This is a genomic window from Bacillus luti, from assembly GCF_001884105.1.
In the GTDB taxonomy this organism is placed as follows: domain Bacteria; phylum Bacillota; class Bacilli; order Bacillales; family Bacillaceae_G; genus Bacillus_A; species Bacillus_A luti.
In genome coordinates this window covers 1-57671 of the sequence record NZ_MACI01000057.1, presented here as the reverse complement: position 1 = coordinate 57671, position 57671 = coordinate 1, and the positions used below count along the sequence as shown (strand labels likewise).

The following is a 57671-nucleotide window of genomic DNA, read 5'->3' as shown; positions in this document are numbered from 1 at the left end:
TTGTAGCTGAGTTATCTGCTAAAGTAGCTGTTTTCGTCATTTTTTGACCGTTACGATAGAATGTAACTTCTACTTTCTCGCCTACTTTTTTCTTTTCATATAAATATTTACGGAACTGAAGTGAATTTTCTACTTTTTGATCATCTAATGCTACTACAAGATCATATTGCTCTAAACCAGCTTTTTCTGCCGGTGATACTGGATAAATTTTACCTAATACAACACCATTTGTTACTTCTTTTGGTACTTTTAATTGGTTTACTGCATAAGCTTGCACATCTTCTAATGAAACTACACCTACTCCAAGAGCTGGGCGTTTCACTACTCCGTCTTTTTCAAGAGATTCAATAACTGGTTTTGCAACATTAATTGGAATCGCAAAACCAATCCCCTCAACTTCTTGCTGCGCAATTTTACTTGAGTTAATTCCAATTAATTCACCGTTTTGGTTAAATAACGCGCCACCACTATTACCAGGGTTAATCGCTGCATCTGTTTGAATAACTTGTGCTTGCCAATCTGGACGTTTGTCCCCATCAATATCTACTGGAATTTCACGTTCTTTACTACTGATAATACCTTCTGTTACACTGCCGTCAAATCCAAGTGGGTTACCGATTGCAATAGCTTTTTCACCGGCACGAAGTTTACTTGAATCACCTAAAGTTGCAACTTTATTAACTGTAGATCCATCAATCTCTACAACTGCTAAGTCTAACCAAGGATCTTTACCAACTAATTTTGCATCCACTTGCTTTCCGTCACTTAGTTTTACAGCAAGTTTATTTGCACCATCTACTACGTGATTATTCGTTACAATATACGCTTTATTCCCTGCTTTTTTATAAATAACACCTGATCCTGTACCAGCTGTTTGCTCTTGCCCCGTCTGTTGTATCGCAAATGGATCAACACTTTGTTGCATATTAATTACCCCAACTACAACATCCTTTGCACCTTCAACCATACCTGGTAAATCAGTTTCGCCCTTCACTTTATTAACAACAGGCGCTACAGTACCCTCCACTTGTTGATTAGAATTAAATGACGAAACTGCCGCTCCATTATTTTGCATCCACGGCATGTAAGGTGCTGCAAAACTAATCGAAACCGCCCCGACTACAGCTCCCACTAAACCTGTGAAGAAATACCCTTTTTTACTACCTGATTTTTTCAATTCTCTCGTTTCACTATGCTCTTCATTCAAGTTTGGTCCGTCGTAATATCCCATGTTTTATTTCCCCTCTCTGGTGAATTCGTATTTTCAGTATAGCCACGTTTTGTGTCCTTCTTGTGAACTCATCGTGAAATCCAATTAAAAAAATACTCCTATTTATCATTGTAGACAATAAAAGTATTTTTTGTACATTTCCACCTGCAAAGAAGCATATAAATTTGCTATATTCTCAAACTAAAGTGCATAGCAACCTTTATCATTATTCTTCAAACTTGTAACCCACTCGAATGACAGTACCGATATGCTTTGCTTTATCGCCTAGCTTATTTCGTAGTTTTTTAATATGCGTATCAACTGTTCTGTCATCTCCATAATAATCGTATCCCCATAACTGATCTAATAAATGTTGGCGTGACAATACAATTCCTTTGTTCTCCATTAAATAAACAAGAAGTTCGAATTCTTTATGCGTCAATATAATTTCTTCTCCATCTACTAACACAGTTCTAGATAGTCGATTCACTTCTATTCCAGCTAAAGACATAGTATTTTCTTCTGCTACTCCTACTACGCCGTCTGCACGTTTCAATAACGTCTTCGCGCGAGCTACTAACACTTTCGGGCTGAAAGGTTTTGTTACATACTCATCTGCACCTAATTCGAAACCTAGCAATGTATCATCCTCATCCGAACGTGCTGTCAACATTATAATTGGTACTGCTGATTCTTTTCTAATTCGTCTACAAACAGACCATCCATCTATTTCTGGTAACATAATATCTAACATAATTAAATCAATTTCATGCTCTGCAAATAATTCTAACGCTTTTTTTCCGTCTTCTGCTTCGATTACCTCAAAGCCTTCATTACGAAAATAATCACTAACAATTTCACGTAATCTTCTTTCATCTTCAACAAGTAATACTGTTTTATTCATATAATCTATCCCGCCTTTTTACTCTTTCAATCGAATAATACGTTGATTGGAGCTTCCGCGAAATGGAAGTGCTAAATCTCTTTTCTCGATTTCAAATCTTCCATCGACCAAAACATCCCCGTAATGTAACAACTCTATCATATCATTATTTTGAGAACTCTGTATCTCTTCTAACGTATAACCTGTATACATCCATAAATTTTTCTTCAAATCTTTCACAGCTTTTGCTACTTTTTTCACTTCAGCAGCTTGAAAAAATGGATCTCCACCTGAAAATGTTACATCAGTTAATGAATTACTTTCAATCTCTTTCACAATTTCTTCTACTGTCATTTCAGTTCCATTACAAACATTCCACGATTTCGGATTATGGCAACCGAAACAACGATGCAGACAGCCCGCAAAAAACACGACTGTCCGCAATCCTTCTCCATCTACTACACTGTCATGAATGATGTTCATAACTTTCATTTATGCTTCACCCGATCCATCTCTTCACTACGTTTCGCACTATTCCACTTCGACATATCTCCTACAAGATATCCTGTTATACGGCGAATTCTTTCTATACTAGCTTCGTCTTCATTTCCGCAGCTTGGACATTCATTCCCAATAACCCCGTGATAGTTACAGCACTTACAACGATCAACTGGATGATTAATTGAACCGTACCCAACGCCACTCTCTGCCATCGCTTGTACAATTTGCTTTAATGCTTTTTTGTTATGCATAGCTGTCCCGTCTAGCTCAATATACGTAATATGCCCTCCATTGCATAGAGCATGGAACGGCCCTTCTAAACGAATTTTTTTTATCGCTTGAATGTTATAATAAACTGGAATATGGAATGAATTCGTATAATAATTATGATTCGTTATACCGCTAATCACCCCAAATTCTTCTCTATCCTTTTTCACAAACTTACCTGATAACCCTTCCGCAGGAGTTGCAATTACTGAAAAATTCAGTTCATGTTCTTCTGTCGCTTTATCCATTCTATCTCTCATAAAGGAAATGATTTCATACCCGAGTTTCCATGATTCTTCATCTTCTCCATGATGCTTTCCAGTTAAAGCTACTAAGCACTCCGCAAGACCGATAAAACCAAGACTTAACGTCCCTTGCTTTAAAATGGATGCTACAGAATCTTCAGGCTGTAACTTTTCTCCACCGCGCCATACACCTTGTGAATATAAAAATCGAAAATCTCTTGCTCGCTTCGTACATTGATACGCGAATCTCTCTAATAGTTGCTTAATTCCTAAATCTAAGTAATAATTTAACGCTTCAAAAAACGCTTCTTTTGAACCACTAATTAACGCTAATTTCACTAAGTTAATAGACGTAAATGATAAATTGCCTCTTCCAATCGCTGTTTCTTCTCCATGTATGTTAGACATAACACGGGTACGGCATCCCATATAACATACTTCACTTTCTGGTCGTCCGTCATAATGCACGGCATTAAATGGCGCATCTAAAAATGAAAAGTTAGGGAATAATCGTTCAGCCGTTGTCTCTAACGCTAATTCAAATAAATCATAGTTCGGATCACATTCTTCAAAGTTCACACCTTTTTTCATTTTAAAAATTTGAATAGGAAAAATCGGTGTTTCTCCTTTACCAAGACCAGCTTGTGTCGCTTTTAAAAGCTGTCTAACTAGTAATCGCCCCTCTTTTGACGTGTCTGTTCCATAATTAATAGAAATAAACGGTACTTGTCCCCCGCCCCTACTGTGCATACTATTTGAATTATGAATGAAAGCTTCACACGCTTGATACGTATCATTTTCTGTTTCTTTCCATGCAAATTCTTCTCTTTGTTCTTTCGTAAGCGGATATGACTGTAATCGATTTTTATGTCGCTCTACTGTTTTTCTTACATAGGGAGCTAAATCAATATCAAAGAGAGCAAACGATTGACCACCGTGTTGCATATTTTGATTCGCTTGAAAAATAATAGAAGAAAGAGCCAATGCACTTTTTATATCTTGTGGTTGTCTCATATGTCCATGTCCAGTATGAAAGCCGTTAGCAAGCATTTGCGCTAGCGGGATTTGCGAACAAGTCGTCGTTCCTGTCGCATAAAAATCTAAATCATGTGGATATAATATATTTTGATTTATCGCTTTTTTCACTTGATCTGACAATAAATTTTCAACTGCATAATATTTCGCACTCTCAGATGCGAACGTTCCCATTACTCCCATTGGAGAGCGGCCGTCTACATTTGCATTTTCTTGCATTAAATCTTGCTCATTACCGTGGACAATCGTCTCAAATACTTTCATTAATTCTTCTCCACGTACATTTTGTTGTAACATTTATAACCCTCCACCAATATGTTGTTGTCTTTTGATTAAAATGTTACAACATATAGTCTTACTGTTTCTGTGAGAAATGTAACATTCCTGTGAAATTTTTTTCACGAATTAATGAATTTTTCATTTATAAAAAAGAAATGTGCTCTTTACAAATGTATGGTACAATATACGGGAAAAACTCTTTTTACCCTTTATCAACACATTTGAATAAAGGAGACTGAACTTATGGTTACTACATATCTTTTATTTATCGTTGCCTACTTACTTGGATCAATTCCATTTGCACTAGTTGTTGGGAAAATCGGCTATGGAATCGACATTCGTGAGCACGGGAGCGGTAATTTAGGCGGAACAAATACATTCCGCACATTAGGGAAAAAAGCAGGTTTTACCGTTACAATTGCTGACATTTTAAAAGGTACATTAGCAACAGGTCTACCGATGATTTTCGGGCTAGATGTTCACCCACTATGGTTTGGATTAGCAGCTGTTCTTGGACATGTATATCCAATCTTTGCGAAATTCCGTGGGGGTAAAGCCGTTGCAACTTCAGCAGGCGTGTTATTATGCTACTCACCAGTTGTTTTTGCAATATTAGCTGTTGTATTTTTCACCCTTTTATTTACAACAAGATACGTATCACTTTCTTCTATGGTAACAGCTGTTGTGGCTGTTATTGCATCCATTGTTAGCGGGGATAAAATCTTCATTATTGCGATGTGTTTATTAGCAGGTATGGTTATTTATAAACACCGTGCAAATATCGGCCGAATTATAAATAAAACTGAACCGAAAGCAAACTTTTCAAAAAAGCAAAAATAAGATCGTAACCCACATAACGCAAAAAGAAAACGTGAAGCATATTAATAGCGTCTTTTTGCGTTATTTTTTATACTAAAGAAAAAGCAACATAATTTGGAGGAACTATACATGAATCTTTCCGTAACAAAAGAAGCAGCACAATGGTATAAAAACGAATTAAACTTACAATCAGGTGAAACACTACGCCTTTTCGTACAATACGGCGGTTGCAGTACGGTGCAAAAGGGACTTTCTTTAGGTATTCGTAAAGATGATCCTGCACATCCTGCTGTTCAAACTCAAGAAGAAGGTATTAACTTCTTTATTGAAGGCGATGATGAGTGGTTCTTCGATGGACATAATTTATCTGTTACATTTAACGACGGTGATGATTTCCCTCAATTTAATTATGAAAAATAAAAAAAGCGTGGCATCTGCCACGCTTTTTTTATTTTTTCTTAATTTCCTCATATTTCGCATACCACTCAGGATAGAACTTTTTAAATGATACGGGCCTGAATCCTTCTTTTTTCGCACAAATATTCGTCGTACTCGCAGTAATACAAAGGTCTCCATCGCCATTATAAATTTCATATCCATATACAACGCGAAGCGGGCTCACAGTGTCCACCCACGTTTTCACAATTGCCTTTTCACCGTAGCGCATCGCTTTACGATATGAAATTTGCAAGTCTAACACAGGAGAAATAATGCCCTCTTTCTCCATTTCAACATATGAAAATCCTAAATCTTGTATAAGTTTCGTACGGCCTAGTTCAAGCCACACTAAATAATTTGAATGGTAAACAACACCCATTTGATCTGTTTCCGCATAACGGATTTCAACTTCATGTTCTGCTACAAACATATGTATTCGCCTTCTTTCACTTCTGCTACCTTGCATACATTTAATCATAATACAGCGGAATCAAAAATAAAATAAAAACAGTGAATCTTTTACCGAAAGGAGCAAGCATATGATTCAAATTGTAACTGTTCGTAGCGGGGATAGCGTATATAGCTTGGCATCTAAATATGGATCCACACCTGACGAAATAGTAAAGGACAATGGACTCAATCCAGCTGAAACACTCGTTGTTGGTCAGGCGTTGATTGTGAATACAAAAGGGAATAATTATTATGTACAGCCTGGTGATAGCCTGTATCGGATCTCTCAAACATATAACGTTCCTCTCGCTAGTTTAGCTAAAGTGAATAACTTATCTTTAAAATCCATTCTCCATGTCGGACAGCAATTGTATATACCAAAAGGGACAAAAAGATCTGTAGAATCTATCGCATATTTACAACCTTCAACAATACCTATTAAAGAAAGCTTAGTTAATGCTACACGTGCCATTAATCCATTTTTAACATATTTAGCCTACTTTAGTTTCGAAGCAAAAAGAGATGGCACATTAAAAGAACCAACGGAAACAGCTAAAATCGCTACTATTGCAACACAAGGTAAAACGATCCCTATGCTCGTTATTACAAATATCGAAAATGGAAATTTCAGCGCTGATCTAACATCGGTTATTTTACGTGATGCATCAATTCAAAACAAATTTATTACGAACATTTTGCAAACAGCTGAAAAGTACGGGATGCGCGACATTCATTTCGATTTCGAAAATGTGGCACCTGAAGATCGCGAAGCGTATAATCGCTTTTTAAGAAATGTGAAAACACGTTTACCTAACGGATACACACTCAGTACAACACTTGTACCGAAAACGAGCTCCAATCAAAAAGGAAAATTCTTTGAAGCACATGACTATAAAGCCCAAGGGCAAATTGTTGATTTCGTTGTCATTATGACATATGACTGGGGTTGGCAAGGCGGCCCACCGATGGCTATCTCTCCTATCGGTCCAGTAAAAGAAGTACTTCAATACGCCAAATCTCAAATGCCTCCACAAAAAATTATGATGGGGCAAAATTTATACGGATTCGATTGGAAACTACCGTTCAAACAAGGAAATCCACCTGCAAAAGCAATTAGCTCTGTCGCCGCTGTTGCACTAGCTCGTAAATACAATGTTCCTATTCGCTATGACTTCACAGCTCAAGCTCCTCATTTTAATTATTTCGATGAGAATGGTGTACAACACGAAGTTTGGTTTGAAGATTCACGTTCTGTTCAAAGTAAATTCAATTTAATGAAGGAACAAGGTATAGGCGGTATTAGCTATTGGAAGATCGGTTTACCATTTCCACAAAATTGGCGTTTACTCGTTGAAAACTTTACGATTACGAAAAAGGGCTGACTTCCGTCAGCCTTTTTTACATTCTGTTAAGATTCATCTTTTATTTCACTTTTTAATGAATCAATACTTTCTAAACGTCTTTGATTTTTCGCTTCAATGGCAGCACGATCTTTTTCATTAGAAAGTTCCGCTGTTTCTTTTGCTTCATTAAAATTATCAATCGTATTTTGTACCATTTCTTGTAACTTTTCAGCGTTGTCATTTCGATTATCTGGATTTGGCATGTACTTCCCTCCTAATTCTTTATACATACCATCTTAAATTACCTATGTTCCTTCAAATTTATACAAAAAAAGGAGAATGCAATATTCTCCTTTTCTTTAACCGTTATCAACAATCGGTTGTTTGCCCGTTTGGTCTTGCATTTGCTTTCCTTTATTGCCACCAGCTTTTTTTGATTGTGTTCCAATATGATTCGGTGCAAAGTCTTTTGAATTTTTTTTCGGATTACCCATTACTATCGCCTCCTTAACACTAGTATCGTACTAGTGTTAAGAATTATTCAGCTTGCTTAAAAAGTTTCATTTCATAACGTTTTTCAATACGTTCTTCAATGCGATCGATTGCATCACGATCACTTAATAATTGTTGTTTATTTTCATTCACAAGTTCTTCAAACGATTTACGGCGACTTCTTCTCATGCTGTTCACCCTCTCTCCTTTACTTTCTTACTACATAGTATGAGCAAACGAAAAACTCTTTAATCAGATTTGCAAGAAAATTTTATGTTTTAGTACTCCTAAAAAAACTCAGTGTACAATATATTGCACACTGAGTTTTTTATACTAGGATATTTAAATACTCTTTCAACTTCTCATCTGCATTCATTTCATTTTCTTTATACTCACGAAGCGTCTGTAATACAACATCATACTGTTCTACAATATAACTTTCTAATTTCAAAACATCCTCTATGCTATTAAGCATAATTCTCGTATTACCAACTTCATTTTTTAACGCTGGTTCACATTTTAAACTTGTACATATTTCTTTCACATCATCTTCTAATATCTCTGTTAATACGTATTTCTTTCGCCCTTTTACCTTTAATCTCATAACTGGATAAAAAGCTTTTATATCTAAATAACTTCCTACGTTCATACAACGTAGCCATTCTACATTACGTTTATTGCGTACAAGTATTTCTTTCACTGCCTCATATACTACTGTTTCATCCAGTACGACCTTATTTTCTTTTCTCGTCTTTTCTTCTTCAATAGATGCACATTTTTGATAAACAGCCGCACACGTAATACAGTCATCGAAGGCATTATGAGAACTTAGACGAATTCCAAGCATTCGTTTTAACGTTTCAAGTTTATGATTAGGCGCATGCTTCATATATTTCTTCGCTAAAAACACCGTATCAATCACTTTATTTTCAGGCTCAGGTAATCCTAGCATATTTACATTACTTTTCAAAAAACGCATATCAAAAGAAGCATTATGAGCCACAATAACATTTGTATGTAAAAATGCTAAAAATAAAGGTAGTACTTCTTCAATTGTCGGTGCATCTGAAACACGATAATTTGTAATACCTGTTAAACTCGTTATGCGGTCCGGAATTGGACGCTCTGGATTCACATAAGAAACAAATTGATCTACTAATTCATGATTACGATATTTCACTGCTGCGACTTGAATAATTTTATCATTATAAGGGTTAAATCCTGTTGTTTCAAAGTCAATTACAACATAATCTAACGGTAAGGATACATTCCCCACTCCAAATACACTCCTTTATCTCTCAACGTATATTTCTTTTATCATATCACGAAGCTTTCACTACTTGAAAAAGAAAAGGCAGAAATGATTATATTCCATCTCTACCTTTTCACTATTATTTTAATTTAGCAATCCGTTTCTCCATCTCTTTTTGCGTCATCGGTCCAATAAACTTATCTTGAATGACACCTTTTGTATCTATAAAATACGAAGTTGGGATCGTAATTACTTTGTAGGCTGTTGTCACATCAATATTCTTGTCCAATAAAATAGGAAAAGTAATTCCTTTTTCCTTAGCAAAATTACTTACCTTTTCTACCCCCCCACCTTTCTCTGAAGGTGTATAATTTATCGCTAAAATTTCTACGTTTTCTTTATGTTCTTTATAGAAAGCCTCCATATCCGGCATTTCTTGTTGGCAAGGTCCACACCACGTTGCCCAAAAGTTTAAAATCACTTTCTTTCCTTTTAAATCTGATAGCTTTACATTCGTTCCATCTAACTTCGTTAATTCAAAGTCTGGCGCACTCTTCCCTATTTCAATACCATTACTTGCAATCATCTCTTTCATAGCAGCTTCACTTTGTTCTTGCTCCCCTTGTACCACCCGATCGTTTTTACCAAACTGTTCATAAGCTGCATATCCCGCTAAACAAAGTAACACTACAATAATCGTAAGCTTCCGCCACATGTTATATCACCCTAACGTATTTATCTTCTTATAACTTAATTACTCAAATACTATATACCTTATTTTAGCTTATACGGACAAGCTTGGAAATATTCAGAGTCGAAATAATTAGAATATTCTTATTTAAAGTGTAATTTTTTCCTTTTTATCATATAATTAGAAAAACAGATGAAGTGTTGTTTATCTTCTTATGGGCCCATTCACCTTTTTACTTTCGTAGTTATAAATCTACAACAAAGGGGGATTTTTTATGAATTCATTCGAAAAAATAACATTATATATTCTTAGTTTTCTTTTATACCCAATCGGTATTATTACATGGATCATTTCACTCTTTAGTAACGATCTTGAAAAAAAGAAAGTAGGGCGTATTTGTCTTTACATCTCTCTAGTCTCATTCGTCCTTTTCTTAATCCTTGGAATTGCAACTTTCCTTACGACTGCTATTTTTAACGTAGATCTAAATCATTCAGAATCTATCCAATATCAAATAAATGATGTTGAATAAAGATAAGGGCACTGCTCTTATCTTTATTCCATCTCTTTCAAAATGAATGACTATTTATTAATTTTTCAGGACTTCCACACGCAACAATACTTCCTTCTCTCATTATGACAACACGATCCGCTAGTATCACTTTCTCTACATCATGTGTTGCCACAATTCTCGTTACATCTCTTCCTAATCCTTCAATCATATTCCAAACAGTTTCTTGATTACTCGGATCTAACCCCGCAGTCGGTTCATCTAAAATAATAAGATTCGGATTTGAACCAATTGCTCGTAATAATGCAAGACGTTTTCTTTCTCCTCCCGAAAACTCTTCTCCACTTTTATGTAGTACAGTTTGAATCCCCTTAGGTAAATCTCTAATTATCGGCTTCATATTTATAAGTTCAATATTTTTTTCTAACTTGTTTTCTAAATACTCCTCCCCGAAATATATATTCTCTTTTACTGTCGTCCGAAAGAAACGAGGTTCTTGCCACACTGTGGTCATTCGAGCCTTTTGACCATAATAAACAACGCTACCGTTAGATGGTTTATACAAACCTGTCATTAATTTTAAAAGCGTTGTTTTTCCTGCACCACTTTCTCCGACAATGATAACGAATTCACCAGGATTAATTTTCAAATCAATATTATTAATTCTACATTTCTCTTCTTCACTCTCCTGAAATGAAACATTTGTTATCGTCATCCCCATCGCTCTTTCTACATTACTATCTGCCACTCTTTTATCTAAAAAGGAAAAAACTCTATTTGCCGAAGCGACCGCAACTTGTGTCATCATTAATAAATCGCCCACGTAACGGACTGGGAAAAAGAGCATTTCAATTGTAGCTAACACTGCAACAAGTGAACCAACTTCCATTTCCCCCTTCATTATTTTTTGCGCGCCTACAATGAGAACAACGATATATGCTCCTGTTTCAATAACTGTTCCAACCACTCCAATGCAGTGTTGCATCATCGTCTTCTTTACTTCTGTTTTATAAGATTGCGCCGTTACTCCTTTAAATAAGCGAATAGCCCATTTTTCTTTTTGCAAACTACGTAAATCTTGTGCACCTTTTACAAACTGTGAAACCATCTCTACAACACTTGATTGATTTTTTTGAGCAATACTTGCGATATTTCTTACCTTTTTGCCTATAATCATTGGAACAACTACACTTAGAAATAAAAACGGAGTTATACACCAGATGAACTGTGTATCTATATGTTGCAGCGCTATGATCGCACCGATAAATTGCGCAATGGCGTGTATATATTCTATTAATATAGAACCATATAACCTGACCCAGTTCGGAATATCAGATACGACTAAAGTTTCTAACTCTCCTTGTTTGATTTTCTCACTCTCTTCAAACGGTAATAGAAAAAAATGGTGTAATACATCTATACGCTTCTCTCGTAATATTCGCTGACTTGCTTTTGAGCTTACATAATCGAATGAAAGATTGTTTATCCACATCATCAAGCGGCTACCCGCAAACAATGCGATGTACAAATACGCACCTTTTAATTCCCGTTGAATAAGGTTATCTACAATTAGCCCCCATAAATAGTGGACGGGATAAATTTAAAATAGCTGCAAAGGATCCACTACATACAGCTGCTATTACTAATATTTTTTCTTTCTATAACGGTAACAATATTCTTTTATATTCTTTCATGACGTTTCCTCCATTTTTTATAGTAAAAAGAAAGGGATGAAACCACATGGTTTCATCCCTTTCCATAAAATAAGGAAGCTAACAGTTGTTAGCTTCCTTATCGTTCATTTCAATTCAATTATTTAGTTCGACACTTTAGACTCTTCGATTTTCTCACGAAGAACCATTTGTAAGATACCACCGTGACGGTAGTAGTCAATTTCAACTTCACTATCGAAACGAGCTACTACTTCAAATTGTTTTTCATTGCCATCTGCATCAGTTGCAACTACTTTTACAAGATCGCGTGGTCTAACTGTTTTGTCAATTTGAATTTCAAATGACTCGTTACCAACAAGACCTAACGTTTCAGCGCTTTCGCCATCTTTAAATTGAAGTGGTAATACACCCATTAATACTAAGTTACTACGGTGAATACGCTCGAAGCTTTCTGCGATTACTGCTTTAATACCTAATAAGTTTGTACCTTTCGCAGCCCAGTCACGAGAACTTCCCATACCGTAATCTTTACCAGCAACAACTAGAAGGCCTGTGCCATCTTCTTTATATTTCATAGCAGCATCATAGATTGATGTTACTTCACCAGTTGGCCAATATGTTGTATATCCGCCTTCTGTTCCTGGTGCGATTTGATTTTTAATACGGATGTTCGCGAATGTACCACGCATCATTACTTCATGGTTACCACGACGAGAACCGTAAGAGTTAAAGTCAACTGGTTGTACGCCGTTTTCTAGTAAGTAGCGTCCAGCTGGTGTATGCTTACCGATTGAACCTGCTGGTGAAATGTGGTCTGTCGTTACAGAATCGCCAAATTTACCAACTATGCGTAAACCTGATAACGTTTCAACTTCACCTGGCTCTTTAGATAAACCTTCAAAGAATGGTGGGTTTTGAATGTATGTTGAATCATTATCCCAAGTATATAAAGCTTCATTTGAAGTTTGGATTTCATTCCAACGCTCGTTGCTGTTAAATACTTGTGCATATTCTTTTTTGAACAATTCAGATGTAACAACACTTTGAACTACATCTTCAATTTCTTTAGCTGACGGCCAAATATCGTTGAAGTAAACAGCATTGCCATTTGCATCTTTACCGATTTCATCATTTTTCAGGTCAATATCAACAGTACCTGCAAGTGCATATGCCACAACAAGTGGTGGTGATGCTAAATAGTTCGCTTTTACAAGCGGGTGAATACGACCTTCAAAGTTACGGTTACCAGATAAAACAGATGTTACTAGTAAGTCGTTCGCTGCGATTGCTTCTTCTAGTTCGTCTGCTAATGGACCAGAGTTACCGATACAAGTCGTACAGCCGTAACCAACTGTTTGGAAACCTAATTGATCTAAATATGTTGTTAAACCTGATTTATCTAAGTATTCAGTAACAACTTTAGACCCTGGTGCTAATGATGTTTTTACGTACTCAGGTACTACAAGGCCTTTTTCAATTGCTTTCTTAGCAACTAGACCTGCCCCAATTAATACGTATGGATTTGATGTATTTGTACAGCTTGTAATTGCAGCAATTGCAATTGCACCTGTTTTCATCGTTACTTCTTTATCTTCTAATGTAACCTTCACTTCTTTATCGAATTCTTGCTCATTAAATCCAAGTCCTTGTGTTCCAACTGGTGCTAACACAGCTTTGTGGAATGCATCTTTCATATCTGAAAGTGGAATTAAATCTTGTGGGCGTTTCGGTCCAGAAAGGTTAGATTCGATTGTATTTAAATCAATTTCAACAAGATCCGTGTAAATTGGATCTTTGCTGTCTGCTGTATAGAATAAGCCATTTGCTTTACAGTATTCTTCAACAATGCGAATTTGCTCTTCATCTCTACCTGTTAAACGTAAGTATTCCAATGAAATATCGTCGATTGGGAAGAATCCACAAGTTGCGCCGTATTCTGGTGCCATGTTTGAAATTGTTGCACGGTCAGCTAAAGGCATGCTCTTTAGTCCATTACCGAAGAACTCAACGAATTTACCAACTACACCTTTTTGACGTAATACTTGTGTTACCTTTAATGCAACATCAGTTGCTGTAGTACCACTTGGAAGTGTACCAGTTAATTTCACACCGATTACTTCAGGTACTGGGAAGTATGAAGGCTGTCCAAGCATTCCCGCTTCTGCTTCAATACCACCAACGCCCCATCCAAGAACGCCGATACCGTTAATCATTGTTGTATGTGAGTCTGTTCCAACTAATGAATCTGGGTATGCAACTAAGTCACCTTCAGCATTTTTCACCGCGTGAACAACTGGTGCTAAATATTCAAGATTTACTTGGTGTACAATACCTGTAGCTGGTGGAACTGCACGGTAGTTATCGAATGATTTTTGTGCCCAGCTTAAAAATTTATAACGTTCTTCATTACGTTTAAACTCTAAGTCCATGTTGAATGCAAGCGCGTCTGCCGTACCCGCTCTATCAACCTGTACAGAGTGGTCAATTACAAGGTCTACAGTAATTTCAGGATTAATTTTATCAGGATCCCCACCCATGTCTGCCATTGCTTTACGAAGCGAAGCCAAATCAACAACAGCTGGAACACCAGTGAAATCTTGTAAAATTACGCGAGATGGTTTAAATGGAACATCGATATCTTGAACATCTTTCGTTCCCCATTTCGCTAAATTTGTAACATGCTCTTCTGTGATTACACGTCCGTCTACTTGACGAAGTACTGATTCAAGTAAAACTTTCACGGAATATGGTAATTGAGATACGTTGCCAACCCCTGCATTTTCAAGCGCTTTCAAATCATAATAATGATACGTTTTTTCATCTACTTCAAAAGTTGCACGTGATTGAAATGGATTATGTTTGACCATTATGTTTCCCCCCTGTTAAACGTGACTAAGTTGTCTGAATATAAAATGTAGACAAACTTTTCAATACCTTACGATAATATCTTATTACAACTTTCTAAATAAGTAAATAATAAGAAACTTATAGATTATCATAAGTTTTCTTTATCTTTCTAAATTTGAATAGTGTTCATGCTCCTTATGAATACTATTACCATAAAGTAAAGTACTCTTTTAGCACTTTACTTTACGTTCATATACGCTATGAATTGTTCATCATTCAACCAACAAAAATTTTTATAGAGGTGAAAGCAAATGGGTAAACGAAAAGCAAATCATGTTATTCCAGGAATGAATGCTGCTTCTGCACAAGGACAAGGCGCGGGTTTTAGCGAAGAATTTGCAAATGAGCCTTTAACTCCAGCAGAGCGACAAAACAATAAGAAACGTAAAAAGAATCAGTAATGAAAAATCCCAAAAGGTATGCCTTTTGGGATTTTCTCTAATGTTTATAGCGCAGCAATTCTGAAACCTTAACAAATCGATACCCTTGCTTTTTAAGTTCTGGCAAAATTTTTGCTAATGCCTCAACTGTTTGACTACGATTACTTCCTCCATCGTGCAACAGCACAATATCTCCACTTTTAGCATTTTTCAGGACATGATTTACAATGGATTCAACTCCTGGATTTGCCCAATCGCGAGGGTCTTGGTGCCATGACCATAGGACAATTTGATACCCGGCTTCTTTAGCTGTTGTAAATACGGCATCATTAATATATCCACCTGGAGGACGGAATAATAAAGGTTCTTTCACCCATTTTTTAAAATACTTCTTTCCATTTAAAATATCATTTTTTAATTTCTCATCTGATGAGTTACTTGCATACAAATGATCCATCGTATGATTTCCAATTTCATGTCCTTCTTTTAAAACCCGCTTTACTAAATATGGATTACGCTGAACTCGAAATCCAATCATAAAAAAAGTAGCTTCTGCTTTGTATTGACGTAATAAATCTAATATTTGCGGTGTATAAGTTGCATCTGGTCCATCATCAAACGTAATCGCGATAACCTTCTCATTATTAGGTACTTCCCACGTTACATAACCAGTTGGCTCTAACTCTTTTCTTAACAACATTTTAGCTTCCACTTTGTCCACTTGAAATATATGTACTGCACAAATTAAAGAAAAAATTAATAGAATAATTTTTCGTTTCGGCATAGTAACACTAAAAGTAATGAGGTTGTTGAATACACAACAACCTCATTTACTTTTCTAATTGATCTACATTTCGCATAATATTTTGGAGATTATTTTCGTATTGCTCAAGTTGTGGACGTTGTGTTTCCGAAGCTACTTCAAGTGCATTTTGAATTTGTTCATACGCTTCCTGAACCTCTTGACGTAACTCTTTTAAATCATGACCGTAGTTTGGATCATTTTTCACAATATTGTTGAATGAATTTTCTGCTTGTGTAACTCCTTGCTGCGCTGCTTGAAAAGCTTGTTGTTTATCTTTATGATATGGCATTATACTTTCCCCTTTCTGTAATAGTTAGTCCCATTTATCTTTACCCTTTTTTCAAAAAACATTCTCGTATAAATTCGCAAACTTCTCTCATTCTAAAGAGAAAGAGGAGGTGTCACATACAATGGGAAAAAACAATTGTGAATCTAAAGAAAAAAAAGGGCAACCTGAACCATTAAGCGGATCTCATAAAGTAAAAAACCGTAACCATTCACGCCAAAAAAACCATGCGCATCATGATATGTAAAACAAAGCATTCACACTAGCTACCTTTACCACATACAATGTTTATATTTTTCCATTTATTCTTCACCCCTACTTCGTTCATGCATAACATAGTATGAATTGAGATTTTACGGAGGGTGTCTTACATGGGCAAGAAAAAGAAGGATTGTCTTTTTCATGTTGATGGTTTCGAAGAATGGATGGATCAATTTTGTTCCGATTCTTGTAGTAATTTTAGTTTTCCAAATCAAATTCATATTGACCTTTGTGAAACTGAACAAGAATACATTTTGGAAACAGATGTACCAAATGTGACTGAACAAAATGTACTCATTAAAAAGATGGAGACAGGCCTAAATATTTGCATACTTCATAAAAATATTTCTTTACAGCGGCTCATTCCTTTACCCGCTAATATTATTTATAAGAAGATGCTAGCCTGCTCAGAGAATGGATTTTTAGCCATTCATATTTCCAAAAATGAAGTTGCTGATAAGCATGAAAAGAAAGTTCTTTTTTCAAGTTAAGGATTACTATAAATACAAACATGAGCCCCAGTCATTTACTGGGGCTCATGTTATTTCGCTTGCATTTCTATATTAGAATTTCTATCATACCTTTTTTTCAATAAACCTTTTGTAACTAAAAGTACAGGAAATGCTACAGTTGAAAATATAGCTAGCGCTGAAAAGACAATAAATCCATTTTGGTACCCGTAATAATCGAGAAGTACTCCCCCAAACCATGGACCTATTACTGCTCCAATTCCTGAAAATCCCATCGCCCCGAAGTATGTTCCTTTTAGATGCGCAACAGCAATATCATCAATAAATACATCCGTCATTGAAAACATTAAGACTTCTCCAATTGTAAAAATAATTGTACAAATGGTAGCACCTAGCGTAGATTCTGCCATTCCAAACCCAAACAATCCCCCGCTCACAAATAAAGTTCCCACCATAATGGATACTAACGGTGTATACTTCTTGCACATTTGAATAACAGGATATTGAATTACGACTACAACAACCGCATTTAAAGCTAGCATATATGAAAATAATTTCACTCCATCCTGAAATATATGTGCATTTGCAAAATATTGAGATACTGTTGTTGTTAAGTGAGAAAAACCACAATTACTCAAAATAATACCAACTAAAGCGACTAAAAATACAACATCCTTTCGCAATATATGAATTGCATTTAACATTGTAACAGGCTTTTCTGTATTTATTTTCTTTCGTTCCAGTGGATACTTCTTAAATTGGAACGCTAATATACCCGTATATAGAATGTACACTCCAGCTGCTACTAAAAAAGGAATTGTTGATTTTGCGCTTCCAATCTGTAATCCAACAAGTGGACCGATCGCTACCCCAACATTGATTGCACCGTAACGCAAATTATATACGAGTAAACGATACTCTGGTTTCGTTAAATCCGATAATAATGCTCTTGACGTCGGTTCAAAAAAGGACCTACATAATCCATTCAAAGCATTTAGTAAAAAGAAACTCAAAACATGATCTGCAAGTGAAAAACCTATGAATACAAACACCCAAACGATCATGGACCATAGTATAATCATGTTTCGGCCGAATCGATCCGATAAATTCCCTCCGATAAAACTAGCAAACACTCCAACAAGTGCACTCGTTCCGATAATAGCACCCGTCATTCCTGCTGATACGCCTTTAACAGTCGTTAAATAAATTGCTAAAAAAGGAATACTCATTGACGTAGCGAATCTCGCAAATAAAGTCCCTATTATAATTGTCATTCCTAACGGATGAATATTTTGCAACTTCCCCTTCATCTTCAAACCTACTCTCCCTGTTCTTACATAAAAAAAGAAAGCAAAGGTTCTGCTTTCTTTTCCCTTTTTATACTTGAGCTGTCGATACCCGAGCTGTTCTCGTTATATCCATATCTATGCCATATGTAAACTGTAATTCTTTACAAACGTCTTTAATTAAAATTGCGACATTATACTTTTCATTAAATTGTAAAACGATGTTTTCTACTTCTTCATATGTATACTTATATTCCCCTGTAATGACACTTTTTAAATCAAAGCATTCATTTATACAAAGTTGTACAAGTAGCTGGTCATATTTCTCTATTACATCTTCTTTCTTCCACAGTAACTCTTTTACATATAGCCGATCAAACTTCACACTTTCTCGATTACACTCCGTTAAAATCCGGGTCATTTCATTTAATTCTCGATACAATTCAGAAATATTTTTGCTTAAACTAAGCAGTTTATCTACACCGTCTTCATATAGCATATTCATTCCACCCCCGCATTTTCTTTTTCTTATTATAGCAAGAAAATTCTAAAAAAAGTTTCTTTCTTCTGAAATATTAGGAAACTAATTTCAATTGCTTTACAATGAAACTAGTGAACACGAAAGGGGAAAGAAAATTGGAGCAAAAATTATATTACACTGACGCTTATAAAAAAGACTTTACTACTAAAGTTATAAAACAAGATTATGATAAAGACGGTAACTTCTACGTTGTTTTAAACGAAACGGCATTTTATCCGACAGGTGGCGGACAACCGTATGATACTGGCATATTAAATGACATCGATGTAATCAATGTAGAAGAGATAGATGGAGAAATTCGCCACTTCCTTGCAGAACAATTACATACAGAAGAAGTAGAAGGTACAATTAATTGGGAGCGCCGTTTTGATCATATGCAGCAACATGCGGCTCAGCACATTTTATCTGCTGCTTTTTGGGACCACTTTAACATACCTACGATTGGATTCCATCTTGGTAAAGAAACAGTAACAATTGATTTAGAAACAGAAAATCTTCATGCGGAAACGGTTGAAAAAGCTGTACAAATTGCGAACAAAATTGTTTTTGAAAATCATCCAATTCTTATTAAATGGATGAACTTAGAAGAAGCAAAAACTTTACCTCTTCGTAAAGAACCGACTATGACAGAAAATATACGCGTTGTTATGATCGAAAACTTTGATTATAACGGCTGTGGTGGAACGCATCCGAGACATACAGGTGAAGTAGGTCCTATTCAAGTACTTGATTGGGAGCGTAATAAAGGTGGCATCCGCTTAACATTTATCGCTGGTTGGCGCACAATTAAACTAATGGGACAACAGCAACAAATTATGAAGGATGTTTCTAAACAATTAAACAGTAGCGAGATTGATATTCCAGCAAAAGTAGCACAACTTCTTACTTCTCAAAAAGAAAACGAAAAAGCAATGCAAACAATAACTGAACAATTATTATTTGCAGAGGCAAATGAACTACTTCAACAGCCTGCGGAAATACATACTGGCATACTTATTTCTAAAGTATTTACAAATCGTTCTATGCAAGAAATCGCAAAGCTTTCTGCTATCATTACAGAACAACAAGAGCACGCCATTACATACTTCGTCATTGAAAATGATGAGAAACTACAATGCATCCTCGCTTGCGGAAAAACAGTCACGCTCGATATGAATGCTCTTTTAAAAGAGGCACTTCCTACAATTGAAGGAAAAGGTGGCGGAAATAAAAAGAGTGCTCGTGGCGGTGGGAAAGCAATTATGACCGGGGATGAGTTTTTAAATCAACTTGTTTCTTCTTTGCAGTCAGCGGTATAAAACACTTTTAGGAAGGATAGCTAATAGCTGTCCTTCCTCTATAGTTACAGGCCAATATTTTGTTTCAATCCTTGGTAACTCCCTGCATTTTCAAACCCTTCATTTACAAGCTTTATAAAAGTTTCCGAAAAACCATATTGACTTAAATCTTTAATCGGTACCATTTGTACATCTTGAATTGGATTATGATCAAACTCATTAGAAGGTAGCGTAATTTCACCTTCAATCCTTTCAAGCAGAAACGTAATATGTAATAAAGATGGACTAGCATCTGGTTTATCACAAACATAGAGTAGCTTCTTAATTTTAACTTCTAACCCTGTTTCTTCTCTCATTTCTCGAATCATTGCTTCTTCTAACGTTTCACCGTTCTCTACCCTTCCCCCGGGTAAAGACCAATTGCGATTAGCAACCTTTTGCTTTACTAACAAAATCTTTTCATCTTCAATTAAAATTCCCGTAACACGAACTTGCATTACATTTTCCATATGCAATCTCCTCTTCCCGTTATATTTACAAATTAATCCTTCCATAAAAAGAACGTACGTTTTATAATTAAAGAAAATTATGGAAGAAAGAAGTTGTTACATTCATGCGTCCACCTTTAACAAAATCTATATTACTTGAAGATTTCCAAAACTATTATTGGTTAAAAGCAGAACTCCAAACATTTTGTCGTGAGCATGAGTTACCAGCTAGTGGCTCTAAGATCGAAATAACCGAGCGTATCTCACATTATTTAACTACTGGTAAAATATTAAAAAACAGCTCTGGTCAAAAGGCGAGTAAAACTTCTCTCTCTTATAAAGACCTTTCCCCTCAAACGATTATTACTAACAATCACCGCTGTAGCGAAGATGTACGGGCTTTTTTCAAAGAAAAAATTGGAGCAAACTTCCGCTTTACAGTAGCTCTTCAAAAATTTTTTAAAGAGAATGTTGGAAAAACATATGAAGACGCGATAACGTTTTGGTATGAAGAAAATGAACGAAAAAAAGATTCTACATACAAAACAACTATCAGCGCGCAGTTTGAATACAATCGTTTCACTCGCGACTTTTTCGAAGATCCAAATAATAAAGGAAAATCAAAAGCTGATGCTATAGCTGCTTGGAATGAAATAAAAGCAAAGCCTGGTAGCAACGCTTATATTCCTCAAAGAGTAGAAAACTAGTTCCTTTCTAGTCTTCTACTTTCTCAAATAATAGCGCCATCCCTATTCCGCCCCCTATTCCTAATGTCGCAATTCCATATTTCATATGTTCTCGTTTCGCCTGATAAAACAAGCGCGTTACAAGCATAGCCCCAGATGCACCGTACGGATGACCGAGCGCAATTGCACCTCCATTTACATTTAATTTTTCATATGGAATTTGTAACTCCTTTGTACAAGCCACAATTTTTGACGCGAACGCTTCATTTATTTCAAAGTAGTCGATGTCTTCTATTTTTACATTCATTTCGTTTAATAATTTGTTCACCGCAAATATCGGACCAGTTCCCGGAAGATTTGGATCCACTCCAACTACAGCACTATGAACGAAACGAAGTACAGGCTTGTATCCTAATTTTCGGGCTTGTCCCTCTTCCATTGCAAGAACTGCACATGCCCCATCATTTACACCACATGAATTCCCTGCGGTTACTGTACCACTTTGTAAAAACGCAGGCTTTGTTCTTTTAATCATTCTTTCATACTGCATTTCTCGCCTTATAGATTCATCTAATAATCCATTAAAAGACAATATTTCATCATGTATATATCCTTTTTCTAACGCTTGCAGTGTTCGTTTATAACTAAGACAAGCATACTCGTCTTGCATTTCTCGCGTTATGTTATAACGCTTTGCAACATATTCAGCCGCCACTCCCATATTAGGATCACCAGTTGTTTCTGGTGAAAATCGCGCTCTCTTTTGAAAAGGTGATGTACTTGTACTCTCTACTCCTCCTGCAATATAACAATTACCTGCCCCGCCTTGAATGAAATGACATGCGGTGCGAATCGCTTCCAATCCAGCACCACATTGCCGATCAATCGTTACACCAGGAATATGATAACCGAGCCCCGCCTCTAATGTAGACAGCCTTGCAACATTCCCTCCTGGCCCAATGACATTCCCTAATATAACATCGTCTATTTCTCTCTCAATTCCTTTACTTAAAAACGTAAGAAGTGGTGCTGCCAATTGCTGAACTTCATAATCTTTTAACATCCCATTCTTCTTGCCAATAGGTGTTCTTTTCGCCTCTACAATAACCGCTCTATTCATATATTTTCTCCCGGTTTTCAATCATACTTTTTGCTGCAACACGAGCAATCTTCCCGCTATTTGTATACGGGATTTCATCAACAAAATACCATTCTTTCGGTATTTTAAAAGAGGATAATCGTTGTAAGCAAAAATTCTTTAATTGTTGCTTCGTAGCACAGCCTTTTACGATAGCGACAGGTTTTTCACCCCAATAACTATCTTTCACACCAACTACAACAATTTCTTCAACAGCTGGATGAGTATATAACACACTTTCTATTTCCTCTGGATAAATATTGATTCCTCCAAATAAAATCATATTCTTCTCTCTACCAACAATATATATATATCCTTCTTCATCTTGATAACCTACATCTCGCACTGTCATCCAGCCCTCAGTAGTCAACTCCTGGGCTACAACTCCATCTATTATGTATCCCATAAAAAACTGCTCACTTTTCACATAAATAGTTCCTACATCACCTGTCTGCACGATTTCTCCTGCTTCATTACATATTCGAACTTGCACATTGTGACAAGGCTTTCCTACCGAATTTAGCTTTCTGCTCTCTTCATCGACTAATGTTGTTACAAAACTAAGTTCAGATGCACCGTAAAATTCATATCTTTTCGCATAAGGAAATATACTCTTTATTTTTTCTTTCGCTTCAGCTTCCCACTTCGCTCCTGACGAAATAATTTTCATTTCATTTTCTATTACTCTATTTTCTTTATATAAAGATTCAAGCATTGTTGGTACTGTATACATGACCGAAATATTTTCAGTTATTAACTTATCTAACACTTGATTCGGAATAAACTTTCTCATAATATGTACGGTTTGTCCCATATATAATGCACTTATTGCACCGTATAAGAAAAGAGAGTGAACAAACGTCCCAGCTATTAAAATAGAATCTTCCTTTTTCATATGAAAGTCATGTACATTACAATCAAAACTATGAACCCACGATTGTTGTGCACGTAAAAATACCTTTGCCTTCCCAGTCGATCCTGATGTAAATCCCATATAAAAAGGAGCATGTTGTACACTTTCTACAATGTGCTCTGTAGGAAGATAGTTCTCTATTATTTGCTTCCATTTATCAATTTCAATTATCCTTCCTTCTTCATCCGAAATATCATTTAACTTATATCGTTCCGCAATAATCATATCTGGATTACTGATTGCTAGTCTTTCCTTTAGCTCATCCTTTTTCCATTTTATATCTAAGGGCACACACACCCATCCGGCCATAGCGGCACCAGCAAATAGTTGTAAAAACTCGATACTATTTTCTAATACAATTGCTATTGTTTTATTTTTTGATTCTTTTTCATTCAACCAGTTTACTACTTTACATACTGACTCAAACCACTCTTTATATGTTAAAACTCGATTATCTTCCTTTATCGCTATTTTATTTGCTTGTAAAGAGGCATGCTTTTTATATTCTTTTGTAATCCCCATATGAGACGTCCTTTCTTTACAAAATAACAAAAAGAAACACGTAATGAACGTGTTTCTTCTCTTTCTTATCCCGCATTTGTATATTTCCCACTCTTTAGAGCAGGCGTAATAATATGTTTCAATGAACGATGTAATTTCGTTACAAGAACTGCTGCTATAATCGCTTTTATGCAATCACCTGGTAAAAATACAACACTTACTTTCATCGTCTGCCATATAGAAATATCCATTACGAAAGCTTGCACAATGATACCAAATACATAAACTACGAAAATACCACCAATTATATTAATACATAATACTTTTATAATAGAAACTTTACGTAAACGCTCAATTAAATACCCAATGACAAACGCTCCAACAATATAACCAAGTAAATATCCTGCACTTGGCCCAAAAAATACACCAAGGCCACCGCGTCCACCAGCAAGTAATGGTGCTCCCACTCCTACAATAAGCAAGAAAACAAGTTGACTTAATGCACCAAGACGTGATCCTAACAGTCCACCAGCAAGCATAACACCAAGTGATTGTAATGTAATTGGAACTGGTGTAATAGAAAGAGCAATCGGAGGTATTAATCCTAACACTCCCATAATAGCACTAAATAAAGCGACGAAAACTAAGTTTTTTGTATTCATGTTTGCTTCTCCCATTTGTAAACTTAAATTAAAATTTAGATAACATATTACAAGAATTATATTATCTTTCAACCTCCCGTTTGTCAACTTAGTTTTAACGAAAGTTTACAAATGAGGATTCAATTATTTTTCTTTATGCAAATGCTCAAGCTCTTTCCGCAGCGCTTGTTTTAAAAACTTTCCAACAGATGTTTTCGGTATTTCTTCCATAAATACAATATCGTCTGGTAACCACCACTTCGCAAACTGTGGTTTTAAAAACTCATATATTTCTTCTTTTGTTACTGCACTATTTTTCTTTTGAACAACGCAGGCAACTGGTCGCTCTTGCCACTGCGGATGAGGAATTGCAACAACAGCCGCTTCAAATATAGCATCATGTGCCATTAATGCATTTTCAAGATCAACCGAGGAAATCCATTCTCCACCGCTTTTAATAACATCTTTCGTACGGTCAACAATTTTCACGCAACCTTCCTCATCAACCGTAACGACATCTCCTGTATATAACCAACCATCACGAAAACCTTCGACAGTACGCTCATCGTTATAATAGCTTTCAGCGATCCATGGCGCTCGTAAACATAGCTCTCCCATCTCTGTACCGTCCCACTTCACTTCACCATTTGTACCGACTACTTTCATCTCTACACCTGGTACAAGATATCCTTGTTTTGAACGGATTTCTAATTGCTCTTCATACGACAATTCTGTTTCATAACTTTTTAAACGTGCAAGTGTTACGAGCGGGCTCGTTTCAGTCATTCCATATGCATGTATGAAAGGAACATTATGTTTTTGTTCAAATGCTTTAATAACACTTTTCGGCGCAGCTGCACCACCGCATAAAATTCTCGTCATACTAGATAAATCGTAACTATTATTTTCTAACTCTTGTAATACACCGAGCCAAATTGTCGGCACACCTGCAGCTATCGTTACTTTTTCAGATTGGATCATTTCTAATAAAATTTTCGGATTAAACATCGGCCCTGGAAGAACTTGTTTTGATCCAAACCAAGTAGCTGCGAAAGGAAGTCCCCAAGCATTCACATGAAACATCGGTACAATTGCCATCGCCGCATCGCTTTCCGATAAAGCAGCTGTATCAGCTAAACCAAGTGCCATACAGTGTAATACAGTACTTCGATGTGTATATACAACACCTTTTGGGTTTCCTGTAGTCGCTGACGTATAACACATACCAGCAGGTGTGTTTTCATCAATATCTTGTACAAATTGGAAATTTGCGTCGCCTTCTTCTAAAAGTTTCTCATAATGATATACAGGCTGAAGTGTAGTTTTTGGGAGCTCATCTTTATCAGTCATAACAATGTAGGCTTGTACAGTTGATAATTCGGATTGAATACTTTCAACGAGTGGTACGAGATCTTCATCAATAAGTAAAATTCGATCTTCCGCATGCTGAATAATGTATGAAATATGTTGAGGAGATAAACGAATATTAATTGTGTGTAAAACGGAAGCAATACCAGGAATAGCAAAATACGCTTCCACATGTCGATGATGATTCCACGCTAACGTACCTACACGTTCGCCTTCCTTAATCCCAAGCTTTTTTAACGCACTAGAGAGTCTTCTCGTCCTTTCTCCTAGCTGCTTATACGTTAATGTCGTAATGGTATCATGTGTGCGAGAAACGATTTCTTTCTTCGGGAATAACTTTTCTGCTCTTTCCATCATAGAACTAATTGTTAGAGGTACATTCATCATCATATTGGTTACATCCTCCCTTTAAAGCGTTTTCATTTTAATATATTATAACAGACTTCAACAAATATTTACGATATTTTTCAGTATTTTCTGAATTATTTCTTTGGAAATAATTCAGCTCAATAAAAAAAACATGTTTTGAATACACTGATCCGAAACATGTTTTTTATTTTTTATAAACTATCCACCTTTTCTCTTACTTTCTTTTTCAATTTAAAAATAAAACGATTACTATATTCTTTATTTTCTACTAAAATCCGATACGTCTCTAACACTCCTAAAACACGAACAAAAAGATAGAATCCAATAGCAATAAGTACAACACAGTAAGGATAATACTGCACTAGCTCTCCTGAAGTGATTCGTTTTTTCTCAAATAAAAACGGTATTGCCCCTGCTGCTATGAAACAAAATCCAACAACCACCACTGCAGCATATTTCTTTTTTATAGTCGCATATCTTTTTGTCAATTCTTTTAGAAAGTTTTGATCAAATAGTAGTTCTTCTTTTTTCAATACATTGTATCGACTCTCTTCTATCGTTACAGGTACCATCATTGCCCCAATCCCCAGCACTGCAATAATAATGACAAGGAACGTAGACATTGTTGCATTTTCTTTAAATAGTAAATACGGTATTGTAGATAAAATGAGCAAACTAAATCCTAACGCAATATATTTAGAAATTTTTTGTCCATACACTATATAACCTTCTGCCATTTCCTTACTTACGTAATAACCATTTTCCTTTTCATTACTTTGTTCAGCAGTTTCTTTTAATAAGTAATCAAGAGATACTTCGAATACATTTCCAATCATTATTAACTTTTCAGTTTCAGGAAACCCTTGACCATTTTCCCATTTACTAACTGCTTGCCTTGTCGTGTTTAATTTCTCAGCTAACGCTTCTTGAGAAAGTCCCTTTTCCTTTCTTAATTTAAATAATTTTTCACCAAATTCCATATGTGTGTCCCCCTTTGTTTTTCTTACCTAAATTGTATGTAAACATTGCCACTATCTCTATCTTCCTGCGGTTGCGCTTTGTCAACTTACGGTTGCGATTGTGTTATATTGCGGTTTCACCTACGATTTAGCTAGTTTCTTCTATGATTATGACGTTAATAAAACAATCCCTATCAATAACCAATTATAACAATTAAAGGTAATTATTGTTATAAAAAAGACAAAAACTCCCTTATTTATTTAAAGGAGTTTTCAATATGAAATATTCCAAGAGGGGTAATTTTTCTTCCTCATATTGATTTATAATTTTCTCTATACATTTTGGTATGTCGTATAGCGATTGATATGCATCCCACACAGTATATGTTTTCATCTCTTTATCTGAGGCATACTCATATTTATGTAAAATATTACCCTTATTAACTTCCCTAATAAAACCACTTCTCAAGAATCATAACGGCTTCTGCTTAAATTTTTCATAATTTCGTACTTTTAATAAAAGGATATTCCCGCAATCTGTACAAATATAAGCATCTACTGGTGAAGATGTAAACATCGTTTCCTTTTTCCGTATTTGTGCATATCCGACAAACTCACCTTCTCCTATGTTATGAGAACCACAATTAGAGCATGTCTGCACGTCTTTCTGTTTCATGAGAGCACCACCTTTAATCTGTTTCCACTCCCTTCGACAGTTCACTTCCATTTCCCTTCCAAAAAACTTCATATTCTCTTACATTTCAACAGGAATATTAGAACAAACATCGTATATGTACTATGAAATATATTTACTGACGGAGGAATTATATGAGTACAATTATGACGCTCAATACAGCACAAGAAATAGAAAACGCAGAAATAAATATGCTTTCTTCTAGATTAGAGGCACTACAAGCGATAAAAGAAAATCCAATGCAAGTACAAATAGAACAATTCGGAAGTGCCACCGCCTTTTCATCAAAAGTAATTGCTGGTCCTGCTTTTAATACGGTAAAAGGTATTACAAATACAGCTCAGGTAGATGAAATCATCTCTTATTATCAATCACTACAAATCCCTTGTCGTTTTGAAATTACGCCAGCACAAGGTACAGCTGAACTATTTCAATACTTATCTGAAAAAGGTTTTTATCAATCTAGCTTCCATACCGCTTTATATAGTACACCGAGAGAAGATCCGTCCCTTCTTCCTTCTAACATTTCAGTACGCCAACTAAAAGAAAATGAGTTTGATATTTTTGCAGACATATATGTACGTGGGTTTCATATGCCTCCCTTTACTAAAGATGGTGTTCGTCAAAATAACGAAATTCTTTATAATAAACCCGGATGGCATTTTTTCATAGCTGAAATTCAAAACACTCCTGCTAGTATAGGAGTTCTCTATATAAATAAAGGTGTCGCATCATTAGCTGCTTCTGCCACTTTGCCAGAATTTCAGCGTAAAGGCTGTCATACTGCATTAATTCAGAAACGAATAGAAACAGCAATAGCATCAAACTGCCAATTAATAGTTGGACAAGCCATGTTCGGTAGCGGCAGTCAAAATAACATGGAACGTGCCCATATGAAAATTGCTTATACAAAATCAATCTGGACCGCAAAAGACATGTAGTTAACATTCTTTCTCTTCTCATTACAACTTTATACACTTTATGACAATTCCTTTTCAACTCTATTAATAATTTGAATATTCAAACTATATTTGTTACGCTATTACTAGATACATCATTCAACTTGCAATATGAAAAGAGAATTCTAATCAAACTACAAGGAGGAGAAATGTATGACAAAGCATGATCATGGTTTAAAAGAAAAAGTAGAAGGTGCCATTGATAAAGTAAAAGGTGAAGTAAAGGAAGTTGTTGGGAAAGTAACTGACAATAAGAAATTACAAGCCGAAGGAAAATGGGATAAAATCAAAGGCACTGCTAAAGATACTGTCGGTAATGTAAAAGAAAAAGTTCATGAATATAAAGAACATAAAGAGAATAAATAAAAGAACGAGAAAAGAGAATTTGTATTTTATATTTACCCATAAAATCATTTTAAAACGACAAATAGATGCCTCAAGGCATCTATTTGTCTATAAACAACTATTTTAATTCTCTAACCACTCAGCCTTTTCCTTACTAACATATTTCCTTTACTAGAGTAAAAGATTACTTTTACATCTTACTTTGTGAAATTTGGTTTTAGGTCACCTGTATACGGTTCATGCTCAACAAAGATTTTTATATCTTTTCCATTCGCATCTTTCCCTATTCTTGTATACGTAAATTTATCTTTATTTAACTCTGTAAGTTCAAGGACTGCACCATATTTATTATTTCCTAACGATACATGAGCTCTTATTTTATTACCATGTACCACATCAAAGAAACCATAGTCTCCACGACTTTCTCCTGTATTCACATTGAAAAACTCATATTTATTTGTATTTTTATCGTATTTTGCTAGACTGATTAAGTTTGAGTTGTATTTTGTTACATTATTACCCTGTTCGTCTAATACCACCGTTCCGTTCCATAGTGTACTAGATAAAATTTCATCGCCATCAACGTTTGTAACTATTTTTCCCGTCGAGCTCTCTAAATTTTTATCAGGACGCGTAAAAGACAACTCTTTTTCATGATAAGGAACATGTTCAACAAATACTTCTACATCGTTCCCTTTTGTATCTTTCCCCATTCTTTTATATGTAAATTTCTCCTTGTCTAATTGCGTTAATTCAACAACCGCTTGATAATTTTGCGTTTCAGAAATTAACACTCTTTTCTTTCCATCGTTAGTTATAAAAAAAGTACCGATATCATTACGACTCTCTCCTGTATTTGCATTAAAAAATTCATACCTTGCCGTTTTAGCATCATATTTTGCAAGCCCGATGAAATTTTGATTTTCTTTCGTTAAATCATTATGATCTTTGTCATAGACTTTTGTCCCTTGCCAATTTGTTTCACCAAGTATACTAGCCAGTATTTGCCCTTTCGTTTGTTTAGTTTGCTCAGTTTCTTGTATTGCATTGTATAAAAATTGTGCATACTGTTCGCGCGTCACATCCATACTTGGAGCAAATTTCCCTCCTCCTACTCCTTTTGCAATATTATTTGTTTGAACAGCACTAATTGCATTTCTTGCCCACGAATTCGTTGAAACGTCATTAAAAGTGTGATTACCCTTTGCCTTTAAATGAAAAGCATTTGTAAGAACCTGTGCCATTTCTGCACGTGTTAAGGATGCCTTCGGTCTAAAGTTCCCATGCTCGTCACCCGTAAAAACACCCATTTCTGTTAAAGACAAGATTTCCTTTATATAGCTTGTCGACTCTTCGCTTACGTCCCCATACGGGTTCTGATAATTTTTGTTTTCTGTCATATTAAAATAACGATACATTAAAGCTGCAACTTGTTCGCGCGTTACGTTATCTCCAAAACCAAATCTTCCATCATCATAGCCGAAAATGATTTTCTCACCTGTTAATTGCTGAATCGCCTCATATGCCCAGTGATCCTTTGGAACATCTTTGAATACACCAGTATGATTCGTTTGTGGTGTATTCTCTTCTGCTTTCACCTCTCCATTTCCTTCACTTAATAGGCTTCCACCTAAAACCACTGATATGATACATGTTTTTAAAATTGTTTTATTCATAGCTTCCCAATCCTTTCCTTCATTTAACAAAGAACTACCCCACTTTTCTTCCAAAGGAAGATTCTATGTGAGCAATTCATGTTTTAAGTTTTGATTACAGCTAATTGGATATAAATTTTCTATCCCCCGAACTTTGATACAAAGTATATCGCTACCTACATCGTTACATCTCCAAAGTTCCTTTTCGTAGTGTCCATAGCTGCTATATATAGGAATTATAAATAGCAACTATAAATTGCCCATAAATAAATTATTAAAAAAAGATAAAATTAAGATAATATATTTTTAATCTCAATCTTTTTATAAAAAAAACGTTATTCTTTCTCATCTAGCTTGTTAAGAAAGAATAACGTTTTTTAAATTCTAGGATCCCCTTTGGCACAAAAGAAAAGTTTTATTTTATATGGCTAAAAACAACTTCACGGCTCTTTCCAAACAGAACATCGGAAAGAAGCCGCGGCATATACTTATTTTATAATTGGCGAAAGTTTACTTCCCTTCACTCTTCTCTAATACATACAAATCTTCTTCAATATTTGATAATTTTTCAGTTACAAGTTTTCTTGCATCCCCAATTGCTTGATTGTATGCAAAAGGTCCTACTAATTTAATCATTTCTTCTATTAAACGTTCTGCTTGAAAACGCCCAATTTCATCTAAATCTTCTTCAACGAAAAATTGCTGAATTTGTGCTACAAGCTCTTCTTTTTTATCAGTTGGTATTTTTATGTTCATCATCATTCGTTACTCCTCTATATTTAAGATAATACTTTTCTTAACTCTACCATAGAAAAGCGATTTCCTGGACAGGTTTTTGTAACCCCTTCTAACTCCCTATGGCCGAGTATATTTTCTTGCTCTACAGCAAACTGTTTCATAAACATTTTACATAAAGAATATAATGAATTCATTTGCGGGGTAGTTGGATCATATTTATCAAAATTACCCGCCATACATATTCCAATTGTATCCCTATTATTATCTTTCGCATGTGCTCCAATATGTAAACCTCGCCCTTCGACTACAGTTCCATCTTCTTCAATAAAATAATTGTAACCAATCCCGCTCCATCCCCTTACCTTTTGATGAAATTCATGTGTTTTATACACATCCCATCCATCTTCTGATGTATGGTGAATAATAAGCTTATTTACTCTTTCTAACGGAATTAATTCATCTTGAAACGTTAAATTTACACATTTAATTTCCATATGAATTACCTCCTCTTAAAAATCAATCATTATAATTGTTTTATCGTCTGGTCTTATTCTACTTTCTTCTTCTAACTCTTCAATAATTTCTATATATTCGTTTATACTATTCTTTCTTATATATGCAACAGTTTGTTCAATTGACCAATCTGGGTGAAATAGCCCATCTGAACAAATAAAAATCCCGCTCACTTCATCTATATGTAATTCACCATGTTGTAAATAATTCATTGCTTCTTTCATTCCATTTGCGACAGAATAGCCATTTGACATATTTGCAAGATAACGATTGTATTTTAACTGTTCTCGAACATCTTGAAAAACATGTTCTTCTGGTACAGATAAACCTTTTTCACGATCTTCTTCCCTTTTCTTTTTGGCTCGTTTACTAATTCCTTTAACAGTGTCTTTTGTTACTACTTGCATCATTCCATTTCGAAGGATTGCGACAATCATACAGTCCCCTAGCTGCGCATATTCAATTTTCGTACCATCTATTTGAACTGCGGCAATACATGTGCACCACAAATCTTCTTTTTTTGCCGTATCAACCTTATATTCTAGCATCTTGCTTTGTAATACTTCATTTGCTTTCGCAACTGCAACTTGCAAACTATAATTTTCTCGTAATGAAGTAAAATAACTTGCAAATAAATGTGAAGCGATGTATGCTCCATTGTGTCCCTTTTCATCTTGAAAAGGAACGAGTGGTGTTGCCCCGTCGCATACACCATACATCATTTTATCTTCATTACAAAAATAAGAATCCTCACATTCTTGCTTCAACGGACTTTTTTGTTGATATGTTTTTATCTTCACAACTGTATCCCCTTTCAAATGATAAAATACTCAAATTCTTTTGATTAATCTAATTTTCCAAAATAAACTGTTTTCCCCTAAAACTTTCAATATCATATATAATCTTGAAATAATATGAATTTTTTAGTGAAGGACGGGAAAGAAATGGTTAGATTTCTTGGTGTTATTATTGGTTCTATTATTATCGCGATTGCCTTTAATCTTTTCCTTATCCCCCACAAAATTTTAAGTAGTGGAATTGGCGGAATTGCTATTATTTTAGGGATTGTAACTCCTGTGAATACAGGTATTATTAACTTCGTATTAAACTTACCTATCCTTATTTTAGGATACATAGGTCTTGGAAAAAAAGTAATTTTTAACACTGTTATCTCTGTAATTGTATTATCTGTTGCATTATACTATGTTCCAGTAAAAGTCGTAGCAACAGATCCACTTTTATCATCTATCTTCGGAGGTGTCATTGCCGGAGCTGGTATCGGTCTTGTTTTTAATTGCAATGGATCAACTGGTGGATTTGATATTATCGGTATGTTATTATCCCGCAAGCGAGACATTAAACTTGGCGGATTCCTTATTGCTTTAAATGCAGTCGTTGTTGTTATTGCAGGATTCTTCTTCACTTGGGATGTTGCACTTACAAGCTTACTTTCAATTTATGTAACTGGTAAAGTAATCGATGCTGTTCATACAAAACATAGTAAAGTTACACTTATGATTGTAACAAACGAAGCAGAAAAAATGAAACAACACCTTCTTTCAACCGTTGTACGTGGGATTACATTACTCGACGGCGAAGGTGCTTATTCAAGCGAGAAAAAGCGTGTACTTATGACAGTCGTTTCTCGTGAAGAATTAGCAAGTATGAAACTAACAATTTCTGAAATTGACCCAAATGCGTTCGTTAATATTACGGAAACTGTAGAAGTGTTAGGACTTTTCAGAAGAAATTAAAGACTAGGCGGGAATCCACCTAGTCTTTATTTTGCATAAATTCAACCCGATTTCCAAATGGATCAGACACGTAAAATCTAATTACATCTGGCCGTGCATGATCATCAATCAATTCGACACCTCGATCTATCAACATTTGCTTAAATTCATTAATTTCATTCACATAAAAAGCAGGATGTGCCTTTTTAGCTGGTATAAAGTTTTGCTCCACACCAATATGGATTTCTTGATTCCCACACTTAAACCAACATCCACCACGCTTCTTTAATTCTTCTGGCTTCGGAATTTCTTCCATGCCAATTGTATTACCATAAAATTCTCGCGCTTCTTCTTCACATCCTGCAGGTGCAGCAACTTGCACGTGGTCGATTCCTTGAATATAGTTTCTCATTTTCTCTCCCCCTCTTCTATTCTAATGTTATAAGGAAAACAGCCCCCTGTAACTTACAAAAGATTTATAAAACCATATAAGATCCTCTTATTACCACCTTATACTCCTTTTATAAAAAGAAAAAAACAAAATTTATTCTGCAACTTCCATTTTTTATAGAAATACACATTACATCTATATTATAGTTATGAATAGACAAATCTTTTAGATGCTAGTTGTACGGAGGAAATATTATGAGTCGTAAAAAATATTCATCTACACAAAAAAAACGTCCGCCTAATATATCTGGGCGTTTGCGAAACCATATTCAAGATCGTTCTTTAGTAGAAATGTATGCCTCTCTTTTTGAACACAACCCTGATAGTATTATTTCATTGAACTTAGAAGGCGTTATTTTGCATATTAATCCTTCTGCTGAAAGAATACTAGGTTACTCTTCAGAAGAATTAGAGCGAAAAAACATCACCACTATTTTAGAAGCTCATATTTCTGAACAAGTGCCACAATATATAAAAAATACTACAGCTGACAATCAAAAAGAGTATATCATCTCTATTTACCATAAAGACGGCTATTTATTAGATGTTGTAACAAAACTAGTTCCGACTTTTGTTCGCAATCGTCTAACAGGTGTATATGCGATTATGAAGCCCCTTGAAAAATCAGAAAGAATTGAGAAAATGTTAAAAGATAGCGAGAAGCGATTGCGTACATTGATGAATTCAATGCCTGCGTTTGTTATATTCAAAGATCATGAAGGTCGCTGGCTTGAAGCAAATGACTATGCACTTTCTTGCTTCAATTTCCACCATGTACCGTATCACGGAAAAAGGGATAGTGAACTCATTCAATATAATGAAGCGTACCGAGAAGCTTTTTTACACTGTGAAGAAGTAGATGAACTAGCATGGCAACAAAGACAAATTCTTCATGGAGAGGAATTCATTATACATAGAGATGATTTCGACCTCATCTTAAGTATATCAAAAGTTCCACTTTATCATCCCGACGGTTCTCGCAAAGGTCTTATCGTGATGGGCAGGGATGTTACTGAGCTAAAAGAAACTGAGAAGTTATTACGAAAATCAGAAAAACTCGCAGTAGTCGGACAACTGACAGCTGGAATTGCCCATGAAATTCGAAATCCACTCACTTCTCTCAAAGGTTTTTTAACATTGCTACTCCCTGAAATAAATGAGGACAATAAATGGTATGTCGATGTTATGTTAAGTGAGATTTCACAAATGGAATCTATCACGAGTCAATTTATGGCGATGTCGAAACCTCAAGTTTTATCTATACAAACTTGCAACATACAAACTTTAATAGAAGAGGTAGTCACATTCATTTTACCGACTGCCATCATGCATAGCGTCCATATTATTATGGATCATTTTAATCATAAACATGACATTCAATGCGACGGTAATCAATTAAAACAAGTTTTTATTAATGTATTAAAAAACGCAATAGAAGCGATGCCAAATGGCGGAAATATTTTCATTCAAATCAAACCGTTAGACGATAATTTCATCGTAATTCGTATTATTGACGAAGGCTGTGGCATTCCAGAAGATCGCATCTCTCGTTTAGGCGAACCGTTTTATAGTTTAAAAGAAAAAGGTACTGGACTAGGATTGATGATGTGCTACAAAATAATTGAAGAACATCATGGGAAATTACACATTTCAAGTGAAATAAATAAAGGTACTATCGTTGATATTCAATTACCACTTTCTTCATCTCATCTTGCAATCCAGTCTTAACTATAAAAGAAGCATCTGCTAATCGTTAGCAGATGCTTCTTTTATTATTCATAGCTTATAGAATTATTTTATCATACCACTCTTTTGCTTTTTCCACTTCACCCATTGTTAATTGATGCCCTCTATTTTCCCAGTGCATTGTTACATTAGCATTTGCAGTTTCTAATAATGTCTTCAATTCCTCTGACTCAGAAGGTGAACAAATCGGATCATTTGTTCCAGCAGCAATAAATACAGCTTTCTCTGCTAAATCAGGCAATTGCATCCCTCTTCTAGGCACCATCGGATGATGAAGCACAGCACCTTTTAACGCATTTTCATAATGGAACAATAAGCTCGCCGCAATATTTGCTCCATTTGAATAACCGATAGCAACAATGTTGTTTCTATCGAATTCATATTCTTTAGCCGCTTCATCTAAAAATTCATTTAATTCCTTCGTACGGAAAATTAAATCCTCTTCATCAAAAATACCTTCTGCTAATCGGCGGAAGAAACGCGGCATCCCATTCTCTAACACATTTCCACGAACACTTAATACTGAAGCTTCCGGATCAATTATTTCTGCAAGTGGTAATAAATCTAATTCATTACCACCAGTACCATGAAGTAATAACAACACTGGCTTTGACGTATCTTTTCCTTTTTGAAAAACATGTTTCATCATAATCCTTTTCCCCCTTCAATCACTTTAATCTAAATTTCTTACTTCAAACGGTAAAAGCGTTTGTTCAATCTGTTTTCTATGTTGTTCATATTGTTCCGGTAATTTTAATTCCTCGCCCATCGTCTCTAACGATTCGTCATGAGCAAAACCAGGAGGATCTGTTGCAATTTCAAATAAGATTTCCCCGTGTTCTCTAAAATAAATCGCATTGAAATAATTTCGATCTTGTACAGGAGTTACGCCGTATCCAAATCGAGACACATGCTCTTTCCAATCTAGTTGATCAGCATCGTCACTCGCTCTCCAAGCAATATGATGAACTGTACCAACACCCATCTGACCGCGTCCGATTGTTGATAATTTCAAATCAATAATATTTCCAATGTCAGCAGAAGAACGGAATCGTACGAACTCACCTTCTTCTCCAACTTTCTCAAGACCCATTACATGCTCTAATAACTCAGCTGTTTTTTGAGGTTGTGCCGATAAAAGAACAGCGCCACCAAATCCTTTAATTGCTACTTCTGGCGTAACTTCTCCAAAAGTCCAATTATTTAATTCGCCTTCTTCTCTTTCAACTAATTCTATATGCAAACCATGTGGATCATCAAATTCTACATACTGTTCTCCGAAGCGAGTCATCTTCGTATATGGAATATCAAATTTCTCTAATCTATTTTCCCAAAACTCCATTGCCCCTTTTGGTACAACATAAGAAGTGATACCTACTTGACCGTCACCAATTATTCCTTGACGAGCACCTGCCCATGGGAAAAACGTAATAATTGTTCCAGGTTTTCCTCCTTCATTACCAAAATAAAGATGGTACGTACCTGGATCATCAAAATTTACAGTTTGTTTTACTAAACGTAAGCCTAATACACCAGCATAAAAATCTACATTCTCTTGTGGGTGTCCTACAATCGCTGTAATATGATGAATCCCCATTGTTTTCTTTTCCATTTCGTCCACTCCTTTTTTATTTCATTATAAAAATTGCTTTACATTAAAATTCATTATTCATTTTGTCCATACTGCAAAGTAAAATCCGTCATGATAATTTTATCTTTAATTCAAGATATTAATTACAAATTTACATACTAAAATCTAGCCTATTGGAATTATCTCGAATTCGAGATAATTTCTAAAAAATATCCATCAATCTATAATTATACTAAATCTTTATTTATCTCGAACTCAATATTTATTATAAGTTACTTACTTTTCATTGTCAACAAGTTACTTATTTCATTTCAAATAAAAAAGTCATACAAACGTATGACTTTTAACAAGTATATTTATCTCCTATTTACGATAGGGAACAATTCCGACAGCGGAACAATTCTTCCCCTTTCATCCTTAAACACAATATGCTCTCTCGTTAAATGACGCGGACTCTTCACTCCCGCTGCTGCCGCTAATGAAAATAAACTATATCTCATGCTAATAATATAATTCATTACCCGCCATTTCTTCTCGTATGGGTCTAACGCTTTTTGATAGTGCGGATTTGTCGTGGCAACACCTGATGGACACTGTCCGGAATTACATTGAAGCGCCATAATACAACCGCTCGCCATCATAAATCCACGCGCTGAATTTACAGCATCTGCTCCAATCGCTAAAGCAATCGCTACCTTATCAGGGGTAATTAACTTCCCAGAAGCAAACACTTTGAATTTATTACGTACACTATAATGATTTGCTGTATCAATGCATGTAAGTAGCGCTGGAATAAGCGGTAGCCCCATACTATCTGCCATCGATTTATATGTCGCACCTGATCCACCTTCCGAACCGTCAATTGTTATAAAATCCGGATACACATTTAATTCTTTCATTGTTTTAAATAAATCTTCCAAAGGCGCCTGCTGACCAATTACAATTTTCATCCCGACTGGTTTGCCACCTTTTTCTTGCAACTGTTGAATAAAATAAAGGGCATCCGCTGCATTATTTAAAAATGAAAATCGATTCGGTGAATTAATTGTCTCTCCTTCTCGTACATTCCGAACAGAAGCAATTTTCTCATTTACTTTTTGCCCCTCTAAATGACCACCACGTATTTTAGCACCTTGCCCAAATTTTAATTCGAATGCTTTAATATTACTTTCTTTCGCCTTCTCCATAAATTTCTCCATTGAAAAATTACCATCCTCATCACGGTATCCAAATAACCCTGGACCAATTTGTGCAACAATATTCGCACCTGTATGTAAATGTTCTGGAATAACGCCACCTTCACCAGTATTGATCCACGATCCGCCTGCCATTTTCGCTCCAAAGCCGCTCGCTAAAATATAATTTTCGCCTATCGCACCGTAAGAAGTTGCTGATGCTCCAAACATGCCATGTAGTTTCCACGGATATTTGCGGTTTTCGCCGACTATAATTGCATCTTCTTCTTCATACAGCCAAAGATTTGTTGTATCCGCTGTCAACTTTTCTCTTCTTGAAAATAACCCTTCTTTATGAATCACATACTTTTTACCTTCTCGCTCTTGCAATAGATTCACACTTAATTCCTCAGTTAATATCGGAAACAATGTATTAGCAATATAATAGCCAGAAGCTTCAAAATCTCGTTTCGATCCAAAACCGAGTATTTCAGAGCGATACTTCGCTAAAAACATAACACTTTGAAAGTCGTAACGTGAAAAAGGTTTTCCATCCGTATCGTGATCAAACCAATATTGCCGAAATTCTGGTCCTATCTTTTCGAGTAAGTAACGCATTCTTCCTAGGTATGGATGTAATTTCAAAATAGAGTGATGCGTCCGTTTTTTTATAAAAAATGTAATGATAAAGAAGACGATTAAAAGCAACATTAAAAATAGTAATATGCTAATAATAACGAGTAGCGTTTCACTCATCCCGCTTCCCCCTATGAAATCCCATAATAAAAGGAGAACACTCTACGTGTTCTCCTTTTATCTTTATTCACACTAATGTTGCAAGATGCTCTTTCGCGTCATATTCAACTAAACTTTCAGCATGTTTAATTCGATGAACGAAGTCCGGATTTGCAATTAACGGTCTTCCGAATGCAGCTACGTCAATCGTTCCTTCTCGCAGTGCTTCTTCAGCCTCTTTCGGATTTAAATTACCAACACCAACAATCGTACCATCCCAATATTTTCTTACTAATTGATGAAAATTCTTTCCGTCAGCAATCACTTGCGTATAATTCATCGTTGAAGGGTGAATCATCGTTAATCCAATTTCTTTAAACATATTTACGAATGTTTCAATTGCCAGCTCAGGGTTTTCCCACATATAAGTAGGATTATCACCTTTAAAAGCAGAGAAACGAAGAAGTGTTTTATCAGCTCCAACTGCTTCTATTACAGCCTCTGTTACTTCTTTCATAAATGTTAACCTTTGCTTTAAATCACCACCGTATTGATCCATACGCTTATTCGCAACTTCATACGTGAACTGATCAATTAAATAGCCGTGTGCACCGTGAATTTCTACCCCATCAAACCCAGCTTCGATCGCATTTTTCGCAGCTTGTGCGTATTGGCCAATAACTTCTTTTATTTCTTCTAACGTCATTGCTTCTGGTGTATCAAACGGTTTACGAAAACGCGGAACATTTCCTTCTGCGGCGATTGCAGACGGTGCTTGTGGCAATTGCCCACCAATTATTTCATGATGACTCATACGTCCAACATGCCATATTTGAGCGATAATCGTCCCACCTTCTTTATGTACCGCCTCTGTAACAGGTTTCCAAGAATCGACTTGTTCTTGTGTATAAATTCCTGGCACTCCTGGATTTCCTTTCGCTCTCGGACTAATGACAATTCCTTCTGTAATAATTAATCCAACTCCGTCAGCAGCACGTTTTCTATAGTACTCCACTACATCAGCACCAACTGCTCCAGTCTCATTATCTGCGAAACATCTCGTCATCGGTGCCATTGCTATACGATTACGAAGAGACCATGATCCAGTTTGAATCGGATTAAACAACTTCGTTTCTTCAATATTTTCAAAAGATCCCCAAGCGTTTATATTTGTTCCTTCATAAATACTTGCCGCTTTATTATTTGAACTTGTCATTTTTCTTCCCCCTAAAAAATTCTTACTATAAACGCATCATACTTACTTTTAGATAGTAACGTCAATTTATACGCCTTTACCATCAAACATTCGAATATCAAAAAATAGAATGATACAAATAAAAAAAGGTTTCCTAGGCAGGAAACCTTTTTGAGTTGACCATATAAGGCTATCAATTCGGTTATCTCTTTTATATAAATAATATAAACACTTATTATCTCTTCACATATAAAAATATCTTAACGATAGAAGTGAACGTGGTTCAGTATTCTCCTAAAAATAATAACTTATATACCTAAAACAATGAAAGCCCTACCTCTCTTTCATCCTTACGGCTCCTCGTCCGTGCCAGTGTGAATCAGGATTGCAAAAATCAAGTAACTATTTTATCGAAGTATTCAATTAAACTTCGAACATTCATAAATGAAATTAAAAAATAAAAATGGATTTGATTGTAGTAATAACAATAGAGGTTAATGCTCTAAAAGTGGTTTGAAAGAGTTGAATGTCTTTGAAATGATAAATTTTCTATAATTATGTTCCCAAAAAATTCAAGATCTTTTTTGGGATATAATACATTATTTGTAATAAATCTTAACAAAAGCTTTTTATCTGATTTTCTGTGATACCTTCAATTAATCCCAGTTCACTAATCAAAAATTCGTGTGCATTATCTAACATCTTCTTTTCGCTTGCATTAAGTGCTTTTTCTTTCTGTATACGCATTAAATCACGCACAACTTCAGCACCTTCTTGTATTTTACCCGTCTTTATTTTATCAGTGTTCAATTTATATCTTTGTTTCCATGTAAGTAATCTATCTGATTCCCCATGTTGAAAAATATCCATTATGTGCGCTAATGCGGTTATATCCGTAACTGGTCGTATATTTGAATTCAATATTCTCCCTGCTGGAATCATTAGTTCCATATTACTAGCCGACATTTTTATAACATAATACTGTTGTTTTTCTCCTGAGATTTCCTTCTCTTCTATGGCTTTAATAATACCTGCTCCGTGCATTGGATAAACAATGTTATCGCCAATTTGAAACAAATAATCCACCTCCATATATGGTAACCTTCTCAAGCTTAACACATATTTAGTTTTTTAGCAAAATTTTTATTTTATCATAAAATTATTTTTCATGTCAATTCTTTCAAACTAAGAAAATGAATTCGTAAAACATCACTAAAAACCCGAAATCTTATTAATTTTCCCACACGTATATATATTCTAATTTCACCTTCTCTTTTCACATAAAAACACATTACTACATATGAGTAGTAATGTGTTTTTTATATGGAATCAGTAAACATTCCCTATTCATTTCACGCCTATATACTAACCTGCTTACGGACTGTCTCTCTCGCCAAAAGAAAGCTCATAATCACTTGCGCAGCTACTCTACTCGTCATATCCCTAAAATCGAGAGTTGGATCAATCTCTACTATATCCATCCCTTGCACGAGAGGTTCTTTACCAAGGAATTCAATCGCATCTAGTAAAGTTGCGCTATCCATTCCCCCAGGGCCAATTGCTGGACAGCCTGGTGCAAATGCTTGATCTAGTACGTCCATATCAAGAGAAATGTAAATAGAGGTCACGCCTTGCTTTCTTAATACTTCAATACTTTCCGTAATAATATCTTTTATTTCTCGCTCTCGTACATCTTTCATTGTATACACTGTCACGCCATGTTCTTTTGCATATTCATGGTATGCTCGTGCATTTGAAAAATTACGAATTCCGATTTGAATGAGTTGTTCGCCTGTAATGACATCATTTTCTAGTAAACTACGGAACGGTGTACCATTTGATGGACCACCATCATCTAAATTACGTAAATCATGATGAGCATCAAATTGAATAATACCGACCTTTCCTTTACTATTTGCAAACCCCGTTATACTCGGAAAACTAATCGAGTGATCCCCGCCAAGAACGATTGGTATCATGTTCGGGTTTACTTTCGTTACATGACCAACTGTTTTCGCAATTCGGTTATGACTTTCTTTTATATCCGTCACATGCATCGTAATATCCCCGCAATCATACAAGACACTTTCTTTCATATCGTGTTCTTCTGTGATTGCGTACGTGCTATATGCATCTAACATCGCACGAATTGTTTTTGGCGCAAAACTTGCTCCTGAATGACTAATAGATGGTTTAGAAAGGGGTGCTCCAATTAAAGCGGCACCGAATATTTCTACGCCTTCCTCCCAATCTTTAATCATTTCACTCCATTTCGTCACTTCACGATCGATAAACTTTGCGTTTTTCTTTAAATAGTGGCCGTGCTCCACGATTGTTCACCTCTTGTATATGCGATATTACCATTCTTCCATACTGTATTTACATGACTTACGCCGTAATGATACGGTACGTAAGCATAGTTATAAGCATCCCATAAAACTAAATCAGCCTTGCGACCCACTCTAATTTTCCCAGCTACATCACCACGATTAATTGCGTAAGAAGAGTTAACTGTTACAGCATTCCAAACTTCTTCTGGTGTCATTTTCAGCTTTAGCATTGCAATGCTCATAATAAGCTGAATGTTTTCGGTTGGACAGCTACCTGGATTAAAGTCTGTAGCTAACGCAACTGCAACACCTTCGTCGATCATTTTACGACCGCGAGCAAAGCTTTCTTTATTTAAATAGAACGTTGTTCCTGGTAATAAAGTGGCTACTGTATTCGAGTTTGCAAGCATTTCAATTCCTTTATCCGAAGCGCCAACTAAATGATCCGCTGATGCTGCACCAATTTCAGCCGCTGCTTCTGCACCACCAAGAGGGTCAATTTCATCTGCATGAATTTTCACATCAAAGCCAAGCTCTTTCGCCTTTAATAAAAACTCTTTTGACTCTTCGACAGAGAACACACCTGTTTCGCAGAAAATATCAACGAATTCAGCTAATTTCTTCTCTTTCATTTCTGGCAGTAGGTCTAACATCCATTGTAAAAATTCTTTTGATCTACCTTTATACTCTTTCGGAACTGCATGAGCACCTAAAAATGTGGAAACTAAATCCATTGCATGCTCTTTTTGTAATTGTGCAGTTGCCTCTAATTGCTTCCACTCTGTTTCATCATCTAATCCGTAACCACTCTTCGCTTCTACAGTTGTAACTCCGAAAGATAGCATACGGTCTAAATGGAATTTCGCTTTTTGAACAAGTTCTTCTTTCGACGCCTGTTTCGTTGCATTTACAGTTGAAAGAATACCTCCGCCTTGTTCTAAAATTTCTAAGTACGGAACTCCTTGCAATTTTAGTGCAATTTCATTTTCACGAGATCCACCAAATACAAGATGAGTATGCGGATCAACAAGACCAGGAGAAACCATTTTCCCGCCGCAATCAATCACTTCTTTCGCTTGTAATCCTTTCGCTTCTTCCGCTGTTCCAACGAAAGTAATTACGCCGTTTTCAATTCCAACCGCACCGTTTTCGATAACAGGAAGCGTGTTCATCGCTTCCCGTCTTAACAAGCCATCTTCTTGATCCATTGTTAGTAATTGACCGATATTTATTAGTAAAGTGTCCAGCATGTTTTCTCCTCCTTATTTCATCATTGGAATGTTAACGCCTTTTTCTTTCGCAGTTTCCACAGCTAAGTCATATCCTGCATCCACGTGACGAACAACACCCATACCAGGATCAGAAGTTAATACGCGCTCAATACGTTTTGCTGCCGCTTCCGTTCCATCTGCAACGATAACCATTCCAGCGTGAAGTGAATAGCCCATACCAACGCCACCACCGTGGTGAACAGACACCCAGCTCGCACCGTTTACACTATTAATTAATGCGTTTAAAATCGGCCAGTCAGCTACTGCATCACTGCCATCTTTCATCGCTTCTGTTTCACGGTTTGGAGATGCTACTGATCCGCAATCTAAATGGTCACGGCCGATAACAATCGGTGCTGATAATTCACCGTTAGCCACCATCTCATTAATGATGCGTCCAAACTTCGCACGCTCACCATAACCAAGCCAACAAATACGTGATGGAAGACCTTGGAATTCAACTTGCTGACGTGCCATACGAATCCAGTTACATAAATGCTCATTGTCAGCGAATTCACGTAAAATTACCTCGTCTGTTTTATAAATATCTTCTGGGTCACCAGAAAGTGCTACCCAGCGGAATGGTCCTTTTCCTTCACAGAATAATGGACGGATAAATGCTGGAACGAATCCTGGGAAATCGAATGCATTTTTCAAGCCTTCATCGAAAGCAACTTGGCGAATGTTATTTCCGTAATCAAATGTAATTGCGCCTTTTTCTTGCATAGCAAGCATTGCTTCTACATGTTTTGTCATACTTTCTTTTGATAATTGTACGTAACGTTCTGGATCTTCTTCACGAAGTTTTGCCGCTTCTTCTAATGTGTAACCTACTGGAATATAGCCGTTTAATGGATCATGAGCAGATGTTTGATCCGTAACTAAATCTGGCGTAATATTGCGCTTCACTAGCTCTGGTAAAATTTCTGCCGCATTTCCTAATAAGCCAATAGAAATCGGTTCTTTCTTCTCTTTATACTCGTTCGCAACAGTTAACGCTTCTTCTAATGATTCTGTATACATATCACAATATCTTTTTTCAATACGACGATCGATGCTGCGCTTATCAACATCAATAGCAATAACAACACCGCCATTCATCGTTACAGCAAGAGGTTGAGCACCACCCATACCACCTAAACCGGCAGTAAGTGTTAATGTACCTTTTAATGAACCATCGAAATGTTGACGAGCTGCTTCACCAAATGTTTCATATGTTCCTTGTAAAATCCCTTGTGTTCCAATATAAATCCAGCTACCTGCTGTCATTTGCCCGTACATCATAAGACCTTTTTTCTCTAATTCACGGAAGTGATCCCAGTTCGCCCATTTTGGTACTAAGTTTGAGTTCGCTAATAAAACACGTGGTGCATCTTCATGTGATTTAAAAATGGCAACTGGTTTTCCTGATTGAACAAGTAACGTTTCATCACTTTCTAACGTTTTTAGTGAATCTACAATCGCATTGTAGCTTTCCCAGTTACGAGCTGCACGGCCAATTCCACCATATACAACTAATTCTTCTGGTTTTTCAGCAACTTCAGGGTCTAAATTGTTCATTAACATACGAAGTGCAGCTTCTTGAACCCACCCTTTCGTTTGTAACTCTGTACCTCTTGGCGCGCGAATTGTTTGTTGTACTTTTTCCATTTCAATCTCTCCCTTTTCTCATTTTATAGTGCTGCGTTTACATCTAATCTTTCTTTTATCGAATAATTCGTTTTTAACCAATGTGCAATATTTTCAATATCCGTTGAGAATATACGATCATTTGTAATAGATGGCACTTGCTGACGACCTTGGTGGTAGAAGCTCTTCGTCACTGCACTCATGTTTTCAATACCGCGATATTCTGCCGCTTGCATCGCACAAATCATCTCAATAGAAAGAACACGTCTTACATTTTGAATAATTTGATGTGCATGGCGTGAAGCAATTGTTCCCATACTTACATGATCTTCTTGGTTAGCTGACGACGGGATTGAATCAACACTCGCCGGGTGTGCTAACGTTTTATTTTCAGAAACAAGTGACGCTGCAGCGTATTGCATAATCATTGCACCAGACTGAAGTCCTGGTTCTGGACTTAAAAATGGTGGTAAGTCATTTAACTGCGGATTTACTAAGCGTTCAATACGGCGCTCTGAAATATTTGCAAGTTCTGCCATTCCAACTTTTAAGAAGTCCATCGCAAATGCAATCGGTTGGCCGTGGAAGTTACCACCTGAAATCACTTTTTCCCCGCCATCAAAAATAAGTGGATTATCTGTCGCGGCATTCATTTCAATTTCTAATTTTTCTTTCACATAATTTAAAACTTGCCAAGAAGCACCGTGTACTTGCGGGATACAGCGAAGTGAATATGCATCCTGTACACGTAGTTCTCCTTGTTTTGTTGTTAATTTACTATCATGAAGGATGTCACGAATTCTGCTCGCTACTTCCACCTGCTCTTTATAACCACGTGCTTTATGAACATTTTCATCAAATGCATCAATAATGCCTTGTAACCCTTCAATTGTCATAGATGCAATGAATTCGGCTTGATAAGCCGTTGCTTCTGCTTCTATATAAGAAAGAACTCCTTGCGCTGTCATCGCCTGCGTACCATTAATTAACGCCAGACCTTCTTTTGCTTCAAGTTCAATTGGCTCAAGACCTTCTTCTGTAAGAGCAACCATCGCATGAACGCGTTTCCCCTTATAGAACACTTCACCTTCGCCTAATAATACGAGCGCAAGATGAGATAAAGGTGCTAAATCTCCACTTGCACCAAGTGAACCTTGTTGCGGAACGACTGGGTGAATTTTACGGTTTACAAACTCAAGAAGCATATTTACAACGAGCGGTCTAACACCAGATACTCCTTTAAGCATCGTGTTCGCTCGTAAAATTAACATACCGCGTGATACTTCTTCAGGGAATGGATCGCCTATCCCACATGCATGTGACTGAATTAAATTATGCTGAAGTGCCTTTACATCTTCTTTTTGAATTAGCACATCACTAAACTTTCCAAATCCAGTTGTAATACCGTAAACGACTTTTCCGTCTTCTACGATTTTCTCAACTACTTCGCGGCACTCCGCTACCTTTTGCATACTATTTGGACAAGCTATTACACCTTCTCCTTCAAGTAACAACCTCTTCATTTCTTCAACTGTCAATGTATGTCCTGTTAACGTAATCATTCTTTTTTCCTCCTTAAAAAGGCAAAAGGGGACCTTATCTTTTTAAGACAGACTTCTGTCCTAAAAAAGTAAGGCCCCCTTCTAACTAATAGACTATGGGCAAATCATATGTGATTAATTCCTAAACCAATCGCCTCATGCTCAGATCCTTTTACAGGTGCACCAATCGTTCCATATAATGCAACAGCAACCCATTCGCCTTCTTTTTTTCCGTCGTATGGTGTACCGCGCACAATCGCAAAGCGAAGTCCTACTGTACGAAGAACGTCTGCTAACTGAATTTGACCTCTCGTCACTCCGTACAAAGCTTCCATAATTGCATGATAAAGTGCATGTGTTTCTCTGTAAACGTCTGTTTCAATAACTTGGTTGCTTTTAGCCGCTGTTTCCATTGCTGCGACAACCTTTTGCGAATTCATAGAACCCACTTTCCCCGTACAATACTTCCAACCTTTTGGGATAGATAATACAGGGCTTTCATTCTCATCCGCAAGTGCCAACAACATGGCCATACGACCAATTCGATGTGTTCCTTGAAGAAGCATGTGACTCTCTCATTTCTTTTAATTATTTGAATATTTCTTAATTTAAGAATATATGAAAACGGTTAAATCGTCAATAGTTTAAACTCACATTCAAACAATTTTTTCATCTTCTCCATTTGTGTACACAAATGATTTACACAAATTTTTCAGGCATGCTATAGTCTCACTAACAGATGCAAAGGGGCGAGATTTCAATGACGAAGCGAAAAGATATTCATTTTCGAATTGAAGAAAAATTACTTGAAAGGTTTGAATCTGCACTCCATTACGAAGGTTTAAAGAAAACCGACGTATTGACACATGCGATTCAGCAATTTTGCACAAAAGTGGAATGCGAAAAAATGAATGATGTAAAACGCCAATACAATGTAAGTAGCCATTTACAAACACGCATCGATACACATAAACATTGCGAAGAAAAACAAGTGAATTTAGATGAAGTCGTCATAGAACATTTACAACTTCAAGGAGATGAAAAAATATTAGAGGTTGGGTGCGCTAATGGGAATTTTCTTTCCCTATTACAAACTAACGGTCATAAAGGAAGACTAACCGGTTTTGATCAATCGAAAACGATGCTTTCTGAAGCAGCCATAAAGAATAGCATAATTGAATGGAGACTAGGTGACGCTGGTAAACTTCCTTTCGAAGCTAATTGCTACGACTGGATCGTCGCAAGACATATGTTATATCACATGAAAGATGTCGAAAAAACAATTCAAGGATTCCATAAAGTAATTCGTCCTGGTGGCTCACTTTTAGCTACAACAAATTCTAACGTTACATTACCTCGTATAGTTGAAATGTGTAACCGCATGTTAGACGCATTCGATTTGCCGAAAACAACATCATCAGTCACTCCATTTTGTTTAGAAAATGGTAAAGAGATATTACAGTCTGTTTTTCCAAGAGTTGAAGAAGCGGTTATTCATAATGCCCTCGTTTTTTATCATGCTACTCCGATTATAAACTATATTTCTAGCATGTTTCCGTCGCTAAATATACCTGATAATACATATCTTCATGCGGAAATGAAGGAATGGCTAAAAGAAGAAGTAGAAAATGAATTATTACTTCACAACGGTATATGGCGCGATCCAAAAACGTTAGCCATTTATCGATGTCAAAAAGAAAAAAGCTAGCATTCGCTAGCTTTCACACATTTTCAGGTAAAAGCTTCTCCATCATCACATTGCCCTTACCGCCATAAAAATTTGTATTATGTTCGTTCGCTATCCCAAAGTAAGAGGCAATGGCTATTCCGAATGGTACAAATGCATGTCCTTGTGCTGTAATGATATTTGAGTGTTGCACAACTTCTTTATACACAAAATTTTCTACTGGAAAACAATCAAGCTTTTGATAATCTATGGTCACTGTATACGGGATTTCTTTGAATAAGCCTGCTTTTGCTAGCGCATACGGTCCAGCGCAAATAGCAGCTACTAATTTTTCTTGTTCGTGAAATTGACGGACGACTGAAAAGAGTCCTTCTGCATCCTTGATCTGTATCTCATCTCCGCCTGGAATAATAATCCCCTCATATTCTTCCACACGCACTTCCCTTAATTCTATATGTGGTTTCACTTGCAAACCCGTTTCACTTATAACCAATTCTTTTGTTAAACCCGCTGTAATAATTTCAAATTTATTTTTCAGCAATGCTGTTGCTACTGTTATTTCAAACTCCGCAAATGTTGGATATACAAATAAAAGTATCTTTTTCATAGCCCTCTCTCCTTTAACCAATCCATAAAATATACCTCTAAATCGCCCACTGTTAATCTATTAGTGTCCACATAAGTTACCGGAAATTGTTTATACCAATCTTTTTCAGTTTCTACTAATTTAAATTGCTCCGCAAATGTACTTCTGTTTCTTGCTCTATCATTATTTTTTCTATCGTATACATTCTTTTTCGTAACATCTAAATAAAAAATCGCATCCGAACGGCATTCTCTTAATTTATATAATTCATCTTTCAATTCAGTTTCTATATCCCACTCTTCCCCTATAATCGTTGGATAAAAAAGTGTATAAAACTCAATGTCTTCTGGTCCACGATCAAAAATCACAACTGAATCTTTCACATTTTGAAACTCCTTTATTTTTGCTTCCATAAACATTTTTTGATTTAGAATAAACCCTTCTTTTGACTTCATATCCAACTTTAATTGTTTTCGCTTTTCTACAATTGGATAAGGATTTTCATATATAACTGAAATCCCGCATCGCTCTAGCCTTTTAGCCAATGTCGTTTTTCCGCTTGCCATCGGTCCTTGGAGTGAAATTATATATGCCATACCTCTCATTCCCTTGCACTTTAGTACATTTATAATATACAGAATTTTGAAAACTATCAACGAAATATATATCATCTTGTTTCTTATTCTTATGTAACTTATAATAAAAAATAGAGATTATGACGGACGCATCAATAATGTAAGCTTGGAAACCCAAGCTTACATTATTTTTTGCTTTCCCTTTTCTAATAAAAAGAGTATACTAGATTAGAACGTATGTTCTTAATGATTACATACAGTAAGGAGATAGCACAATGGTATACGATACAAAAGCAATTTCTTGGAATGAGTCTTTAAAACAGCTTCAACGCCGCTATACAAATAAACAAGTTGACCGAAAAGAATTTGAAGATATTGAACTGATGGAATTCTTCTGCGATAACGACTACATTTCTTTACCTACACATATAAGCGGCCTATCAACAGCACGTTTTACTTCTTACTCTATTTTCACAACAGAAGATAAAGATCGTAAAGTTGGCACATTAATCATTGAATATGTAGAAGATGATAATAATAATTTATGTGTTGAACAACTATACTTCGTTTAAATGATAACGCTTGGTCAAAATGACCAAGCGTTCTTGCTTTCTATGAATCTCACTGTTTATAATATGAATAAAAGAAAACCGCAATCATTAAGGGGGGATACGCTTGCTCGAAGGGTGGTTCAGTTGGTTTATTGTGCTATGGACTGTTATTTTATTAGGACTTATGTCTATCGGTGGATACTTTATGTTCAGAAAATTCCTAAAACGATTACCGAAAGAAGATGGTATGTCCATTTTAGATTGGGAAGAGCACTATATTAATAAAACGAGGCATTTATGGGATGACGAACAAAAACAATTGTTAGAAGAGCTCGTAAGTCCTGTTCCAGAACTATTTCGCGATGTTGCTAAATCAAAAATTGCTGGCAAAATCGGAGAACTGGCATTACAAGAAAAAGCCTCTCAAATTACACAAGATTTAATTATTAAAGGGTATATTATTGCTACACCGAAACGTGATCATAAATTTTTAGTAAAAAAACTGCAAGAGAAAAAGATTGATTATTCTAACTATAAATCTTTACTTGCAAAGTAACTTCATATTATTTTCGATAAAAAGACAGCGTCAAAAACGCTGTCTTTTTATTTCATACATATACAGTTGTTAAGTTAGTTTCATATCTTTTTCATTATAAAAACCATCTTCTTTTTCCATTTCCTTCTGTAATTTCGTAAAGGAACGGTACATCGCAATTCTCCATGACACAATCATTGCGAACGCGAGCAAGAAGAACATGCCACTAAGTTGTCCTAAATCAAGAGATTGACTTAAGTATGTTTTAAATACAATCCGCACGACAAGTAATCCAATTAATATAAAAACAAATGCTTTTGAACGCTTCAAATAAATCTCTTGTCCTCTAATTTCAAATTTAGATGTTTTAATAAGAAAAATAGAGAAAAATAAACCAACACCAATTGCTTCTAACATTTCTGCTGGAGTTAATCGAAATTCTGGAAAAACATACATTAATGCTCCCGTACTCATAAAAAATGGTGGAAGTATAATTTTTTTCAAGGTTGCAGGTTTCTTAGCTGCTTTTAAACGAATAAACATCGCACCAACAGCCATACAGACAGCAACGATACTTGATAAAACAACTATGTTCATATTTTCTCATCCTTTTTTGTGGCTATATGCAAAATATACTTTCATTATATGCTTTTCCGTTAGTATTTCCAACATTTTCACAGAATAATACTAAAAACCGGTAAAACCACCAAATAAACTTGAGAAATATACAATAATTTTCGTCATCCAATTAAAGTATAAGAAGACACCCATGACAATCATAACGTATCCCCCGATTTTCATGAACTTCATACTATTTCTTTTAATCCAAGACATTTTCGTAATAAAGAATGATAGTACGAAGAATGGGATAGCGAATCCAAGTATGTATGCAATCATATAAATCATTGCAGACTCTGGGTTCGTTGCTGCTAATCCAATTACGGACACTAAAATAGGTCCAGTACAAGGAGTCCATCCTGCGGCAAACGCCAATCCAATTAATACTGATCCAAAATAGCCACTCGGGCGATTCTTAAATGTAAATTTACGGTCTTGCATTAAAAACTTCGGCTTAAACACACCGACGATAATTAAACCGAACACGATGATAAATATACCACCTAACTGTCTAATTAAATCTTTATAATCCGTAAAAATGCCCCCGATAAAGCTTGTACCAAATCCAATCGCAATAAATATAATTGAAAATCCAAGTAAGAAAAACGCTGTATGTATCATACTTCTTTTGCGAAGCATTGCATTTTCTTCTTTCAACTCAGAAACCGACATACCTGTTATGTACGATAAAAATGCCGGATAAAGCGGTAAGCAACACGGGGAAATAAATGATAAGAAACCGGCGCCAAACGCTAAAAAAATACTAATATCTTGCATTGTTCCACTCCTCTCCTTACATATTGTAGCAAAAACAAATAAAAATACTATGAACAATTCGTGAAATCACTTTTCCAACGTGACAATAAGAAAAACTATCCTTTCACACAGTTTCTAAAAAAACGTTTTCATTTCCTTCTATTATAATAGAAACTTTTCACCTAGATTAAGAAACTCCTCTAATTATTATTAACATAACAAAGGTAACGTAGTTTCTCAACTGATTAGCACGTTGCAATTATGTCTACAAACATATTAATAAAAAATATTTTTTAAAATGCTATCTTTATACAATACAATGCCGTTTTTACAATACTTCTATTATTATTAATTTCAAGATTATGCATAAATATCATACTTTTATTATTATTCTATAAAATGTCGCACTTTTCTTTCATTTGACCCCTCATTTTTAATTTTGTATACTTCCCTCTAGTTATATATTTTCGATACGGAACTATTTCATATAGATAGGAGGAATTTTTCATGCTTCGTTATTCTCTATTAGTTTTATTAGGAGCGTGTAGTTATGGAATTTTAGCTATTTTTGTTAAACTTGCGTATGCAGAAGGTTTTTCACTTGGAGAGGTAATTGGCAGCCAATATTTGTTCGGTTGGATTATTTTGCTTACTATTACACTTCTATTTTCTAGACACCGCGTTCCATTAAAACAAGCGTTACTTTTATTCGTTGCAGGAACATCAGCAAGCTTCACTGGAATCTTTTATTATGCTTCATTAAAAACAGTACCAGCATCTATTGCAATTATTCTTTTATTCCAATTCGTTTGGGTCGGAATTATCATTGAGGCCGTAGCAACAAAAACGTTACCTTCAAGAGAAAAAGTAATTTCGGTTATTCTCTTACTTATAGGTACATTCTTATCAAGTGGTTTATTAGAGAAATCAGCAGGTGATTTCGATATGACTGGAATCATTTTAGGTTTATTATCTGCTGTTACGTTTGCAACATATATTTTTGTAAGTGGTAAAGTAGCAGTTGAGGTTCCTTCCTTACCACGTGGTGTACTATTAATGGCTGGTGCTTTAACATTAGTCATGATCGTATTCCCGCCTACATTTATTTTTAACGGTGCTATTTCTCAAGGCCTTTGGAAATACGGATTAGGACTAGGGATATTTAGTATCGTTATCCCGTCTATCGCCTTTACAATCGGAATTCCAAAAATCGGTTCTGGCTTAGCAACTATTCTTGGTGCAGCGGAACTACCAGTTACAACAATCATGTCTGTATTCGTTTTAAAAGAAGCTGTATTATCTTCACAATGGTTCGGTGTATCACTTATTTTAATCGGTATTGCAATCCCGCAAATTGCATATGCAATGCGTGGTCGTTATCAAAAACATCATACACATAAAAAAGTTGCCGCATAAAGCGAAGGCTTTTACAGGATAAAAAAGAGAGGATTTTCATTTGAGAATCCTCTCTTTTATTATTGTATACTTATAGTAAATACTTTATTTAAGAAGGAAGGTATTATAAGTGGCATCAAATCTACAGCAGTTAACTGATCAACTTATTTCTATTCGTAGAAATTTACATGAGAATCCAGAATTATCATACGAAGAATTCGAAACAACGAAAGCCATAAGGAATTGGTTAGAAGAGAAAAACATTACGATTATCAATTCTAGTTTAGAAACGGGCGTTATTGCTGAAATCTCTGGGAATGCTAGCGGCCCAATTATAGCAATCCGTGCTGATATTGATGCCCTTCCTATTCAGGAAGAAACAAATTTATCCTATGCTTCAAAAATCCACGGTAAAATGCACGCTTGTGGGCATGATTTTCATACAGCTGCTATTATAGGTACAGCCTTCTTATTAAAAGAAAGAGAATCTTTCCTAAACGGAACTGTTCGCTTTATATTCCAGCCGGCTGAAGAGAGCAGTAATGGGGCTTGCAAAGTTATTGATGCAGGACATTTACAAAATGTGCAAGCTATTTTCGGCATGCATAATAAACCTGATTTGCCAGTAGGTACAATTGGTATTAAGGATGGCCCACTAATGGCTGGAGTCGATCGATTTGAAATTGAAATCCATGGAGTCGGTACACACGCAGCTGTACCCGATGCTGGCGTAGATCCAATTGTTGCATCCTCTCAAATTGTTATGGCACTACAAACTATTGTAAGCCGAAATATAAGTTCATCTCATAATGCAGTTGTTAGCGTTACAAACATCCATTCAGGAAATACGTGGAACGTTATCCCTGAAAAAGCGACATTAGAAGGTACGGTTCGTACTTTCCAAGCTGAAACACGTGAAAAAATCCCAGCCTTAATGGAACGTATTATTAAGGGCGTTTCTGATGCACTAGGTGTAAAAACAGAATTCCATTTTCATTCAGGTCCTCCTGCCGTTCATAATGATAAAAGTCTTACTCATTTATGTAGGCAAACTGCACAGGAAATGTCACTAGACGTGATTACCCCTACTCCTTCCATGGCTGGCGAAGATTTCTCCTTTTATCAACAACACATACCAGGGGCATTCGTCTTTATGGGAACAAGTGGCACACATGAATGGCACCATCCCTCGTTCACTATCGATGAACAAGCATTGCCAATTAGCGCAAAATATTTCGCTTTATTAGCCGAGAAAGCGCTTAAACAATTAACATAAAGAAAAGCCGTTAAGGATGCACTTAACGGCTTTTTTATTAAGTTAAATCGCGTTTTAAAAATACAGTATAAGAAATACCTAAAAATACGACTAAATAAAGTAGTAGCATACCGGAAGCAAACGGGAATGTTACTCCATCAATAAAACTTCCGCTCTTTGAAATACCGTATAAATTTGTATTTGCTGGCAATAAAAATTTTGCCCATTCATATCTAGATGCTGGAAGTAACGCGATATTTCCTGATAAAGCAAGAAATAGTGAAATACCGATTGCGCCTCCGCTAGATCTTGTTAGCACAGAAATCATAAATGCAAACGCTGCGTACACAATCGTCGGCAGCCACGATAAAATATAATACTTACTTGCTTCTACAAAAATATTTTGTTTTATAATACTGCCATCTTGGAAAATAAACTCACTCCATGCAGGTTGTTGGAATTTATAAATAACAAGTCCACATAAAGCGGAGAAAATCATATTAAATATAAACAATAAAGCTGCAAAGATTACGATTGCTAAAAATTTTGCTGTTAAAATTTTAAATCGACTTGCTGGACGGGTCGTTAAAAATTTATATGTTCCCCAGCTATATTCATTCGCAAAAATTGTACTTGCATAAACAAGGATAAATGGAAGCAAAATTGGAAATACGATAAAACCTGTATCTCTCATGAAAGAAAGTGGAGAACTGCTTGCTGGTGCTGTATCTGTATCTAAATACTTCATTTTAAGCTGATATTCCTTTACAAGCTCGTCCCCTGATCTTTCTGCTAAAATATCTTCTTTTTTCATGCCAAGCTTTTTCTCAATTTCTACAGTTCGTTCTGTATAATCGGCTTTCCAACCTTTTGTTTCCGGCTCTAAATACTTTACCGTAACCCACCCTAATCCGATTATTAATACTGCAATAACTGCAAATGGAATGATTGTTCGCTTTCGCTTAAATATTTTATACAGTTCGTTATACACTAAATTAAACAATATCTTTTCCCCCTGTTAATTCTAAAAATTGCTCTTCTAACGTTTTTCTTTCTTCATATACACGATACACTTGAACATTTTTCTCAAGCAATGTCCGAATAACATTTGGGATTTCTTCATCTTTTACATTAATAAGTAAATCATTACCTTTTATTAAAACATCTTGATCTAGCATTTCTGCCGCTTTATTCGCATCATCTACACGTATACGGATTGTCTCCATCTCTTCACTTTGATTATGCTGAATATTTTGCGTCGCCACATATTCTCCGTGCTGAATAATGATAACTCTGTCACACATTAATTCAACTTCTGAAAGTAAATGACTAGATACAAGAACCGCTTTTCCTTGTTCATGCGCAATTTTCTTTATGTACATACGCATTTCATGTATTCCGCTAGGGTCTAGTCCATTCGTTGGTTCATCTAATATCAATACATCTGGATCATGAATAAGCGCTTGAGCAATTCCTAAACGTTGTCTCATGCCGAGTGAATATGCTTTTACTTTGCGATCGATTACTTGTCCCATCCCTAGTAATTTCACTACTTCATCGATACGTTCTTCTGTCACGTTACCATTCATGCGTCCGAAATATGTTAAATTCTCATAGCCGCTCAAAAACGGATAAAATTCCGGTGTCTCAATTACTGCTCCGATTTTCGAGGCAGTACTTTCAAATTGCTGTTTTACAGATTGACCGTCAATCCACACTTCGCCCTCTGTCATACGAATCATGCCGACCATCATTCTCATTAAAGTCGTTTTTCCAGCACCATTTGGTCCGAGCAAACCAACCACTTCACCTTTTTTAACTTCGAAACTAATATTTTCTACAAGTGTCTTTGAACCGATTCGCTTCGTTAACCGCTCAACCTTTACAATCCCTTGTTCATTTGTCATTCTATACAACCTTTCCTTCCCATTCTTTGTCAGGTCTTTACACTGTAACATGATTATTTTTATGTGTAAAATGAACACTCCCCCACTTAGCAAAGCTTGAAGTGGGGGTTTCTAACGTTTCGACCTAACGGACGATTAACG

At 35.8% G+C, this 57671-nt stretch carries 61 protein-coding genes and 3 pseudogenes (1 of these 64 running past the window's edge); 18 read left to right on the top strand and 46 right to left on the bottom strand.

Annotated elements, in window-relative coordinates; translation table 11 throughout:
- The 4 genes from BAQ48_RS12850 to BAQ48_RS12835 all read right to left on the bottom strand — a co-directional run.
- On the bottom strand, positions 1-1231 hold the 5' portion of the coding sequence (locus BAQ48_RS12850) for a S1C family serine protease (protein WP_000542624.1). The gene continues 11 nt to the left of window position 1, outside the view; the window shows 1231 of its 1242 coding nt (coding positions 1-1231); its start codon is at positions 1229-1231; its stop codon lies off the left edge, out of view.
- Positions 1232-1436: 205 nt separating this feature from the next.
- Positions 1437-2114, bottom strand: coding sequence for a response regulator transcription factor (locus BAQ48_RS12845; RefSeq protein ID WP_001044686.1), 678 nt, complete (start codon positions 2112-2114; stop codon positions 1437-1439).
- Positions 2115-2132: 18 nt separating this feature from the next.
- Entirely contained in the window at positions 2133-2585 is a 453-nt protein-coding gene (nrdG, locus tag BAQ48_RS12840) for an anaerobic ribonucleoside-triphosphate reductase activating protein (RefSeq protein WP_071711369.1), read from the bottom strand.
- A complete protein-coding gene (locus BAQ48_RS12835) occupies positions 2582-4438 on the bottom strand; it encodes an anaerobic ribonucleoside triphosphate reductase (protein ID WP_071711368.1) in 1857 nt (618 codons plus the stop codon). The genes nrdG and BAQ48_RS12835 overlap by 4 nt, the downstream gene beginning before the upstream one ends.
- A 225-nt stretch (positions 4439-4663) precedes the next feature.
- Between BAQ48_RS12835 and plsY the strand changes: the two genes are divergently transcribed.
- On the top strand, positions 4664-5260 hold the full coding sequence (gene plsY / locus BAQ48_RS12830) for a glycerol-3-phosphate 1-O-acyltransferase PlsY (RefSeq protein WP_071711367.1): 597 nt from the start codon (positions 4664-4666) through the stop codon (positions 5258-5260).
- A gap of 108 nt (positions 5261-5368) precedes the next feature.
- Positions 5369-5659, top strand: a complete 291-nt coding sequence (locus BAQ48_RS12825; RefSeq protein WP_001054449.1) for a HesB/YadR/YfhF family protein — start codon at positions 5369-5371, stop codon at positions 5657-5659.
- 28 nt (positions 5660-5687) lie between these two features.
- On the opposite strand, the gene BAQ48_RS12820 is transcribed toward BAQ48_RS12825, so the two are convergent.
- Positions 5688-6107: an acyl-CoA thioesterase gene (locus BAQ48_RS12820; protein ID WP_000495807.1), complete on the bottom strand. Its 420-nt coding sequence runs from the start codon at positions 6105-6107 to the stop codon at positions 5688-5690.
- Positions 6108-6216: 109 nt separating this feature from the next.
- Between BAQ48_RS12820 and BAQ48_RS12815 the strand changes: the two genes are divergently transcribed.
- Positions 6217-7509 (top strand): glycoside hydrolase family 18 protein, encoded by a 1293-nt coding sequence (locus BAQ48_RS12815; protein ID WP_071711366.1) that lies wholly within the window; start codon positions 6217-6219, stop codon positions 7507-7509.
- A 26-nt stretch (positions 7510-7535) separates the two neighbouring features.
- On the opposite strand, the gene tlp is transcribed toward BAQ48_RS12815, so the two are convergent.
- The 5 genes from tlp to BAQ48_RS12790 form a co-directional block, all read right to left on the bottom strand.
- Entirely contained in the window at positions 7536-7733 is a 198-nt protein-coding gene (tlp, locus tag BAQ48_RS12810) for a small acid-soluble spore protein Tlp (protein ID WP_001133508.1), read from the bottom strand.
- 96 nt (positions 7734-7829) lie between these two features.
- The gene (gene sspN / locus BAQ48_RS12805) at positions 7830-7964 is read right to left on the bottom strand and encodes an acid-soluble spore protein SspN (protein ID WP_000527987.1); all 135 of its coding nucleotides are present in this window, start codon (positions 7962-7964) and stop codon (positions 7830-7832) included.
- A 43-nt stretch (positions 7965-8007) separates the two neighbouring features.
- A complete protein-coding gene (locus BAQ48_RS12800; RefSeq protein WP_001254699.1) occupies positions 8008-8151 on the bottom strand; it encodes an FbpB family small basic protein in 144 nt (47 codons plus the stop codon).
- A 139-nt stretch (positions 8152-8290) separates the two neighbouring features.
- Complete coding sequence (locus BAQ48_RS12795) at positions 8291-9238, bottom strand: 3'-5' exonuclease (protein WP_071711365.1); 948 nt, start codon at positions 9236-9238, stop codon at positions 8291-8293.
- 115 nt (positions 9239-9353) lie between these two features.
- Entirely contained in the window at positions 9354-9929 is a 576-nt protein-coding gene (locus BAQ48_RS12790) for a TlpA family protein disulfide reductase (protein WP_060631827.1), read from the bottom strand.
- 250 nt (positions 9930-10179) lie between these two features.
- On the opposite strand from BAQ48_RS12790, the gene BAQ48_RS12785 reads away from it, so the two are divergent.
- Positions 10180-10437, top strand: a complete 258-nt coding sequence (locus tag BAQ48_RS12785) for a hypothetical protein (protein WP_001083877.1) — start codon at positions 10180-10182, stop codon at positions 10435-10437.
- Positions 10438-10474: 37 nt separating this feature from the next.
- Here BAQ48_RS12785 and BAQ48_RS12780 read toward each other — a convergent pair.
- Both BAQ48_RS12780 and acnA read right to left on the bottom strand, forming a co-directional pair.
- A pseudogene (locus BAQ48_RS12780) lies at positions 10475-12065 on the bottom strand (ABC transporter ATP-binding protein).
- A 167-nt stretch (positions 12066-12232) separates the two neighbouring features.
- On the bottom strand, positions 12233-14956 hold the full coding sequence (acnA, locus tag BAQ48_RS12775; RefSeq protein ID WP_071711364.1) for an aconitate hydratase AcnA: 2724 nt from the start codon (positions 14954-14956) through the stop codon (positions 12233-12235).
- Between the two features lie 291 nt (positions 14957-15247).
- On the opposite strand from acnA, the gene sspO reads away from it, so the two are divergent.
- The gene (gene sspO / locus BAQ48_RS12770; protein ID WP_071711363.1) at positions 15248-15397 is read left to right on the top strand and encodes a small acid-soluble spore protein O; all 150 of its coding nucleotides are present in this window, start codon (positions 15248-15250) and stop codon (positions 15395-15397) included.
- Positions 15398-15434: 37 nt separating this feature from the next.
- Here the strand turns inward: sspO and pdaB are convergent, their stop codons facing one another.
- On the bottom strand, positions 15435-16160 hold the full coding sequence (gene pdaB / locus BAQ48_RS12765; protein WP_098267034.1) for a polysaccharide deacetylase family sporulation protein PdaB: 726 nt from the start codon (positions 16158-16160) through the stop codon (positions 15435-15437).
- Between the two features lie 46 nt (positions 16161-16206).
- Positions 16207-16470, bottom strand: a complete 264-nt coding sequence (locus BAQ48_RS12760; RefSeq protein ID WP_001146300.1) for a hypothetical protein — start codon at positions 16468-16470, stop codon at positions 16207-16209.
- Between the two features lie 121 nt (positions 16471-16591).
- Here BAQ48_RS12760 and BAQ48_RS12755 point away from each other — a divergent pair, with 121 nt between their 5' ends.
- Together BAQ48_RS12755 and BAQ48_RS12750 are read left to right on the top strand one after the other, a co-directional pair.
- Complete coding sequence (locus tag BAQ48_RS12755) at positions 16592-16714, top strand: small acid-soluble spore protein P (RefSeq protein ID WP_071711361.1); 123 nt, start codon at positions 16592-16594, stop codon at positions 16712-16714.
- Between the two features lie 124 nt (positions 16715-16838).
- Positions 16839-17219 (top strand): Hsp20/alpha crystallin family protein, encoded by a 381-nt coding sequence (locus BAQ48_RS12750; protein WP_071711360.1) that lies wholly within the window; start codon positions 16839-16841, stop codon positions 17217-17219.
- A 50-nt stretch (positions 17220-17269) separates the two neighbouring features.
- On the opposite strand, the gene BAQ48_RS12745 is transcribed toward BAQ48_RS12750, so the two are convergent.
- Entirely contained in the window at positions 17270-18508 is a 1239-nt protein-coding gene (locus BAQ48_RS12745; RefSeq protein ID WP_071711359.1) for an MDR family MFS transporter, read from the bottom strand.
- Positions 18509-18575: 67 nt separating this feature from the next.
- A complete protein-coding gene (locus BAQ48_RS12740) occupies positions 18576-18983 on the bottom strand; it encodes a hypothetical protein (protein WP_071711358.1) in 408 nt (135 codons plus the stop codon).
- Positions 18984-19120: 137 nt separating this feature from the next.
- On the opposite strand from BAQ48_RS12740, the gene BAQ48_RS12735 reads away from it, so the two are divergent.
- Positions 19121-20323: an alanyl-tRNA editing protein gene (locus BAQ48_RS12735; protein ID WP_165613798.1), complete on the top strand. Its 1203-nt coding sequence runs from the start codon at positions 19121-19123 to the stop codon at positions 20321-20323.
- Positions 20324-20367: 44 nt separating this feature from the next.
- Here BAQ48_RS12735 and BAQ48_RS12730 read toward each other — a convergent pair whose 3' ends face one another.
- Complete coding sequence (locus BAQ48_RS12730) at positions 20368-20811, bottom strand: NUDIX hydrolase (protein WP_071711356.1); 444 nt, start codon at positions 20809-20811, stop codon at positions 20368-20370.
- Between the two features lie 104 nt (positions 20812-20915).
- Between BAQ48_RS12730 and BAQ48_RS12725 the strand changes: the two genes are divergently transcribed.
- On the top strand, positions 20916-21497 hold the full coding sequence (locus BAQ48_RS12725; RefSeq protein WP_071711355.1) for a DUF6434 domain-containing protein: 582 nt from the start codon (positions 20916-20918) through the stop codon (positions 21495-21497).
- A 7-nt stretch (positions 21498-21504) separates the two neighbouring features.
- Here the strand turns inward: BAQ48_RS12725 and BAQ48_RS12720 are convergent, their stop codons facing one another.
- The 7 genes and pseudogenes from BAQ48_RS12720 to BAQ48_RS12690 form a co-directional block, all read right to left on the bottom strand.
- A complete protein-coding gene (locus BAQ48_RS12720; RefSeq protein ID WP_071711354.1) occupies positions 21505-22596 on the bottom strand; it encodes an acetyl-CoA C-acyltransferase in 1092 nt (363 codons plus the stop codon).
- Positions 22589-24049, bottom strand: coding sequence for an acyl-CoA synthetase (locus tag BAQ48_RS12715; RefSeq protein WP_071711353.1), 1461 nt, complete (start codon positions 24047-24049; stop codon positions 22589-22591). Before BAQ48_RS12715 ends, BAQ48_RS12720 begins: the two co-directional genes overlap by 8 nt.
- 65 nt (positions 24050-24114) lie before the next feature.
- Positions 24115-24690, bottom strand: coding sequence for a biotin transporter BioY (locus BAQ48_RS12710; RefSeq protein WP_071711352.1), 576 nt, complete (start codon positions 24688-24690; stop codon positions 24115-24117).
- Positions 24691-24813: 123 nt separating this feature from the next.
- Positions 24814-26427, bottom strand: coding sequence for a long-chain fatty acid--CoA ligase (locus tag BAQ48_RS12705; RefSeq protein ID WP_071711351.1), 1614 nt, complete (start codon positions 26425-26427; stop codon positions 24814-24816).
- A gap of 170 nt (positions 26428-26597) precedes the next feature.
- Positions 26598-27386: a helix-turn-helix domain-containing protein gene (locus BAQ48_RS12700; protein WP_071711350.1), complete on the bottom strand. Its 789-nt coding sequence runs from the start codon at positions 27384-27386 to the stop codon at positions 26598-26600.
- A gap of 277 nt (positions 27387-27663) precedes the next feature.
- A pseudogene (locus tag BAQ48_RS28480) lies at positions 27664-27834 on the bottom strand (GNAT family N-acetyltransferase); the annotation flags it as partial.
- 3 nt (positions 27835-27837) lie between these two features.
- Positions 27838-28041 (bottom strand): hypothetical protein, encoded by a 204-nt coding sequence (locus BAQ48_RS12690; protein ID WP_071711348.1) that lies wholly within the window; start codon positions 28039-28041, stop codon positions 27838-27840.
- A gap of 152 nt (positions 28042-28193) precedes the next feature.
- On the opposite strand from BAQ48_RS12690, the gene BAQ48_RS12685 reads away from it, so the two are divergent.
- Both BAQ48_RS12685 and BAQ48_RS12680 read left to right on the top strand, forming a co-directional pair.
- Positions 28194-29000, top strand: a complete 807-nt coding sequence (locus tag BAQ48_RS12685) for a GNAT family N-acetyltransferase (protein WP_071711347.1) — start codon at positions 28194-28196, stop codon at positions 28998-29000.
- A gap of 171 nt (positions 29001-29171) precedes the next feature.
- Positions 29172-29384, top strand: coding sequence for a CsbD family protein (locus BAQ48_RS12680; protein WP_000160405.1), 213 nt, complete (start codon positions 29172-29174; stop codon positions 29382-29384).
- 176 nt (positions 29385-29560) lie between these two features.
- On the opposite strand, the gene BAQ48_RS12675 is transcribed toward BAQ48_RS12680, so the two are convergent.
- The 4 genes from BAQ48_RS12675 to BAQ48_RS12660 form a co-directional block, all read right to left on the bottom strand.
- Positions 29561-31039: a DUF4822 domain-containing protein gene (locus BAQ48_RS12675; protein WP_071711503.1), complete on the bottom strand. Its 1479-nt coding sequence runs from the start codon at positions 31037-31039 to the stop codon at positions 29561-29563.
- Between the two features lie 489 nt (positions 31040-31528).
- Positions 31529-31780 (bottom strand): DUF2164 domain-containing protein, encoded by a 252-nt coding sequence (locus BAQ48_RS12670; protein WP_002018980.1) that lies wholly within the window; start codon positions 31778-31780, stop codon positions 31529-31531.
- A gap of 17 nt (positions 31781-31797) precedes the next feature.
- Complete coding sequence (locus BAQ48_RS12665) at positions 31798-32250, bottom strand: peptidoglycan recognition protein family protein (RefSeq protein ID WP_071711346.1); 453 nt, start codon at positions 32248-32250, stop codon at positions 31798-31800.
- A 15-nt stretch (positions 32251-32265) separates the two neighbouring features.
- Positions 32266-33087, bottom strand: coding sequence for a protein phosphatase 2C domain-containing protein (locus BAQ48_RS12660; RefSeq protein WP_116758512.1), 822 nt, complete (start codon positions 33085-33087; stop codon positions 32266-32268).
- 96 nt (positions 33088-33183) lie between these two features.
- Between BAQ48_RS12660 and BAQ48_RS12655 the strand changes: the two genes are divergently transcribed.
- A complete protein-coding gene (locus BAQ48_RS12655) occupies positions 33184-34023 on the top strand; it encodes a YitT family protein (RefSeq protein WP_002018978.1) in 840 nt (279 codons plus the stop codon).
- Positions 34024-34042: 19 nt separating this feature from the next.
- Here the strand turns inward: BAQ48_RS12655 and BAQ48_RS12650 are convergent, their stop codons facing one another.
- Positions 34043-34414, bottom strand: coding sequence for a VOC family protein (locus BAQ48_RS12650; RefSeq protein WP_071711344.1), 372 nt, complete (start codon positions 34412-34414; stop codon positions 34043-34045).
- A gap of 233 nt (positions 34415-34647) precedes the next feature.
- Between BAQ48_RS12650 and BAQ48_RS12640 the strand changes: the two genes are divergently transcribed.
- Positions 34648-36180, top strand: a complete 1533-nt coding sequence (locus BAQ48_RS12640) for a BA3702 family sensor histidine kinase (RefSeq protein ID WP_071711343.1) — start codon at positions 34648-34650, stop codon at positions 36178-36180.
- A gap of 55 nt (positions 36181-36235) precedes the next feature.
- Here the strand turns inward: BAQ48_RS12640 and BAQ48_RS12635 are convergent, their stop codons facing one another.
- The 10 genes from BAQ48_RS12635 to hutP form a co-directional block, all read right to left on the bottom strand.
- On the bottom strand, positions 36236-36847 hold the full coding sequence (locus BAQ48_RS12635) for an alpha/beta hydrolase (RefSeq protein WP_071711342.1): 612 nt from the start codon (positions 36845-36847) through the stop codon (positions 36236-36238).
- A gap of 24 nt (positions 36848-36871) precedes the next feature.
- A complete protein-coding gene (locus tag BAQ48_RS12630; RefSeq protein ID WP_071711341.1) occupies positions 36872-37810 on the bottom strand; it encodes a ring-cleaving dioxygenase in 939 nt (312 codons plus the stop codon).
- A 335-nt stretch (positions 37811-38145) separates the two neighbouring features.
- Positions 38146-39720 carry an FMN-binding glutamate synthase family protein gene (locus BAQ48_RS12625; protein ID WP_071711340.1) on the bottom strand — a complete coding sequence of 525 codons (1575 nt, stop codon included), beginning with the start codon at positions 39718-39720 and terminating at the stop codon, positions 38146-38148.
- Between the two features lie 67 nt (positions 39721-39787).
- Entirely contained in the window at positions 39788-40915 is a 1128-nt protein-coding gene (locus BAQ48_RS12620; RefSeq protein ID WP_071711339.1) for an alkene reductase, read from the bottom strand.
- A 594-nt stretch (positions 40916-41509) separates the two neighbouring features.
- Positions 41510-41971: a CarD family transcriptional regulator gene (locus BAQ48_RS12615; RefSeq protein WP_176547482.1), complete on the bottom strand. Its 462-nt coding sequence runs from the start codon at positions 41969-41971 to the stop codon at positions 41510-41512.
- A 281-nt stretch (positions 41972-42252) separates the two neighbouring features.
- Positions 42253-43224: a formimidoylglutamase gene (gene hutG, locus BAQ48_RS12610; protein ID WP_071711338.1), complete on the bottom strand. Its 972-nt coding sequence runs from the start codon at positions 43222-43224 to the stop codon at positions 42253-42255.
- Positions 43203-44474 (bottom strand): imidazolonepropionase, encoded by a 1272-nt coding sequence (gene hutI, locus BAQ48_RS12605; RefSeq protein ID WP_071711337.1) that lies wholly within the window; start codon positions 44472-44474, stop codon positions 43203-43205. The genes hutG and hutI overlap by 22 nt, the downstream gene beginning before the upstream one ends.
- A 12-nt stretch (positions 44475-44486) precedes the next feature.
- The gene (gene hutU / locus BAQ48_RS12600) at positions 44487-46145 is read right to left on the bottom strand and encodes a urocanate hydratase (protein ID WP_065229204.1); all 1659 of its coding nucleotides are present in this window, start codon (positions 46143-46145) and stop codon (positions 44487-44489) included.
- A gap of 23 nt (positions 46146-46168) precedes the next feature.
- Positions 46169-47686 (bottom strand): histidine ammonia-lyase, encoded by a 1518-nt coding sequence (gene hutH / locus BAQ48_RS12595; RefSeq protein WP_071711336.1) that lies wholly within the window; start codon positions 47684-47686, stop codon positions 46169-46171.
- Positions 47687-47790: 104 nt separating this feature from the next.
- On the bottom strand, positions 47791-48231 hold the full coding sequence (gene hutP / locus BAQ48_RS12590) for a hut operon transcriptional regulator HutP (RefSeq protein ID WP_000926516.1): 441 nt from the start codon (positions 48229-48231) through the stop codon (positions 47791-47793).
- Positions 48232-48425: 194 nt separating this feature from the next.
- Here hutP and BAQ48_RS12585 point away from each other — a divergent pair, with 194 nt between their 5' ends.
- Positions 48426-49373, top strand: coding sequence for a class I SAM-dependent methyltransferase (locus tag BAQ48_RS12585; protein ID WP_071711335.1), 948 nt, complete (start codon positions 48426-48428; stop codon positions 49371-49373).
- Between the two features lie 13 nt (positions 49374-49386).
- On the opposite strand, the gene BAQ48_RS12580 is transcribed toward BAQ48_RS12585, so the two are convergent.
- Together BAQ48_RS12580 and BAQ48_RS12575 are read right to left on the bottom strand one after the other, a co-directional pair.
- Positions 49387-49959 carry a DJ-1/PfpI family protein gene (locus BAQ48_RS12580; protein ID WP_071711334.1) on the bottom strand — a complete coding sequence of 191 codons (573 nt, stop codon included), beginning with the start codon at positions 49957-49959 and terminating at the stop codon, positions 49387-49389.
- Positions 49956-50543 carry an AAA family ATPase gene (locus BAQ48_RS12575; protein ID WP_187130349.1) on the bottom strand — a complete coding sequence of 196 codons (588 nt, stop codon included), beginning with the start codon at positions 50541-50543 and terminating at the stop codon, positions 49956-49958. The genes BAQ48_RS12580 and BAQ48_RS12575 overlap by 4 nt, the downstream gene beginning before the upstream one ends.
- 245 nt (positions 50544-50788) lie before the next feature.
- On the opposite strand from BAQ48_RS12575, the gene BAQ48_RS12565 reads away from it, so the two are divergent.
- Together BAQ48_RS12565 and BAQ48_RS12560 are read left to right on the top strand one after the other, a co-directional pair.
- Positions 50789-51085 (top strand): hypothetical protein, encoded by a 297-nt coding sequence (locus BAQ48_RS12565; RefSeq protein WP_071711331.1) that lies wholly within the window; start codon positions 50789-50791, stop codon positions 51083-51085.
- A gap of 103 nt (positions 51086-51188) precedes the next feature.
- A complete protein-coding gene (locus tag BAQ48_RS12560; protein WP_071711330.1) occupies positions 51189-51620 on the top strand; it encodes a DUF2621 domain-containing protein in 432 nt (143 codons plus the stop codon).
- A 69-nt stretch (positions 51621-51689) separates the two neighbouring features.
- Here BAQ48_RS12560 and BAQ48_RS12555 read toward each other — a convergent pair whose 3' ends face one another.
- The 3 genes and pseudogenes from BAQ48_RS12555 to BAQ48_RS28475 all read right to left on the bottom strand — a co-directional run bounded on the left by BAQ48_RS12555 (position 51690) and on the right by BAQ48_RS28475 (position 53142).
- Complete coding sequence (locus tag BAQ48_RS12555) at positions 51690-52196, bottom strand: CcdC family protein (RefSeq protein WP_001028639.1); 507 nt, start codon at positions 52194-52196, stop codon at positions 51690-51692.
- Positions 52197-52286: 90 nt separating this feature from the next.
- Complete coding sequence (gene ccdA / locus BAQ48_RS12550) at positions 52287-52994, bottom strand: cytochrome c-type biogenesis protein CcdA (RefSeq protein ID WP_071711329.1); 708 nt, start codon at positions 52992-52994, stop codon at positions 52287-52289.
- Positions 52995-53010: 16 nt separating this feature from the next.
- Positions 53011-53142, bottom strand: a pseudogene (locus BAQ48_RS28475) (peptidase T).
- 338 nt (positions 53143-53480) lie between these two features.
- Here BAQ48_RS28475 and BAQ48_RS12540 point away from each other — a divergent pair.
- Complete coding sequence (locus BAQ48_RS12540; RefSeq protein WP_071711328.1) at positions 53481-54389, top strand: EamA family transporter; 909 nt, start codon at positions 53481-53483, stop codon at positions 54387-54389.
- Positions 54390-54498: 109 nt separating this feature from the next.
- The gene (locus tag BAQ48_RS12535) at positions 54499-55644 is read left to right on the top strand and encodes a M20 peptidase aminoacylase family protein (protein WP_071711327.1); all 1146 of its coding nucleotides are present in this window, start codon (positions 54499-54501) and stop codon (positions 55642-55644) included.
- Positions 55645-55681: 37 nt separating this feature from the next.
- Here BAQ48_RS12535 and BAQ48_RS12530 read toward each other — a convergent pair whose 3' ends face one another.
- Both BAQ48_RS12530 and BAQ48_RS12525 read right to left on the bottom strand, forming a co-directional pair.
- On the bottom strand, positions 55682-56626 hold the full coding sequence (locus tag BAQ48_RS12530) for an ABC transporter permease (protein ID WP_071711326.1): 945 nt from the start codon (positions 56624-56626) through the stop codon (positions 55682-55684).
- Complete coding sequence (locus BAQ48_RS12525; protein ID WP_071711325.1) at positions 56619-57530, bottom strand: ABC transporter ATP-binding protein; 912 nt, start codon at positions 57528-57530, stop codon at positions 56619-56621. The genes BAQ48_RS12530 and BAQ48_RS12525 overlap by 8 nt, the downstream gene beginning before the upstream one ends.
- Between the last annotated feature and the right edge of the window lie 141 nt (positions 57531-57671).

What these genes read in the sequence shown, in the direction of transcription:
- BAQ48_RS12715 (WP_071711353.1), bottom strand. Translation starts at nt 24,049, where the DNA reads ATGGGGATTACAAAAGAATATAAAAAGCATGCCTCTTTACAAGCAAAT.
- ccdA (WP_071711329.1), bottom strand. Translation starts at nt 52,994, where the DNA reads ATGCAAGATATTAGTATTTTTTTAGCGTTTGGCGCCGGTTTCTTATCA.
- BAQ48_RS12565 (WP_071711331.1), top strand. Translation starts at nt 50,789, where the DNA reads ATGGTATACGATACAAAAGCAATTTCTTGGAATGAGTCTTTAAAACAG.
- hutI (WP_071711337.1), bottom strand. Translation starts at nt 44,474, where the DNA reads ATGCTGGACACTTTACTAATAAATATCGGTCAATTACTAACAATGGAT.
- BAQ48_RS12845 (WP_001044686.1), bottom strand. Translation starts at nt 2,114, where the DNA reads ATGAATAAAACAGTATTACTTGTTGAAGATGAAAGAAGATTACGTGAA.
- BAQ48_RS12690 (WP_071711348.1), bottom strand. Translation starts at nt 28,041, where the DNA reads ATGAAACAGAAAGACGTGCAGACATGCTCTAATTGTGGTTCTCATAAC.
- BAQ48_RS12730 (WP_071711356.1), bottom strand. Translation starts at nt 20,811, where the DNA reads ATGGAAAATGTAATGCAAGTTCGTGTTACGGGAATTTTAATTGAAGAT.
- BAQ48_RS12785 (WP_001083877.1), top strand. Translation starts at nt 10,180, where the DNA reads ATGAATTCATTCGAAAAAATAACATTATATATTCTTAGTTTTCTTTTA.
- BAQ48_RS12630 (WP_071711341.1), bottom strand. Translation starts at nt 37,810, where the DNA reads ATGGAAAAGAAAACAATGGGGATTCATCATATTACAGCGATTGTAGGA.
- BAQ48_RS12675 (WP_071711503.1), bottom strand. Translation starts at nt 31,039, where the DNA reads ATGAATAAAACAATTTTAAAAACATGTATCATATCAGTGGTTTTAGGT.
- BAQ48_RS12725 (WP_071711355.1), top strand. Translation starts at nt 20,916, where the DNA reads ATGCGTCCACCTTTAACAAAATCTATATTACTTGAAGATTTCCAAAAC.
- BAQ48_RS12745 (WP_071711359.1), bottom strand. Translation starts at nt 18,508, where the DNA reads ATGAAGGGGAAGTTGCAAAATATTCATCCGTTAGGAATGACAATTATA.
- BAQ48_RS12635 (WP_071711342.1), bottom strand. Translation starts at nt 36,847, where the DNA reads ATGATGAAACATGTTTTTCAAAAAGGAAAAGATACGTCAAAGCCAGTG.
- BAQ48_RS12700 (WP_071711350.1), bottom strand. Translation starts at nt 27,386, where the DNA reads ATGGAATTTGGTGAAAAATTATTTAAATTAAGAAAGGAAAAGGGACTT.
- BAQ48_RS12685 (WP_071711347.1), top strand. Translation starts at nt 28,194, where the DNA reads ATGAGTACAATTATGACGCTCAATACAGCACAAGAAATAGAAAACGCA.
- hutH (WP_071711336.1), bottom strand. Translation starts at nt 47,686, where the DNA reads ATGATTACGTTAACAGGACATACATTGACAGTTGAAGAAATGAAGAGG.
- acnA (WP_071711364.1), bottom strand. Translation starts at nt 14,956, where the DNA reads ATGGTCAAACATAATCCATTTCAATCACGTGCAACTTTTGAAGTAGAT.
- BAQ48_RS12585 (WP_071711335.1), top strand. Translation starts at nt 48,426, where the DNA reads ATGACGAAGCGAAAAGATATTCATTTTCGAATTGAAGAAAAATTACTT.
- BAQ48_RS12650 (WP_071711344.1), bottom strand. Translation starts at nt 34,414, where the DNA reads ATGAGAAACTATATTCAAGGAATCGACCACGTGCAAGTTGCTGCACCT.
- BAQ48_RS12640 (WP_071711343.1), top strand. Translation starts at nt 34,648, where the DNA reads ATGAGTCGTAAAAAATATTCATCTACACAAAAAAAACGTCCGCCTAAT.
- BAQ48_RS12760 (WP_001146300.1), bottom strand. Translation starts at nt 16,470, where the DNA reads ATGCCATATCATAAAGATAAACAACAAGCTTTTCAAGCAGCGCAGCAA.
- BAQ48_RS12670 (WP_002018980.1), bottom strand. Translation starts at nt 31,780, where the DNA reads ATGATGATGAACATAAAAATACCAACTGATAAAAAAGAAGAGCTTGTA.
- BAQ48_RS12625 (WP_071711340.1), bottom strand. Translation starts at nt 39,720, where the DNA reads ATGAGTGAAACGCTACTCGTTATTATTAGCATATTACTATTTTTAATG.
- tlp (WP_001133508.1), bottom strand. Translation starts at nt 7,733, where the DNA reads ATGCCAAATCCAGATAATCGAAATGACAACGCTGAAAAGTTACAAGAA.
- hutU (WP_065229204.1), bottom strand. Translation starts at nt 46,145, where the DNA reads ATGGAAAAAGTACAACAAACAATTCGCGCGCCAAGAGGTACAGAGTTA.
- sspN (WP_000527987.1), bottom strand. Translation starts at nt 7,964, where the DNA reads ATGGGTAATCCGAAAAAAAATTCAAAAGACTTTGCACCGAATCATATT.
- BAQ48_RS12825 (WP_001054449.1), top strand. Translation starts at nt 5,369, where the DNA reads ATGAATCTTTCCGTAACAAAAGAAGCAGCACAATGGTATAAAAACGAA.
- sspO (WP_071711363.1), top strand. Translation starts at nt 15,248, where the DNA reads ATGGGTAAACGAAAAGCAAATCATGTTATTCCAGGAATGAATGCTGCT.
- BAQ48_RS12800 (WP_001254699.1), bottom strand. Translation starts at nt 8,151, where the DNA reads ATGAGAAGAAGTCGCCGTAAATCGTTTGAAGAACTTGTGAATGAAAAT.
- pdaB (WP_098267034.1), bottom strand. Translation starts at nt 16,160, where the DNA reads ATGCCGAAACGAAAAATTATTCTATTAATTTTTTCTTTAATTTGTGCA.
- BAQ48_RS12790 (WP_060631827.1), bottom strand. Translation starts at nt 9,929, where the DNA reads ATGTGGCGGAAGCTTACGATTATTGTAGTGTTACTTTGTTTAGCGGGA.
- BAQ48_RS12835 (WP_071711368.1), bottom strand. Translation starts at nt 4,438, where the DNA reads ATGTTACAACAAAATGTACGTGGAGAAGAATTAATGAAAGTATTTGAG.
- BAQ48_RS12705 (WP_071711351.1), bottom strand. Translation starts at nt 26,427, where the DNA reads ATGATGATGAATGTACCTCTAACAATTAGTTCTATGATGGAAAGAGCA.
- BAQ48_RS12820 (WP_000495807.1), bottom strand. Translation starts at nt 6,107, where the DNA reads ATGTTTGTAGCAGAACATGAAGTTGAAATCCGTTATGCGGAAACAGAT.
- BAQ48_RS12740 (WP_071711358.1), bottom strand. Translation starts at nt 18,983, where the DNA reads ATGCTATATGAAGACGGTGTAGATAAACTGCTTAGTTTAAGCAAAAAT.
- BAQ48_RS12620 (WP_071711339.1), bottom strand. Translation starts at nt 40,915, where the DNA reads ATGACAAGTTCAAATAATAAAGCGGCAAGTATTTATGAAGGAACAAAT.
- BAQ48_RS12750 (WP_071711360.1), top strand. Translation starts at nt 16,839, where the DNA reads ATGGGCAAGAAAAAGAAGGATTGTCTTTTTCATGTTGATGGTTTCGAA.
- BAQ48_RS12665 (WP_071711346.1), bottom strand. Translation starts at nt 32,250, where the DNA reads ATGGAAATTAAATGTGTAAATTTAACGTTTCAAGATGAATTAATTCCG.
- nrdG (WP_071711369.1), bottom strand. Translation starts at nt 2,585, where the DNA reads ATGAAAGTTATGAACATCATTCATGACAGTGTAGTAGATGGAGAAGGA.
- BAQ48_RS12555 (WP_001028639.1), bottom strand. Translation starts at nt 52,196, where the DNA reads ATGAACATAGTTGTTTTATCAAGTATCGTTGCTGTCTGTATGGCTGTT.
- BAQ48_RS12720 (WP_071711354.1), bottom strand. Translation starts at nt 22,596, where the DNA reads ATGAATAGAGCGGTTATTGTAGAGGCGAAAAGAACACCTATTGGCAAG.
- hutP (WP_000926516.1), bottom strand. Translation starts at nt 48,231, where the DNA reads ATGCTTCTTCAAGGAACACATCGAATTGGTCGTATGGCCATGTTGTTG.
- BAQ48_RS12815 (WP_071711366.1), top strand. Translation starts at nt 6,217, where the DNA reads ATGATTCAAATTGTAACTGTTCGTAGCGGGGATAGCGTATATAGCTTG.
- BAQ48_RS12655 (WP_002018978.1), top strand. Translation starts at nt 33,184, where the DNA reads ATGAATTTTTTAGTGAAGGACGGGAAAGAAATGGTTAGATTTCTTGGT.
- plsY (WP_071711367.1), top strand. Translation starts at nt 4,664, where the DNA reads ATGGTTACTACATATCTTTTATTTATCGTTGCCTACTTACTTGGATCA.
- BAQ48_RS12755 (WP_071711361.1), top strand. Translation starts at nt 16,592, where the DNA reads ATGGGAAAAAACAATTGTGAATCTAAAGAAAAAAAAGGGCAACCTGAA.
- BAQ48_RS12680 (WP_000160405.1), top strand. Translation starts at nt 29,172, where the DNA reads ATGACAAAGCATGATCATGGTTTAAAAGAAAAAGTAGAAGGTGCCATT.
- BAQ48_RS12580 (WP_071711334.1), bottom strand. Translation starts at nt 49,959, where the DNA reads ATGAAAAAGATACTTTTATTTGTATATCCAACATTTGCGGAGTTTGAA.
- BAQ48_RS12540 (WP_071711328.1), top strand. Translation starts at nt 53,481, where the DNA reads ATGCTTCGTTATTCTCTATTAGTTTTATTAGGAGCGTGTAGTTATGGA.
- BAQ48_RS12710 (WP_071711352.1), bottom strand. Translation starts at nt 24,690, where the DNA reads ATGAATACAAAAAACTTAGTTTTCGTCGCTTTATTTAGTGCTATTATG.
- BAQ48_RS12575 (WP_187130349.1), bottom strand. Translation starts at nt 50,543, where the DNA reads ATGAGAGGTATGGCATATATAATTTCACTCCAAGGACCGATGGCAAGC.
- BAQ48_RS12525 (WP_071711325.1), bottom strand. Translation starts at nt 57,530, where the DNA reads ATGACAAATGAACAAGGGATTGTAAAGGTTGAGCGGTTAACGAAGCGA.